The 57,671-nt window shown below is 37.3% G+C and carries 53 protein-coding genes (2 of these 53 cut by a window edge); 15 read left to right on the forward strand and 38 right to left on the reverse strand.

Translation table 11 applies throughout. The annotated features are described in order from the left end of the window. Positions 1-430: the start of a CoA-acylating methylmalonate-semialdehyde dehydrogenase gene (locus P375_RS02735; RefSeq protein ID WP_039134081.1), read on the reverse strand. Its footprint begins 1,085 nt before the window's first position; only the first 430 of its 1,515 coding nucleotides appear in the window; it begins with the start codon at positions 428-430; the stop codon falls past the left edge of the window. Positions 431-649: 219 nt separating this feature from the next. Here P375_RS02735 and iolB point away from each other — a divergent pair, with 219 nt between their 5' ends. Further along, the gene (gene iolB, locus P375_RS02740; RefSeq protein ID WP_021460965.1) at positions 650-1,471 is read left to right on the forward strand and encodes a 5-deoxy-glucuronate isomerase; all 822 of its coding nucleotides are present in this window, start codon (positions 650-652) and stop codon (positions 1,469-1,471) included. A gap of 97 nt (positions 1,472-1,568) precedes the next feature. Here iolB and P375_RS02745 read toward each other — a convergent pair whose 3' ends face one another. From P375_RS02745 to iolD, 10 genes are all read right to left on the reverse strand, one after another. Continuing rightward, positions 1,569-2,522: an ABC transporter permease gene (locus tag P375_RS02745; protein ID WP_039134084.1), complete on the reverse strand. Its 954-nt coding sequence runs from the start codon at positions 2,520-2,522 to the stop codon at positions 1,569-1,571. A gap of 17 nt (positions 2,523-2,539) precedes the next feature. Continuing rightward, positions 2,540-4,069 carry a sugar ABC transporter ATP-binding protein gene (locus P375_RS02750; RefSeq protein WP_039134087.1) on the reverse strand — a complete coding sequence of 510 codons (1,530 nt, stop codon included), beginning with the start codon at positions 4,067-4,069 and terminating at the stop codon, positions 2,540-2,542. Between the two features lie 73 nt (positions 4,070-4,142). Beyond that, positions 4,143-5,084, reverse strand: coding sequence for a substrate-binding domain-containing protein (locus P375_RS02755; protein ID WP_031204650.1), 942 nt, complete (start codon positions 5,082-5,084; stop codon positions 4,143-4,145). Positions 5,085-5,374: 290 nt separating this feature from the next. After that, positions 5,375-6,100 carry a 3'-5' exonuclease gene (locus P375_RS02760; protein ID WP_039134089.1) on the reverse strand — a complete coding sequence of 242 codons (726 nt, stop codon included), beginning with the start codon at positions 6,098-6,100 and terminating at the stop codon, positions 5,375-5,377. Beyond that, positions 6,097-7,956: a DUF294 nucleotidyltransferase-like domain-containing protein gene (locus P375_RS02765; RefSeq protein ID WP_039134091.1), complete on the reverse strand. Its 1,860-nt coding sequence runs from the start codon at positions 7,954-7,956 to the stop codon at positions 6,097-6,099. Before P375_RS02765 ends, P375_RS02760 begins: the two co-directional genes overlap by 4 nt. Positions 7,957-8,010: 54 nt before the next feature. After that, on the reverse strand, positions 8,011-9,687 hold the full coding sequence (locus P375_RS02770; protein WP_021460971.1) for a solute:sodium symporter family transporter: 1,677 nt from the start codon (positions 9,685-9,687) through the stop codon (positions 8,011-8,013). Between the two features lie 46 nt (positions 9,688-9,733). Next, positions 9,734-10,867 carry a Gfo/Idh/MocA family protein gene (locus P375_RS02775; protein WP_039134093.1) on the reverse strand — a complete coding sequence of 378 codons (1,134 nt, stop codon included), beginning with the start codon at positions 10,865-10,867 and terminating at the stop codon, positions 9,734-9,736. Between the two features lie 388 nt (positions 10,868-11,255). Further along, positions 11,256-12,266, reverse strand: coding sequence for an inositol 2-dehydrogenase (gene iolG, locus P375_RS02780; RefSeq protein WP_039080727.1), 1,011 nt, complete (start codon positions 12,264-12,266; stop codon positions 11,256-11,258). A gap of 11 nt (positions 12,267-12,277) precedes the next feature. Then, positions 12,278-13,174, reverse strand: coding sequence for a myo-inosose-2 dehydratase (gene iolE / locus P375_RS02785; protein ID WP_021460974.1), 897 nt, complete (start codon positions 13,172-13,174; stop codon positions 12,278-12,280). Positions 13,175-13,210: 36 nt separating this feature from the next. Then, complete coding sequence (gene iolD / locus P375_RS02790; protein ID WP_039134096.1) at positions 13,211-15,145, reverse strand: 3D-(3,5/4)-trihydroxycyclohexane-1,2-dione acylhydrolase (decyclizing); 1,935 nt, start codon at positions 15,143-15,145, stop codon at positions 13,211-13,213. Positions 15,146-15,487: 342 nt separating this feature from the next. Between iolD and P375_RS02795 the strand changes: the two genes are divergently transcribed. Beyond that, the gene (locus P375_RS02795) at positions 15,488-17,392 is read left to right on the forward strand and encodes a bifunctional 5-dehydro-2-deoxygluconokinase/5-dehydro-2-deoxyphosphogluconate aldolase (protein ID WP_039134099.1); all 1,905 of its coding nucleotides are present in this window, start codon (positions 15,488-15,490) and stop codon (positions 17,390-17,392) included. Between the two features lie 53 nt (positions 17,393-17,445). Here the strand turns inward: P375_RS02795 and P375_RS02800 are convergent, their stop codons facing one another. Then, positions 17,446-18,273: a MurR/RpiR family transcriptional regulator gene (locus P375_RS02800; RefSeq protein WP_026210925.1), complete on the reverse strand. Its 828-nt coding sequence runs from the start codon at positions 18,271-18,273 to the stop codon at positions 17,446-17,448. Between the two features lie 219 nt (positions 18,274-18,492). Between P375_RS02800 and P375_RS02805 the strand changes: the two genes are divergently transcribed. The 7 genes from P375_RS02805 to prlC all read left to right on the forward strand — a co-directional run bounded on the left by P375_RS02805 (position 18,493) and on the right by prlC (position 26,378). Then, positions 18,493-19,500: a TRAP transporter substrate-binding protein gene (locus P375_RS02805; protein ID WP_039134102.1), complete on the forward strand. Its 1,008-nt coding sequence runs from the start codon at positions 18,493-18,495 to the stop codon at positions 19,498-19,500. A 2-nt stretch (positions 19,501-19,502) separates the two neighbouring features. After that, positions 19,503-19,985: a TRAP transporter small permease gene (locus P375_RS02810; protein ID WP_039134105.1), complete on the forward strand. Its 483-nt coding sequence runs from the start codon at positions 19,503-19,505 to the stop codon at positions 19,983-19,985. Then, positions 19,982-21,256 (forward strand): TRAP transporter large permease, encoded by a 1,275-nt coding sequence (locus P375_RS02815; protein ID WP_039134108.1) that lies wholly within the window; start codon positions 19,982-19,984, stop codon positions 21,254-21,256. The genes P375_RS02810 and P375_RS02815 overlap by 4 nt, the downstream gene beginning before the upstream one ends. A gap of 14 nt (positions 21,257-21,270) precedes the next feature. After that, a complete protein-coding gene (locus P375_RS02820; protein WP_039134111.1) occupies positions 21,271-22,275 on the forward strand; it encodes a LacI family DNA-binding transcriptional regulator in 1,005 nt (334 codons plus the stop codon). A gap of 9 nt (positions 22,276-22,284) precedes the next feature. Continuing rightward, positions 22,285-23,229, forward strand: a complete 945-nt coding sequence (locus P375_RS02825) for a sugar kinase (protein ID WP_039134114.1) — start codon at positions 22,285-22,287, stop codon at positions 23,227-23,229. Positions 23,230-23,241: 12 nt separating this feature from the next. Next, positions 23,242-24,219 carry a 2-hydroxyacid dehydrogenase gene (locus P375_RS02830; protein WP_039080735.1) on the forward strand — a complete coding sequence of 326 codons (978 nt, stop codon included), beginning with the start codon at positions 23,242-23,244 and terminating at the stop codon, positions 24,217-24,219. 119 nt (positions 24,220-24,338) lie between these two features. Beyond that, positions 24,339-26,378, forward strand: coding sequence for an oligopeptidase A (gene prlC / locus P375_RS02835; RefSeq protein ID WP_039134117.1), 2,040 nt, complete (start codon positions 24,339-24,341; stop codon positions 26,376-26,378). Between the two features lie 59 nt (positions 26,379-26,437). Here prlC and P375_RS02840 read toward each other — a convergent pair whose 3' ends face one another. The 4 genes from P375_RS02840 to P375_RS02855 all read right to left on the reverse strand — a co-directional run bounded on the left by P375_RS02840 (position 26,438) and on the right by P375_RS02855 (position 31,190). Continuing rightward, positions 26,438-27,850, reverse strand: a complete 1,413-nt coding sequence (locus P375_RS02840) for an alanine/glycine:cation symporter family protein (protein ID WP_018345590.1) — start codon at positions 27,848-27,850, stop codon at positions 26,438-26,440. 145 nt (positions 27,851-27,995) lie between these two features. Beyond that, complete coding sequence (cpxA, locus tag P375_RS02845) at positions 27,996-29,405, reverse strand: envelope stress sensor histidine kinase CpxA (RefSeq protein WP_021460984.1); 1,410 nt, start codon at positions 29,403-29,405, stop codon at positions 27,996-27,998. A gap of 199 nt (positions 29,406-29,604) precedes the next feature. Then, positions 29,605-30,324, reverse strand: a complete 720-nt coding sequence (cpxR, locus tag P375_RS02850; protein ID WP_013746484.1) for an envelope stress response regulator transcription factor CpxR — start codon at positions 30,322-30,324, stop codon at positions 29,605-29,607. A 263-nt stretch (positions 30,325-30,587) separates the two neighbouring features. Beyond that, a complete protein-coding gene (locus P375_RS02855; protein ID WP_013746485.1) occupies positions 30,588-31,190 on the reverse strand; it encodes a peroxiredoxin C in 603 nt (200 codons plus the stop codon). Between the two features lie 172 nt (positions 31,191-31,362). Here P375_RS02855 and metC point away from each other — a divergent pair, with 172 nt between their 5' ends. Next, positions 31,363-32,556: a cystathionine beta-lyase gene (metC, locus tag P375_RS02860; RefSeq protein WP_039134120.1), complete on the forward strand. Its 1,194-nt coding sequence runs from the start codon at positions 31,363-31,365 to the stop codon at positions 32,554-32,556. Between the two features lie 46 nt (positions 32,557-32,602). Here metC and P375_RS02865 read toward each other — a convergent pair whose 3' ends face one another. From P375_RS02865 to P375_RS02925, 13 genes are all read right to left on the reverse strand, one after another. Next, positions 32,603-33,436: a TPR domain-containing protein gene (locus tag P375_RS02865; protein WP_018345586.1), complete on the reverse strand. Its 834-nt coding sequence runs from the start codon at positions 33,434-33,436 to the stop codon at positions 32,603-32,605. Beyond that, positions 33,429-33,881, reverse strand: a complete 453-nt coding sequence (nrfF, locus tag P375_RS02870) for a heme lyase NrfEFG subunit NrfF (protein WP_039134123.1) — start codon at positions 33,879-33,881, stop codon at positions 33,429-33,431. The genes P375_RS02865 and nrfF overlap by 8 nt, the downstream gene beginning before the upstream one ends. Positions 33,882-33,893: 12 nt before the next feature. Further along, positions 33,894-34,433 carry a DsbE family thiol:disulfide interchange protein gene (locus P375_RS02875; RefSeq protein WP_039134126.1) on the reverse strand — a complete coding sequence of 180 codons (540 nt, stop codon included), beginning with the start codon at positions 34,431-34,433 and terminating at the stop codon, positions 33,894-33,896. Then, a complete protein-coding gene (locus P375_RS02880; protein ID WP_039134129.1) occupies positions 34,430-36,337 on the reverse strand; it encodes a heme lyase CcmF/NrfE family subunit in 1,908 nt (635 codons plus the stop codon). The genes P375_RS02875 and P375_RS02880 overlap by 4 nt, the downstream gene beginning before the upstream one ends. A gap of 85 nt (positions 36,338-36,422) precedes the next feature. Beyond that, entirely contained in the window at positions 36,423-37,382 is a 960-nt protein-coding gene (gene nrfD / locus P375_RS02885; protein WP_039134132.1) for a cytochrome c nitrite reductase subunit NrfD, read from the reverse strand. After that, on the reverse strand, positions 37,379-38,056 hold the full coding sequence (nrfC, locus tag P375_RS02890) for a cytochrome c nitrite reductase Fe-S protein (protein WP_026210921.1): 678 nt from the start codon (positions 38,054-38,056) through the stop codon (positions 37,379-37,381). Before nrfC ends, nrfD begins: the two co-directional genes overlap by 4 nt. Next, on the reverse strand, positions 38,053-38,643 hold the full coding sequence (nrfB, locus tag P375_RS02895; protein WP_013746493.1) for a cytochrome c nitrite reductase pentaheme subunit: 591 nt from the start codon (positions 38,641-38,643) through the stop codon (positions 38,053-38,055). The genes nrfC and nrfB overlap by 4 nt, the downstream gene beginning before the upstream one ends. A 63-nt stretch (positions 38,644-38,706) precedes the next feature. Beyond that, a complete protein-coding gene (nrfA, locus tag P375_RS02900; protein ID WP_039134137.1) occupies positions 38,707-40,200 on the reverse strand; it encodes an ammonia-forming nitrite reductase cytochrome c552 subunit in 1,494 nt (497 codons plus the stop codon). A 226-nt stretch (positions 40,201-40,426) separates the two neighbouring features. Beyond that, entirely contained in the window at positions 40,427-41,656 is a 1,230-nt protein-coding gene (locus tag P375_RS02905) for a XylR family transcriptional regulator (protein WP_052121781.1), read from the reverse strand. Between the two features lie 35 nt (positions 41,657-41,691). Next, a complete protein-coding gene (gene xseA / locus P375_RS02910) occupies positions 41,692-43,059 on the reverse strand; it encodes an exodeoxyribonuclease VII large subunit (protein WP_084598481.1) in 1,368 nt (455 codons plus the stop codon). After that, a complete protein-coding gene (locus tag P375_RS02915; protein WP_021460994.1) occupies positions 43,049-44,254 on the reverse strand; it encodes a cupin domain-containing protein in 1,206 nt (401 codons plus the stop codon). Before P375_RS02915 ends, xseA begins: the two co-directional genes overlap by 11 nt. Before the next feature lie 14 nt (positions 44,255-44,268). Further along, the gene (locus tag P375_RS02920; protein ID WP_018345578.1) at positions 44,269-44,583 is read right to left on the reverse strand and encodes an RnfH family protein; all 315 of its coding nucleotides are present in this window, start codon (positions 44,581-44,583) and stop codon (positions 44,269-44,271) included. Continuing rightward, positions 44,576-45,010: a type II toxin-antitoxin system RatA family toxin gene (locus tag P375_RS02925; RefSeq protein WP_039134140.1), complete on the reverse strand. Its 435-nt coding sequence runs from the start codon at positions 45,008-45,010 to the stop codon at positions 44,576-44,578. Before P375_RS02925 ends, P375_RS02920 begins: the two co-directional genes overlap by 8 nt. A gap of 124 nt (positions 45,011-45,134) precedes the next feature. On the opposite strand from P375_RS02925, the gene birA reads away from it, so the two are divergent. The 3 genes from birA to ychF all read left to right on the forward strand — a co-directional run bounded on the left by birA (position 45,135) and on the right by ychF (position 47,834). Continuing rightward, positions 45,135-46,079 (forward strand): bifunctional biotin--[acetyl-CoA-carboxylase] ligase/biotin operon repressor BirA, encoded by a 945-nt coding sequence (gene birA / locus P375_RS02930; RefSeq protein WP_039134143.1) that lies wholly within the window; start codon positions 45,135-45,137, stop codon positions 46,077-46,079. A gap of 66 nt (positions 46,080-46,145) precedes the next feature. After that, positions 46,146-46,733, forward strand: a complete 588-nt coding sequence (gene pth, locus P375_RS02935) for an aminoacyl-tRNA hydrolase (protein WP_039134146.1) — start codon at positions 46,146-46,148, stop codon at positions 46,731-46,733. 9 nt (positions 46,734-46,742) lie between these two features. Beyond that, positions 46,743-47,834 carry a redox-regulated ATPase YchF gene (ychF, locus tag P375_RS02940; protein WP_039134149.1) on the forward strand — a complete coding sequence of 364 codons (1,092 nt, stop codon included), beginning with the start codon at positions 46,743-46,745 and terminating at the stop codon, positions 47,832-47,834. A 60-nt stretch (positions 47,835-47,894) separates the two neighbouring features. Here ychF and ndk read toward each other — a convergent pair whose 3' ends face one another. From ndk to P375_RS02960, 4 genes are all read right to left on the reverse strand, one after another. Then, entirely contained in the window at positions 47,895-48,314 is a 420-nt protein-coding gene (gene ndk / locus P375_RS02945) for a nucleoside-diphosphate kinase (RefSeq protein ID WP_039134152.1), read from the reverse strand. 9 nt (positions 48,315-48,323) lie between these two features. Next, entirely contained in the window at positions 48,324-49,625 is a 1,302-nt protein-coding gene (gene pepB, locus P375_RS02950; RefSeq protein ID WP_039134155.1) for an aminopeptidase PepB, read from the reverse strand. A 166-nt stretch (positions 49,626-49,791) separates the two neighbouring features. Continuing rightward, complete coding sequence (locus P375_RS02955; RefSeq protein WP_039083910.1) at positions 49,792-50,262, reverse strand: glycine zipper 2TM domain-containing protein; 471 nt, start codon at positions 50,260-50,262, stop codon at positions 49,792-49,794. A 9-nt stretch (positions 50,263-50,271) separates the two neighbouring features. After that, entirely contained in the window at positions 50,272-50,850 is a 579-nt protein-coding gene (locus tag P375_RS02960; protein WP_039134158.1) for a VOC family protein, read from the reverse strand. A gap of 100 nt (positions 50,851-50,950) precedes the next feature. Here P375_RS02960 and argS point away from each other — a divergent pair, with 100 nt between their 5' ends. Further along, positions 50,951-52,678 (forward strand): arginine--tRNA ligase, encoded by a 1,728-nt coding sequence (gene argS, locus P375_RS02965; RefSeq protein WP_039134161.1) that lies wholly within the window; start codon positions 50,951-50,953, stop codon positions 52,676-52,678. Positions 52,679-52,738: 60 nt separating this feature from the next. After that, positions 52,739-53,308 (forward strand): primosomal replication protein PriC, encoded by a 570-nt coding sequence (priC, locus tag P375_RS02970; RefSeq protein ID WP_018345570.1) that lies wholly within the window; start codon positions 52,739-52,741, stop codon positions 53,306-53,308. Here the strand turns inward: priC and P375_RS02975 are convergent. The 5 genes in view from P375_RS02975 to rsxD are tightly spaced (at most 17 nt apart) and all read right to left on the reverse strand, a layout consistent with a single transcriptional unit that may run on beyond the window. Further along, the gene (locus tag P375_RS02975) at positions 53,300-54,664 is read right to left on the reverse strand and encodes a sodium-dependent transporter (protein ID WP_039081718.1); all 1,365 of its coding nucleotides are present in this window, start codon (positions 54,662-54,664) and stop codon (positions 53,300-53,302) included. The two genes, priC and P375_RS02975, sit on opposite strands and share 9 nt — an antisense overlap. 17 nt (positions 54,665-54,681) lie before the next feature. Then, positions 54,682-55,317, reverse strand: a complete 636-nt coding sequence (nth, locus tag P375_RS02980; RefSeq protein ID WP_013746510.1) for an endonuclease III — start codon at positions 55,315-55,317, stop codon at positions 54,682-54,684. Continuing rightward, a complete protein-coding gene (locus P375_RS02985; RefSeq protein ID WP_039134164.1) occupies positions 55,317-55,994 on the reverse strand; it encodes an electron transport complex subunit E in 678 nt (225 codons plus the stop codon). Before P375_RS02985 ends, nth begins: the two co-directional genes overlap by 1 nt. Before the next feature lie 15 nt (positions 55,995-56,009). Beyond that, positions 56,010-56,642, reverse strand: a complete 633-nt coding sequence (gene rsxG, locus P375_RS02990) for an electron transport complex subunit RsxG (protein ID WP_039134168.1) — start codon at positions 56,640-56,642, stop codon at positions 56,010-56,012. 9 nt (positions 56,643-56,651) lie between these two features. Then, positions 56,652-57,671 carry the 3' portion of an electron transport complex subunit RsxD gene (gene rsxD / locus P375_RS02995; protein WP_039134170.1) on the reverse strand. It continues 51 nt past the right edge of the window, so the window shows 1,020 of its 1,071 coding nt (coding positions 52-1,071); its start codon lies beyond the right edge, outside the window; it ends in the stop codon at positions 56,652-56,654.

Below are 57,671 nucleotides of genomic sequence, written 5' to 3' on the forward strand. Positions count from 1 at the left end.
CAACCCCTAAAGGTTGCATCATTGAAAAACTATCAATACCACGCCCTACATTAGCTGAAAATTCACCTTTTAGCAGGTGTGGAATACCGGTTGCAAACTCGACTACTTCCAACCCTCGGGTTAATTCACCGATAGAATCGGAGTAGATTTTTCCGTGTTCATTACTAATAAGACGAGCTAATTCATCAAAGTTTTCTTCCAATAACGTTTTAAATTTAAATAAGATTCTTGCCCGACGTAATGGAGATAGCTGAGACCAAGCCGGAAAAGCATCTTGAGCTGCACTGATTGCATTTTCCATTTCAGCAGTCGTACTAAGTTTCACCTGTTTTGTCTGCTCACCAGTGGCAGGATTATAAACAAAACTAATACGTTGGCTTTCACTTTCTATAGGTTGACCATTGATAAAATTTGGAATAATTGAGTTCATAGTAATCCTCTCTGTTTAACATTCTTTAGGTTGATGATGGAGATAACATACTCTTTTGAAATAAAAATTTCAATTTAAAATAAAACTAAAATAAATTTTTTATTTAATTTTGTGATCTGGGTTAGATCTTTGCAAAAACGAAGTTCATTCAATTACATTTCTATCTTATACTTTGAAACTGTTAGAGTACCTATAAAACCGAGTATAAGGAGATTTAGAATGAGCAAATTATTAGTAAAATCAAAGAATGTTGTAGATGGGTTACGTCAACAAATTACACCTGAAAGTGCTGGCTGGGAGTATGTTGGGTTTGAATTGTTACATCTTTCAGAAGGAAAAATTTATTCTATTTCTACAGAAACTACAGAGGTCTGTTTCGTAATGGTCTCAGGTTATGCGACATTTGATGTGGATGGAAAAGAATTTTCTCGTTTAGGCAATCGTACCTCACCTTTTGAACGTATTCCACCATATTCACTTTATGTTCCTCATCATAAAAATGTTCAAATTAAAGCTGAAAGCGAAACAGAAATTGCAATTTGTCGAGCACCAAGCCAAGGTAATTTACCAGTGAGAATAATTACTCCCGAGCAAGTGGGCGTAGAAAAACGAGGTTATGGCAATAATAAACGTTTAGTTCACAATATCTTGCCAGAAACTGAGCCAGCAGATGCATTATTGGTTGTTGAGGTTTTTACAGATGAAGGTAACACTAGCTCATACCCGAGTCATAAACACGATCAAAAAAATAGTGAAGAGGAAACCTATTTAGAAGAAACTTATTATCACCGTTTTGAACCTAGTCAAGGTTTTTGCCTACAACGAGTTTATACGGATGATCGTAGTTTGGATGAATGTATGGCAGTATATGACGGTGATGTTGTACAAGTCCCTAGAGGGTATCATCCAGTAGCAACTATCGCAGGATACAATAACTATTACTTAAATGTTATGGCAGGACCAATTAGAAAATGGCGTTTTACTTGGGAAAAAGATCACCAGTGGATCAATACGGAAGAATATGCGAGCAAATTCAAATAAAAATAGATGTGTCTTAAAATCTATCAGAGCTAGTTTATATTAAAAATAATGGCTTACCTTGAATATATCTTATGTAAGCCATTATTTTTTTAATTTTTTATGCTTTTTTACGACGTTTTAAGGTATCAATTAGTACTGCTATAACAATAATTAATCCTTTTACAATCTGTTGCCAATAAGGATCGACCCCCATCATATTTAGCCCTTTATTTGTTGTTCCTATAATGAGTGCACCTATAACACACATTGGGATAGTTCCAATACCACCACTTAATGACACTCCTCCAATTACAGCTGCTGCAATAGCGTCAAGTTCCCAAGCTAAACCGTAAGATGGATTTCCTGCATAAGTTCGAGCTGCTAATAATGCACCAGCTAAACCTGATAAAGCACCGGCAAGAATGTAGACCCAGATTAAGGTTTTTGTGGTGTTGATTCCACAAATTTTAGCAGCATTTAAATTACCTCCAACGGCATAAACGTGACGTCCGAAGGTAGAACGACTTAATAAAATATGTGATGCGATTACAATAATAATATATAGGATAACTAATCCAGGTAAACCAAGAAAACTGACATCAGAAATCCAAGTAAATGCTTCTGATGAGGCATCAATAGGCCGTCCATCAGAATAAAGTTGAGCCGCTCCGCGAGCAATAATCATCATTCCCAAAGTTGCAATAAATGGTGGAATAGAACCAATCGCCGTTAATCCGCCATTAATAGCACCTAAAAGAGCTCCTAATAATAGGGACAGTGAAAATGCTAAAATTGCTGCGCTTACAGTATCTCCTCCTGTTACGACTGATGCCGCAACAACGGAAGTAAGTGCTACGATCGAACCGGAAGATAAATCAATACCGGTAGTAATAATTGCAAATGTTACTCCGATAGCAATAATGCCAAACATTGAAACTTGTTCAATAATGCTCCATATCGTACGAGTAGAGAAGAAACCATCAATAGAAAAAGATAAGGCTAAAAATAAAGCAATTAAAATAAATACCATACCGTAAGTATTTAATATTTTTTTGATTGTATCGTTGGACATAATAAATTCCTCATATACTAAATTGATGATTGATAGCTTAAACCTGAAGCCATTTCTAACACGCGTTCTTGTGAAAGATTAGTGTGGGGGATTATCCCAACCTGATTTCCTTCATGCATTACCATTACACGATCACTCATTGATAATAATTCCAACATATCTGAGGTAATCATAATGATAGCCTTGCCTTGCTTTGCTAGTTCAATCATAAGTTTATAGAGTTCAGCTTTGGCACCGACATCAATGCCTTTTGTGGGCTCATCTAAAATCAGAATATCAGGCTCCAATAATAACCATCGAGCTAATAATACTTTTTGCTGGTTACCTCCAGATAAATGATCAGTGATTACTTCAACATTTGGTGCTTTGATTTTTAGTTTATTTTTTTGTGCCAGAGCGACTTTCTGAGTACGAGTTACTGAAATCAGGAAGTTTTCCAAATAAGGAGACATTTTAGGCATAATCATATTATCGGTAATGCTGAGATTAAGAAATAAGCCTGTCAATTTTCTATCTTCGGTGACAAAACCAATTTTATATTTCATTGCATCAACAGGGTTTTTTATTTCTACTTTCAGGTTCTGGATATAAAATTCGCCACTATCGGCAGGCTTATAACCGAAGAGTGCTTCTGCAATTTCCGATCTTCCTGCACCAACAAGTCCAGCAATACCAAAAATCTCACCTTTATAAACTTTAAAATTAATATTTTGATATTTTCCTGCACGAGATAAATTTTTAACCTCCAACGCTACATCATTGGAAATATTGATTCTTTCGCGTTGGAACATTTCCGACATATCACGTCCAACCATCATTGAGATTAGTTCATCCTTAGAGACATCAGAGATTGCCTTTGTGGCTATATATTGTCCATCGCGAATAACCGTAATTTCATCGGAAACACGAAATACTTCATCTAGTTTATGAGAAATAAAGATAATTGCTATGCCGTGATTTTTTATAGTTTCGATAATCTTATAGAGCTGTTCTACTTCTGTTTCGGTAAGAGAGGTTGTAGGTTCATCCATAATAATTACTTTAGCATTATTGGATACAGCTGTAGCAATCGCGACAAGTTGAGCCTTAGCAACAGATACATCGGACATTTTTACTGTTACGTCCATAGGAATACCGAGACCTTCCAATATTTTTGTTGCTTTTTCATTCATCTCTTTTTGATTAAGAAAAAATTTAGCTGTTGTTATTTCACGCCCTAAATAAAAATTATCAGCAATGGTTAGATTAGTAGCAGGAGAGATTTCTTGAGGTACCATTGTTAACCCTTTGCGTATAGCATCAATAGGACGAGAAGGCTTAAAAATCTTTCCATTCAAAAATATTTTACTGTCACTATCTGGCGTATAAATACCATATAGAATTTTCATCAATGTGGATTTGCCAGCACCATTTTCTCCCATTAACGCGTGGACACTACCTCGTTTTACTTTTAAATTAATGCCATCCAATGCTTTTACTCCAGGAAAGGTTTTTGATACATTGTGCATTTCTAAAATATACGTTGATGAATTAATTGAAGTTTTCATTATTAACTCCTAGAGCTAATTGAGATAAATGTTTCAAATCTAAGAAAGAGGATTTCCCTCTTTCTTAAATAAATTATTTATATTTTGCTTGGTATGTTTCTTTTTTATCTGGAGTCACAAGCTCAAAAGGTACCCAATTAATTTTCTCAACTTTTTCGCCTTTAGCAGCACGATAAGCGGTTTCTGCACCGGTATAACCTTGCCCTTTAGCAGATTGGAATACTGTGGCATCTAAACCTTTACCTAAATATTCCAAAGCATCAGGAGTTGCATCAAGACCAACAATAATGATGTCTTCATCATTAATACCTAGTTTGCGAGAAGCTAATATGGCACCAATAGCCATTTCATCATTATTACTGACAACAACATTGATTGATTTTTGTCCTGCAAGGACATTTTCAGCGATAGACAATCCTCTATCGCGTTCCCATTTGCCTTCTTGTTCTGCAACAATATTAATATTGGAATGTTCTTTAAAAATCTCTTTGTTTCCTTGAGTTCGTTTTGTTACTGCATCTTGACCTAACGGCCCTAATAGAATGAGAGTATTTCCTTGCTTTCCATTTAGCGAATCAACAATGAAATTACCTTGAATACGTCCACCTTCTATTTCATCAGATCCAACAAAACTGGTTACATATTTATCTAAATCGTTGTCATTAGGACGACGATTGACCACAATTAAAGGAATACCTGCTTTTTGAGCTTTTTTGCCGATGGCTTTAACGATATTAGGGTCATTAGGAACGACAAGAAGAGCATCTACTTTTTGATCAATAAATGTTTCTACATCGTTTAATTGTCGAGCAGAATCTGCATTTGCATCGGAGAGTTTAAATACTACATCATCGTGTTCTTGATCAAACTGTCTAATGGCATCTTGAAGATATGTTTGCCATTTATCCGCAAAAGAGTTCATTGGTGCGCCAATAACATAAGTTTTTGCGATTATTGTCTGAGAAGTTAAGAGAAGCCCGCCACATAGTAGGGTAGTGAGTAGTGCTTTTTTCATAGGATTAGCCTTTTAAAGTTGAATTAATCACAATGGAAATACAACAATATTCTGCAAAACATCTTACTACTTAACTAAGAAATATAATTTCCAAATTTTAATCATTTGAAACAAATGATCTATTTTGATTTTTATCATTAAGAATGATCTTTTACAATAAAAAAGTTAATGATTTGTGAAATATGTCACATTTTTAGAGTAAGTTTTAGAATGAAAAATCGGTTGTTATTTAAAGTTAGATATCTCAATTGTGATATAAACGATATAAGGTAAAAGAAAAATATAGATAATTAGTAGAATATCTCTTGTTGTTTAAGAAGTTGCTCCAATGTGACTGTTTTATCTAAAAAAATATCAGAAATTAGTACCAAAAAAAGTTCCGCTGTTGCGATGGCATCAGCTACTGCATTATGTGCTAAATAAGCAGGTAAACCTTTTTGTTTTCTGATTTCGGTTAGCTGTAGATCACAAAATGTTTCCCTTTTCCCCCAGTATTCAGACATTGACTTTGTAAGTAACATTGTATCTAAAAATAATAATGGTAATGGTTGGCGTGAAGAAAGGTTTAAAGCTCTTTTTAGAAAATTTTTTTCAATAGCAGCACAATGAGAAATAATTATTTTTCCTGCCAGATAAGGAATCAACTGTTGTAAACAGTTTTTTTCGCTTAATCCTAAGGTTAATATTTCAGGTCGTATATGATTGATGATTGCAGTTTCGGGCTTGATGATTTCGTCATTATCAGAGATGTAGTAATGTTGAGCAGTTGATAAAAGAACTGCTTGTTGCTTAATTTCCACCGATCCAATAGATAGGATTTTGTCCTCAGCAAAATTAAGACCAGATGTTTCAAAGTCTAAGGCAACAAATGTTAAATCAGTTATACGAGATTTTTTGTGAGGCAAAGGGTGTTGAAACAAAGGTAGAGCTTGTTTAGGGATAATATCGGAATGTAGTGATTTTAATCGCTGTGCTTCTAATTTAGATAGAGGATCTGCCCAAAAGTGCCATATCATCGTAATAATCCTTTTGAGTTAAATCGTAATTGAGCAGCCTCTTGATAACGTGCAATAATACGAAAGGCATCTTTAAGATGATTTCGCTCAAACAGTGTTAATGAGCTTGGTTCAATTTCATTGGTAATCGTTTTTTTATTTTGTAATGCATACTGTTGATGACGTAAGCGAACATTGTTAAGAAATATAAGTGCTTGATTGAGTTCTTCTTTGCTTGTTTGGCTTATCACGCCACGTTGGTAAGCGATTTCCAATCGTTTCTCTGTATCAGTAGTTAAATCACCTACAGATAAAGCATAAACTCTAGCCAATTCGACTATTAGATTAATTGCCTGTTGTTTGATATTAAGAATTTTCTGATTAGAACCATTTTTGGTGAGTACAAACTGTTTAAATAACCCAAGTGGCGGGTTAGTACGTAAAGAGTTGGCAATAAGAAAAGCAAGAAAACGTTGGTTTCCTTTGATATGTGTTGAAATAGTTTTTTTAAGCTCTTCGATAAGAAACTCTTCACCGAATAGAAAACGTAAATCTAGAAAAATATTGATATTCAACAACGATTGAGGGGCTGGATTAAGAATCCATTGTTGATAATATGTTTGCCATTGAGATAGTGCCACTCGCCACTGAGGCTGATTAGCCATAACCTTGCCTTGACAAAGAGGATATCCACAATCAGCCAATCCGGAACAGACAAATTCACTTAATTTTTGAAAATACTCTTCATCCTCTTTTGTAGGTGAATGTTCTAAAATTAATCCGTTATCTTGATCGGAATTAAAATGTATTTCGTGGCGAGCTTGAGAGCCAACTACTATCCAAGCATATTTCATAGGTGGAGTACCAAGTTGCTTTTCTGCTAATTGTAAAAGACGTTTGGTAAAGGCATCAGCTATCAAAGTTAACATCTGTTGAACAATTTGAGGATTTGTTCCAGCTCTTTGTAAAGTGAGAAAAATAGTTTGTTTTTGAGGAGCTAATGAAATTAAGTCCTGTATTGATTCTTGGCGGTAAATTCGGCTGATAAGATATACAGCTTGTACTCTACTGCGTTCAATCAAGCTAGTTGCTGTAAGTATTCCAATCACGTTATTGTTATCAACAACAGGAAGGCTTCGCACATTATGTAACATCATCATTTCAATAGCTTCAAGTAAAAATGCCTGTTTCTCAATAACTTTAGGTTGTCTTGTCATTACTGAGCTGACCGGAGAGTGAAATGAAATTCCTTTAGCGACAACCCTTTTAGTGATATCACGATCACTAATAATACCGAGTAATTGTTCATTTTCCATTACTAAAGCACTTGAGCGATGCATTTTTACCATAATCTGTGCTGTTTGTTGAATAGAACAATTGGGTGCAACGATAGCAATTTGACGATTCATCATCTCTTCTACTGTTTTTAAGTAGAGGTTTTCTTCCGTAAAAATACGATTACTTGAATGAGATAAACGAATACTTTCTTGACTGGCAAAATGGTTTTTTAGAGTCGGGTTTGAATCAACTAATTTTAGCAGGATCTGTTTAGGAATGCGGTAAAGAAGGGTATTTTCAATAGCAGTAACTTGATAATCACCATTACCTTCTTGATATAGCAGTGAAAAACCAAATAGATCATTATCTGCCAATTTAGCTTTCAGTGCTCCTGAAAATAAACGTTGTTCAACAGCTCCGGAACGAATGATGAATAAACCTTTTCCCACAAGATGTTGTTGTTCCAATATTTGTCCTTTTCTTAAATAGAGTATATCAATGTTACTTGCCAAAAGATTTATATCGGAGGTAGATAGATGATCGAAAGGGTCAATATTAGTCAGAAAATCAACAATATTAGGTAAAAGTGATGCTTCCATATGTTTATCTCAGGTTAAAGCCACTGAATTAATACAGTGGCTTAAGTTTTATTATTAATAACGTTTTGTATTGCGTAAGGCTTTAATCATAGACCAGAATACATAAATTAAAGCAATTATAGCTATGACATAGTAGCTATTGATTACCCAATTTGCGACATTTTGAGCTAAGAAAGTGTACATTGATACTGAAGCAAGGGTAATCAGTACTGCAACAGGTTTTGTTAATGACCAAGGCTTGATATCTACCTGTTCAGTATACACTTCCTGGTATGCTTTTTGAGGGAAGAAATATCCAATAATCAACATAAAAATAATATTAGCTATAAAAAGTAAACCGATTAAATGGAAGAAGTGAATATCTACTTTAAATATGAAATTAAAGATAATATAGGCACTCATTCCAAATAGTAATCCTAATTTAGCCGCAATTGCCGGTACTCTTTTTGTTAAAAGCCCAACTAATACAACACTAAGTATTGGTGCATTAAAAATACCTTGTAATTGTTGGATAAGATAGAATAAACCATCTGGATTATTGGCCACTAGTGGGGCAGTAAGCATAGAAATGAGAGCTAAACTTAATCCAAGGATTTTACCTACTGTAACAACTTGTCTCTCTGAAGCATTAGGTTTTAAACTTTTTTTGAAGATATTAACAGTAAAGAGTGTAACGGAAGAATTTAAGCCACCACTAAAAGTGGAGAATACAGCACCAACAACAACAGCAGCAAAGAACCCCACTAATAAATCAGGTAATACCAGTTGCACTAACATTGGATAAGCATTATCCGGATTGTCCATTTGACCATTAAAAATATGATAAGCAATGATACCTGGGAGAATAATAATAGATGGAATGAGTAGTTTAAAAAATGCACATAGGAAAACGCCCTTTTGTCCTTCAGCAAGATTTTGTGCACCTAATGCTTTTTGTACAATAGATTGATTTGTACACCAGAAAAACATATTAGAAACAATTAAACCGGTGAAAAGTGTCGAAAATGGTACAAGAGAATCTTCGCTGCCAATAGAATTAAATTTTTCAGGATGAGACTCAAACACCTCTACTAAACCACTCCAAATATTACCATCTCCTACATAAGCTAATGCACAAAGAGTTACGATTAATCCGCCTGTAATTAAGCCTATTCCATTTAATGTGTCTGCAATGGCAATTGCTTTTATACCACCAAATACGGCATAAATTGCTCCGATACTGCCAACACCCCATACCATAATAAGCAAGGCAGTAGAACGTTCCAAATGGAAGGTATGAGAAACTTGGAATAAGTTTTCTAAAGCAATTGCACCTGTATAAAGTACGATAGGGAGTAAAGAAATCACATATAATCCTAAAAAAAGAATGGAGGTAATAGTTAATGTTTGCTTATCAAATCTCCGCTCTAAATATTCAGGAATGCTAGAAATTCCTAATTTAAGATAGCGAGGTAAAAAGAAAATGGCAAAAAGTACAATTGTCATTGCAGCCATAACTTCCCACGCCATTACAATAAATCCTGTACGAAATGATAAACCATTTAATCCGACTAAATGTTCAGTGGAAAGATTCATTAATAGCATAGATGAACCAATATAAATACCAGTTAATGAACGTCCTCCTAAAAAATAACCTTCCGTAGAATCAGTAAGATGAGCATTGTGGGTTTTATAGTAGGCATAGCCAGCAACAAAAATAGTAAAGGCAATAAAAGAAATAAAAGTAAACATTAATTCCCCCTTATATTATATGGTTGATTTATTTAGGATAAAAACATCATATATCGGATACGTTAATCCAAGACTTGGTTGATGCCGATAATGCAATAGCTTCTAATACGCGAGAAACGTGATAGCCAACGTAAAAATCAGGATAGATTGGTTTATCATTTAATAATCCGTCTATTAAATCTCTAACTTCTATAGTTTTTTGATCGTTAAAGCCAATTCCGTGTCCAGCACTGATACAGAAAGGACGGTAGTCCGGATGTTCAGGGCCGGTAAGAAGTGTTTTAAACCCTTGACGATTTGAAGGATCATTGTGTACATAGAGTTTAAGCTCTGCCATACGCTCCTGAGTAAAACTTAATGTTCCTTTTGTGCCGGTAACAACATAACTCAAGCCCATTTTGCGGCCACAGGCAATACGAGAGGTTTCGATTGTTCCCATTACGCCATTTGTAAAACGCACTAATGCACTGGCTTGATCTTCATTTTCTACTGTACAAAATTTATTTGGATCTTCTGGTGATGGACGTTGAGGTATAACGGTTTGTGTATCACCGCACACACTATCTATTTCCGCGCCAAGTAAATATTCCGCCATATGTACAATATGCGCACCTAAATCACCTAAAGCCCCTAGCCCAGCAAATTTTCTGTAACAATGCCAATCTATCGGCGTATTAGGATTAGCTAAATAATCTTCGTTATGCGTTCCATAAAAATGAATGACCTCTCCAATTTCCCCATTGGCAATAATTTCTTTAGCGAGCTGGCTAGTAGGATTTTTGGCATAGTTAAAACCGACTAATGTTTTTACGCCTGATTTTTTTGCAGCAAGATACATCTCTTTCGCATCATTTGCTGTTAGTGCTAATGGTTTTTCGGAATAAACATTTTTACCGTTTCGGATAGCTTCTAAAGCGATTTCTTTATGTAGAAAGTTGGGGGTGCAAATATCAACAACATCAACATTTGGATCGGAAACTAATTCTTTCCAATTTGCGGTAGATCGGCGGAAGCCGAACTCTTTTGCTCGTTTAGCAGCTAATTCAGGGGAGATTTCTGCTAAATATTCCAATTCGATTTTACCCTGTAAATTAAAAACGGTTGGTAGTTGAGCATAAGCAATTGCATGACAACGGCCAATATAACCTGTTCCTACTAGTCCAATCTTGATTTTATTCATTGCTGACTCCTTAGGGATTTGATAATTAAATATAAGTGATAGCATCGTTAATATGTAACATACAGCTATAAAATGAAATTTTCAATTTAAAAATATTAAAAATAGAATATTTATTTTATTTTTGTGATCTAGATATAATTTTGATCTTTAAGAGGTGAATTGAAGGCAATAATTTATTGATAGAGCTAGAAATTCTTACTGTATATTTCACTTTTTATATAGTAATAGAGTTGGTGAAAATTTTTGAGATGGGGAATAAATAATATTGTTTTCAAACTGTGTATATTAAGAGTACAGAAATGTAATTAAAGAGATTAATATTATGCAGTAAGTGCCGTAAAATACTTGTGTTAGCACAGAATCTTAATCTTACGGCACAATCTAAAAATTAGTCAACTTCGGAGAGTTTTACCGGTCGTCCTTCTTCAAGTGATTTTTGTGCTGCTAACGCAATTAACACCGGTTGTAAACCGTCGTTACCATTAACAGCCGTTGGCGTATCATTGACAATTGAATCAATAAAACAACGAATTTCTTCTGCAAAGGATTGCATATAACGTTCAAGGAAGAAGTATTTTGGTTTTTCAGCAATAACACCAGCTTCGCAAGAATAAACTGCAGTAGAATTTGTATCATTGCTAGTTTGCACCGCACCTTTTGAACCAAAAACTTCCGCACGTTGATCATAACCGTAAACTGCTTTACGACTGTTATCAATCACCCCAATCGCACCATTTGCTAATTTTAAAGTAATAACAGCAGTGTCGATGTCGCCGGCTTTACCAATTTCAGGATTCACCAATACGCCACCGGCAGCATAAACTTCAACAACTTCGCTTCCGGAAAGGTAACGGATCATATCAAAATCGTGAATCGTCATATCAAAGAACATTCCGCCGGACACTTTGACATACTCAATTGGTGGCGCATCTGGGTCACGAGAAGTAACACGAATAAGGTGTGGTTCGCCAATATCACCGGCAACCACACGATCTTTAATTGCTTTAAAGTTATGGTCAAAACGGCGATTAAAACCGACTTGGAATTTCACTCTAGCTTTATCGACAACATCAAGTACTTCACGAATTTTATCTTTATTTGGATCAACCGGTTTTTCACAGAAAATATGTTTACCTGCTTGTGCAGCTTCGATAGAAATTGGTGCGTGAGTATTGGTTGAGGAACAAACTAATACCGCATCAATTTCCGGATCTTGTAAAATTTTACGATAATCATCATAAACGTGAGGAATTCCCATACTTGCTGCCCAAGATTGTAATTCTTCAGTCACTTTAATGTCTGAAATTGCTTTAATTTCCGCACCTTTAACATATTTGCTAATACTTTCTGAGTGAACTCGACCGATACGACCTGCACCAATAATACCTACTTTAATCATTTTGTGGCTCCTTAAATACCTGCAACTTCTTTAATATATTTACGACCTTTTAACGCATATTCAAATGGATTAGCCAAAGCAGGATCTTGTTCCGCTTCAACAACCATCCATCCTTGGTAATTATGTTTCTCTAAAATGTCAAAAATCGGTTTGAAATCAATAACACCATCCCCCGGAACAGTGAAAGTACCTTTTTTCACCCCTTCTAAGAAACTAAGATCGTTAGCTTTCACTTCTGCCACAACGTCATCGCGTACATCTTTTAAATGCACGTGAACAATACGATCAACATATTTTTCTAATACATCTAACATCGCTTGTTGGCTGCCTTCAGAATAATAAAGGTGACCAGAATCAAATAAAAGGTAAACATCATCATTGGTTATTTCCATATATTTATCCACTTCAGCAGGTGTTTGAATACCTGTTCCCATATGGTGGTGTAAACATACTTTCATTCCTTTTTCAGCTGCTAATTTAGCTAATTCGTTATAGCCTTCCGCAAGTAATTGCCATTCTGCATCAGTAAAAACGGTTTTTTCTTTGAAAATTGCTTTGTTTTGTCCTTGTATGCTACGACTTTGTTCAGAACAACCAATAACTTTGGCTCCCATTGCATGCAAGAAATCACGATGCGCAATAAAACCTTTAATCGTTTCTTCTTTTTTGCCATCAACGAAGAATGTACTAAACCAAGCATTACAAATCTGAATACCACGAACATCCAATTTATGTTTTAATACAGCAATGTCTCTAGGATATTTATTGCCGACTTCACAGCCTTGATAACCGGCAAGTGCCATTTCACTTACGCATTGTTCAAAAGTATTTTCACTCCCTAATTCCGGAAGATCATCGTTAGTCCAACCGATAGGGGCAATACCGAGTTTTACATTTTCTGCTTTCATAAATTTTCTCCTAATGGAAAATGAGTCAAATAAATTTTAATAACGTCTCGCTTCATTGATGCGTAATTGCGAATTTGAATAGGCTTGACGAATACGCTCTTTAGTTGAAACTTCAGCTACGCCAACGTGCCACCAACTACCGTATCCATGAACCATTGTTTTAGGCAATACTTTTACATCAATTAAAGTTGGAACAGATTGTTTTTTTGCGTCTTCCAGTGCAGCAATAAACTCTTGTTCGTTATGGACTGTATAACCCTTGCAACCATAGCTTTCTGCATTCATTGCAAAATTAATAGGGATAAATCCTGCGTCAAGTTTGTTTGTATTTGGATTTCTAAAACGGAACTCTGTACAGAAACTATCCATACCGTGACCAACTTGTAGGTTATTGATACAACCGTTGGTCATATTATCGAATAGCACGACATTGATTTTTTTATGTTCCTGTACTGCGGTGACTAATTCTGTATGTAGCATTAGATAAGAACCGTCACCAAGTAAGGTGTAAACTTCTTTATCCGGTTCCGCCAATTTTGCACCTAAAGATGCTGCAATTTCATATCCCATACAAGAATAACCATATTCAAGATGATAGGTATTTTCGCCTTTAGGTTGCCATACTCGTTGTAAATCACCTGGTAAACTACCAGCGGCAGCGACGATAATATCGTTTTCTGTAAGTTGTTGATTTAATATGCCAAGCACGCGACTTTGGGTAAGACAAGAATTGGTTAATTTAATGAATTCTGCAAAAATCTTATCTCGATTAGGTAATGCGTCATTGACTTCAGGAATAAAGTTTTCTGAATAAGTAGCTTGTGCGACACGTTGTAATTCTTCGGTCATTTGTTGTTTGGCATTAGTCACTTGTGAACCCCATTGAGCTTGATAATCGGCAAGAAGAGGTTGTAATTGTTGTAATGCTGCTTTTGCATCCGCAGTAATTTGAATGCCATCAAGTTTATAAGCATCAAAACGGGAGACATTGATATTTAGAAATTCAACATTTTCATTTTGGAAAATCCATTTAGAAGATGTTGTAAAATCAGTATAACGAGTACCGATGCCAATAACTAAGTCAGCTTCTTTAGCTAATAAATTCGCAGCAAGGCAACCGGTTTCACCGATACCTCCTACATTCAGTGGATGGTCGGCAACAATAGCACTTTTACCAGCCTGGGTTTCAGCAAATGGAATTTGATAGGTTTCGGAAAAGGTTCTAAGTGCTTGGGCTGCTTCAGAATAGCGTATGCCTCCACCACAAATGATTAAAGGTTTTTTCTTTTGTTTAATCAATTCAACCGCTTGAGACAACATTGCTGCTGTTGCTTGAGTTCTTTCTATGCGATGGATACGTTTTGCAAAGAAGTATTCGGGGTAATCGTAAGCTTCAGCCTGAACATCTTGTGGTAAAGCTATGGTTACAGCACCTGTTTCAGCAGGATCAGTAAGAACTCGCATAGCATTAATACAAGCACTCATTAGCTGTTCAGGGCGAGTAACACGATCCCAATATTTACTCACTGCACGAAAGGCATCATTGGTACTAATACTTAAATCATAAGATTGCTCTATTTGTTGTAATACAGGATCGGGTTGACGTGTAGCAAAAACATCGCCAGGTAATAATAATAGTGGAATGCGGTTTGCTGTTGCGGTTGCTGCAGCAGTAATCATATTGGCGGCGCCTGGACCTACAGAAGAAGTACAAGCATAAATTTGTCTTCTCAATTTTTGTTTAGCAAATCCAGTAGCAATATGAGCCATACCTTGTTCATTACGTCCTTGGTGAACAACTAATTCACCACTATCTTGTTCTAATGCTTGACCTAAACCAAGCACATTTCCATGACCGAAGATGGCAAAGATTCCTTTCACAAATTTTGTGACTTTCCCATCGACTTCAATGTATTGATTATCTAAGAATTTTATTAGTGCTTGCGCAACTGTAAGGCGTTGAGTTTTCATTGACTTCTCCTTAATTCGTTTTTTCAATTAAGATTTATTGCTTGTTATTCTACTCAAAATTTTTTCCAATAAAACGAAATATGAAATATAAATTTCATTTTTGAGAGATGGATCAACTATTTTAAAAAAAATTGCATAAATATAAGGCATAATTGAGTTATTTTTCTGTTGACTTAATAGAAAAGTAGTTCTTTTTTGCTCTAAAAATGAAAAATTTTGAGATCTCTCTCGCAAAAAAGAGTATAAAAAGTGGAAATTTGAAATTTTTATTCTAAAATTAAAATTAATAGATTTTTTATTTTCTTTAAATGTGAAGTGGCACTGATTTTTAGGAGGCACAAAATGTCTAAAACATTAGATGTGATTTGTTTAGGCCGTGTTGCGGTAGATCTTTATGCACAACAAATTGGTTCTCGTTTGGAGGATGCGAGTAGTTTTGCGAAATATTTAGGGGGATCATCAGGAAATGTTGCTTATGGAACGGCGATTCAAGGTCTGAAGTCGTCGATGTTGGCAAGAGTTGGCGATGAACATATGGGGCGTTTTTTGCGAGAAGAGTTGCAAAGTGTTGGTGTGGATACCAGTCATTTAATTACTGATAAAGAGCGTCTTACTGCATTAGTTATTTTAGGAATCAAAGATAAGGAAACATTTCCTCTTATTTTTTATCGTGATAACTGTGCAGATATGGCGATCACAGCGGATGATTTTGATGAAGAATACATTGCCTCAGCAAAAGCATTAGCCATTACAGGTACGCATCTTTCTCATCCTAAAACACGTCAAGCAGTTTTAACCGCTTTAGAATATGCTGGACGAAATGGAACAAAACGTTTATTAGATATTGATTATCGTCCAGTGCTTTGGGGATTGACTTCTCTAGGTGATGGCGAAACCCGTTATATTGATTCTGAAGCGGTAACGAAATCTTTACAAGAAGTATTACATCATTTTGATGTATTGGTTGGAACAGAAGAGGAGTTCCACATTGCAGGGGGATCAACAGATACTTTGACAGCATTGAAGAATGTCCGTAAATATAGTCAGGCGACTTTAGTATGTAAGCGAGGAGCATCAGGATGTTCTGTCTTTGAGGGGGATATTCCTAATGATCTAGATGGTGGCTTGAATGTTTATGGTGTTCGTGTTGCTGTTTTGAACGTGTTGGGTGCTGGCGATGCGTTTATGTCCGGGCTATTGCGCGGTTATGTTAATGGAGAAGGATGGGAACAGGCGTGCCGTTATGCTAACGCGTGTGGGGCTTTAGTGGTATCTCGTCATGGTTGTGCTCCGGCAATGCCAACAAAAACTGAATTAGATGATTATTTATCTCGAGCTGAGAGTGTTCCTAGACCAGATCTTGATAGTAGATTGAATCATTTACATCGTGTTACCACTAGAAAGCAACAATGGGATAATGTCTGTATTTTTGCTTTCGATCATCGTTTACAACTTGAGGAAATGGCGAAGAAATGTGGGGCGGATCTTCATCGAATCCCTGAGCTGAAAAAATTATTGTTGAAAGCCGCAGAGCAAACAGCAGCAGAAGAGGGAATTGCAAATGGTCAGGCAGGGATTTTGGCAGATACTACATATGGACAAGATGTATTAAATGCAATTACCGGAAAAAAATGGTGGATTGGTCGTCCGATAGAACAACCTGCCTCACGACCATTGGCGTTGGAGCACGGTGATTTGGGTAGTCAATTAATATCCTGGCCTAAAGAGCATATTGTGAAATGTTTGGTTTTTTATCATCCAAATGATAATGAAGGAATGAAACAAGCTCAGGATAAAAAATTGCTTGAGGTGTATCAGGCTTGTTGTCGTACAGGTCACGAATTATTGTTAGAGATCATTTTACCATCAACAATGGAACAAAAAGAGAGCTATTATCTTGATGTTGTTCGTCATTTGTATCAATTAGGTATAAAACCGGATTGGTGGAAATTGCCGGGGTTAAAATCAGTCACTTGGCAGCAGCTTACAGCGGTGATTTCAGCCAATGATCCTTATTGTCGTGGCGTCTTGATCTTAGGTCTAGATGCGCCGGAAAGTGTCTTTGATGAAACTTTTAAAGAAGCCGCTAATGCAGATATCGTCAAAGGATTTGCAGTTGGAAGAACTATTTTTGCAGAAGCGTCAGCCAAATGGTTAGCAAATGAAATTAATGATGATGTGTTAATGAAGTCTGTTCGTGAAAAATATCAGCGGTTGATTCATTTATGGAAAAAGTATAAAGATTAGTTATCATTATATGTGTTAAACGGCTAATTTTGTTGGGAAATTAGCCGTTTTTATTATGATTTTTGTTTAAAAGCAAGTGAAATTGCCAAACTTTGCACAAGATTCATTGTTGAACATTGTGAGCGAAATCCATTGATATGAGCCTCTTTTATAATGAACGCGATATCACTAAAACTGACTAAAGGGCTTAACTGACTGTCTGTAATCGCGATTTGTCTAATTCCAGCTTTAGCTACAGAGTCCAAAATATTAAGTGTTTCTTTGGCATAAGGTGAAAAACTGATTGCGACGACCACATCTCCCGGTTTTATAACATTTAATTGTTCTTCAAACATTCCGCCTAAACCATCAATAATAAAGGAGCGGCGATTGAGATGATGTAGGGCATAATTTAAATAACACGCCACACTATATGAACGTCTTAAGCCGATAATGAATATTGTATTAGCAGAATCCAGTAATTTTACAGCTTCATTGAGTTGTTTTGGATCAATGCTATTAGATAATTGCGTGAGCGCTGTAGCATTGGCGTGTGAAAAAACGGCGAGAATATTTTCAGGACTACTTTGCTCATTTCTTTTTTCCCCCATTTTATGGAATAACTCCGCACGTTCTTGGTAATCAGCAGTTGACTCCATTAAGCTTTCTTTGAAAATTTGTTTCATTTCATTGAAACCTTTGAAACCAAATACATTGGCAAAACGGATTAAGGTAGAAGGAGGAACATCCGCTCGTTCAGCTATGACGGCAACAGTATCAAAAACAACACTATTTGGATTATCTAAAATATATTTGGCAACTTGTTTTAATCGTTTACTTAAACTGTCGTAACGTTCTCTAATTTTATTTTCTAATTCTTCAACTTTCATTGATGTATTCATAATAAAAAAGCATCGGTAATGATGGAAATGTAAGCAATATTCTAAAGTATCTAGATAAAAATTGGAAAGGTGTTTTGAATATTTGGAATAGATTAGTTAATAAAAAGTATCAGTTTTTTTGTGATAGTGATCACCTTTCTTTACTTTGCTTATTGTTATGAAACCGGTTTCATAATAGGTTAAGTATAAATTTAATCATTATATTAATGGGAGTTCCTTATGAAAAAATCAATTTTGGCATTGTTGTTATCTTCTTTGGTGTTACTCAATGGATGTGATGATAAAGGTGGTTCAGATACAGGAAAGGTAAAAGTTGTTGTTGCACATAATCAAACAAACCTTGATAGTCCATACCAGACAGGAATGTTAAAACTTAAAGACGATGCGGAAAAATCACAATTATTTAATATTGAAGTGCATGCAGGAACTATTGGTACAAATGAAAATGAGTTAGTTGAAAAACTTATCTTAGGTGGTGCTGATGTTGTTTTAGTTTCACCAGGGTTTATGACCTCATTAGGAATTGATGAGGTGGATATATTTTCTCTACTCTATCTTTTTAACGATTATAAACACTGGGAAAAAGTGGTAGATGGCGATATTGGTAAAAAGATCGCAGATATTATTTATGAAAAATCAGGTAAAAAATATTATGTGAAAAGTTATTGGACTGCCGGTGTTCGTCATTGGTATGGCAAGAAACCAGTATTCAAGCCAGAAGATTTAAAAGGACTTAAAATAAGAACTCAAACATCAGGAGTGGTTTCCGATTATTGGCTTAGCATTGGTGCAATTCCTACATCTGTTGCTTGGGCAGAGTTATATCAAGCATTAAGTAGTAATGTCGTTGATGGTGCTGAAAATGCTTATCCTTATTTAGTTCCAATGGAACATCATAAAACAAATAATGGTAAATATATTTCTGAAACAGGTCACGATTATACAACAAGATTTTTGTTAGTACGTGCAGGATTGTGGGATAAATTAGATGATAAACATAAGGAAGTATTTGAAAATGCAATGAAAGCAGCGACAGATGCTGAAAGAAATGCAGTATATGTGGAAGAAAAAAATTATAAAGAAAAAGCTATCGCTGATGGAGCAAAAGTTAATAGTCTTGATACTACACCATTTGTTCTAAAAGCTGTGGAAATTCAAGATAAATGGGGTAAAGAACATAATATGGTAGATGTGATAGAGCAAATTAGAAAATTAGCTAAGGATTAATTATGCATAAGATAATTGATTTCATAGCTAAATTGGAGCTCGTGATTAGTGCTTGTTTTCTTTCAATATTTGTAGTTACAACATTTATACAAGTTATTAGTCGCTATTTCCATATCAGCGTTATTTGGACAGAAGAGCTTTCAGTCAATGCCTTTATTTGGTCAATGTTATTGGGTGCGGCAGTAATGACTAGGAAAAAAAGACATTTCAGCTTTTCTTTCTTAAAAAATAAAATAGAGTCAGAAAAATATAAATGTGTATTATCACTTATTCAGAATGGGATAATATTATGTTTTTCAATAGTATGTCTTATTTATTCAGCTGAAATCACTTCATCATTTTGGAATTCTAAATGGGTCACTATCCCTGCCTTTAGACAGGGATATGTTTGGTTAATTTTACCAATTACTTTTTCAAGTATTATCCTATTTTTATTAGAAGATTGCTTTGAGCAAATGAGCTTGCTGATAAGGAAGAAACAATGACACTTTTAGCGATTACTATATTATTCATATTATTTATATTTATTGGAATTCCTATTGCATATTCTATTGCTATTTCTGCTTTGCTTGGCGTTGTTCTTATTGGCAATGTCCCGTATACAGTTATTCCAATGAAAATGTTTTATGGTTTAAATTCTTATGTTTTATTAGCTGTTCCTTTATTTATCTTAACCGCTTCTATTATGAATAGAGGAAATATTTCAAAGAAATTAATCAATTTTTCGTTAGGTATCGTGGGACGATATCCAGGAGGGTTGGGACACGCAAATGTTTTAGTTTCTATGCTATTTGCCGGAGTAAGTGGTTCATCTCAAGCGGATACAGCGGGAATAGGAAAAATATTGATCCCTAATATGATAGATAAAGGCTATAGTAAAGAGATGGCTGTGGGCGTTACTGCGGCATCTTCGACCATAGGCAGTATTATTCCTCCGAGTATTACTATGGTTATTTATGCCGGATTAACTAATACCTCTGTTGGTAAGTTATTTATTGGTGGATTATTACCAGGAATATTAATTGGTCTTGGAATGATGGCTTTTGTTTATTATGTTGCAATAAAAGAACACTTGCCGAAAGAAAAACCAATAACATTATCTCTATTTTGGCAACTTTTTAAGCAATCATTGCCAGCATTATTAACGCCATTAATTATTATCTTAGGCATTGTATTCGGTATATTTACTGCAACTGAAGCAGCGGCATTTTCAGCGATTTATGCCTATTTAGTGAGTGCGTATTATTATAAAACAATTAGTTATAGAGATATTCCTAAAATATTAATAGAAACTTTAGAGCTAAGTTGTTTATCTTTATTTGCACTGGCAGCAGCCTCTGCATTGGGAGAGTTCTTAGGATATATGAGAATCAACCATATTGTTGCTGGATTTTTTAGCAATTTATATAGTGGAGAATATGTATTTTTCTTATTAATTATTTTATTCTTCCTATTCATTGGAACATTTATGGATGCTATTCCGGCAATGGTATTATTTGTTCCTGTCATTTATCCTGTGGCTCAATCTATTGGTGTTGATCCTGTTCAGTTAGGTATTGTAATTATTATTACATTATCTATAGGATTGATTACACCGCCTTATGGATTGTGTTTGCTAATTTCTAGTGTAATTGGTGGATTATCTATAGATAGATCATTTAAAGCAGTTTTACCATATATAGCAATTATTTTAGTAGTATTAGCAGTTGTTATATTTATCCCAAGTATTCTGTTAAGTGATATTGTTATTAGTTAATTATTTTACGAGATATGCAAAAAAAAGCGACGATAAATGATGTAGCAAAATTAGCAAGAGTAAGTAAAGCTACAGTATCTAGATTTTTAAATAAAAAGTTTAATTTAATTGCTCCGGATACTGTAGTTAGGATAGAACAAGCAATTGAAAAATTAAATTATTTTCCTAGCCAAATTGCACAAGGTGTAAAAAGGGGAAATACTAAACTGATTGCACTGATTGTATCTGATATAAATAATCCTTATTCAATTGAATTATTTCAAGGTGCAGAAAAATATGCTTTTGAAAATGACTATGCGTTGTTATTGTTTAATACAAATGATAGTTTTGAAAGAGAGACAAAAATTTTAAAATCGTTATCTAGTTATCAAGTTGAGGGAGTAATTATTCAAAGTCTACAGATAGAAAATTACATTCTTTCTTCTTATAGTATTCCGGTTGTTTCTGTAGATAGAGAAATATCTAATTATAAATGTGATCTTGTTGGGTTGGATAATAAAAAATCTACTAAAATAATGATTGATTATCTACTAAATAAGAAATTTAATGCGCTATTATTTGTGACTGAGAATGTGCATTTAAGCCAAGCGAGATCAATTAGAACACAAACATTTAAAGAATCTATTCCAAGTGATATTAATGTGGTAAGTCAAGTTCTGGAAGTAGATAATTCAGAAGATTCTTCTTTTTTAAAAGATGAGATTTTAAGTTTTTTTCTTAAAAATAAGGATAAAAAGATAGTTATTATTTCTGTAAATGGAAAAGTCGCATTTAATTTATTATCTATACTTAATAAGTTAGAGATAAAAGTGGGTAGAGATATTGGATTTATTACATTTGATAACCCTAATTGGAGTAATATTATCCCAGGCGGAATATCTGTATTAGAACAGCCTACTTATGATATTGGTTATATGGCTTGTAAATTATTAATAAATAGGATTAATAAGTCTGTTGTAGAAAGAAATATTATCACTTATTCAGGAAAATTAATTGAAAGAGATTCCACAAAATTATAGAGGTTAAATATGAAAGACAGCTTTGATGTAGTGACTTTTGGTGAAGCAATGATAATGTTTATCGCAGAAGAAGAAAAAACATTGGATAAAGTGGGTTATTTCAGTAAAGGAATTGCTGGAGCAGAACTGAATGTTGCCACAGGCATAGCTAGATTAGGATTTAATGTAAGTTGGATGAGTAGAATAGGAGATGATTCTTTTGGTAGATCAATATTAAATTATTTAAATAAAGAAAGTATTAATAGTGATTTTGTTAGGGTGGATAATAATCATAGAACCGGATTTCAATTAAAATCTAAATTGAAAAATATAAATGGTGATCCGGAGGTTGAATATTTTAGAAAAGGATCTGCTGCAAGTTATTTATCTGTTTCAGATTTAGATAAAGTAGTTAATACTAAATTTTTGCATATTACAGGGATTGCCCCAGCTTTATCGGATAGTTGTTTTGAAGTAGCGGAATATTTGATAGAGAAGGTTCGTAGTGAATCTGGAGTCATTTCATTTGATCCTAATCTTCGCCCTGTCCTTTGGAAAAACGAAAATCTTATGAGAGAAAAGATTAATTATTTAGCGTCTAAAGCAGATATTGTTTTACCGGGAATTAATGAAGGAAAGATATTAACAGGATATAATTCTAGTAAAGATATTGCTGATTTTTATCTAAAAAATGGAGCCAAAAAAGTTATTATAAAGTTAGGTTCAAAAGGAGCTTATTTTAGAGATTTAATTGGGGATGAAGGTGTTGTACCAGGACTTGAAGTTGAGAATATTGTCGATACTGTAGGTGCTGGAGATGCTTTTGCTGTAGGTGTGATTAGTGCGTTATTAGAAAATAAAACATTAGAGCAAGCTGCTAAAAGAGGAAATTTTTTTGGGGCTTTGGCTATTCAATTTCCTGGTGATAATGATGGTTTACCAAATAGAGAGCAGTTATCACAATATGATATATAGGATCTAAACATTATGAAAAAGAAAAAAGTTATTTTATATAAAAAAATTCCTACTGATCTGCTAAATCTTTTAGAGGATAATTTTGATGTAGTATTTTTTAATAAAATTAATGAAGAGAATTATTCTGAATTTATTAATCAACTACCTTCTGCAGAAGGATTAATTGGTTCTAGTTTTGATCTAAAAGGGGATATTTTAGATATTGCTAATAATTTAAAAGTTATTTCTACCATTTCAGCAGGTTATGATAATTTTGATGTTAAGCAATTAACAGCAAAAGGTATAAGATTAATGCATACACCCGATGTTTTAACGGATACTACAGCAGATTTAGTTTTTACATTATTATTATCAACAGCCAGACGAGTAGTGGAAACATCAAATTTTATATATCAGGGAAAATGGAAAAAGAGTATTGATGAATCTCTATTTGGAACAGATGTGCATCATAAAAAAATAGGTATTGTTGGAATGGGAAAAATTGGTGCAGCTGTGGCAAAAAGGGCTTATTTAGGGTTTGATATGGAAGTTCTATATACAAATCGAAGCAGAAAACCTGAAGTAGATAATCATTATAGGGCTAAATGGTGTAGTCTAGATGAATTATTGAAGTTATCTGATTTTGTTTGTATTACTTTGCCATTAACAAAAGAAACAGAACGGTTGATTGATAAAGAAAAATTATTATTGATGAAGCCTTCTTCAATTTTGATTAATGGTGGTCGAGGTAAGATAATTGATCAAAATGCGTTAATAGAAGTATTAAAAGAGAAACGTATTTTAGCGGCAGGTTTAGATGTGTTTGAACAAGAACCTTTACCATTAGATTCGGAATTATTGAAATTAGATAATGTGGTAATCACTCCGCATATAGGATCGGCGACTTATGAAACAAGATATAATATGGCAAAGGAAGCAGTTTATAATTTAATTGAGGCATTTAAAGTAGCAAAACCAAAGAAGAATTTAGTGAATAGCGATGTAAATTAATAAGTGAAACCTCCTAGATAGTTAGATTTAGGAGGTTTTGTTTTTTCTCACTCCCCTTGAAATCCCTCAAACTTTCCCCAATTACAACAATTACGTTTGTATGAAAAAGGATAATAACAATGTCAAATCCATTACTTGAGTTTCAAGGGTTACCTCAATTTTCTAAGATAGAAGTGCAACATATTCAACCAGCGATTACGAAGTTAATTCAAGCGTGTCGAGATACGGTTGAGAAAGTGTTAAAACAAGGCAAATTTACTTGGCACGATTTTTATCTTCCACTATCAGAAGTGAATGATCGTTTAAGTAAAGCTTGGTCGCCGGTAGCGCATTTAAATGCGGTTAAGAATAGTGCGGAGTTAAGAGAAGCGTATCAAGCGTGTTTACCGTTGCTTTCTGAATACAGCACTTGGATTGGGCAACATCAAGGTTTGTATCAAGCTTATTTACAGTTAAAAAATAGCGCCGAATTTGAAACCTTAGCGAAAGATCAGAAGAAAGCAATTGAAAATAGTCTGCGTGATTTTGAATTATCCGGGATTTCATTGCCGGCTGAACAGCAACAACGTTATGCAGAAATTGTTGCGCGTTTATCGGAATTAAGTTCGCAATTTAGCAATAATGTACTGGATGCCACAATGGGGTGGGATAAAGTTATTACTGATGAGCAAGCATTGTCCGGTTTGCCTGAGAGTGCGTTTCTGGCTGCAAAAGCATCGGCAGAGAGCAAAGGGGTGGAAGGCTATCGTTTTACGCTAGAATTTCCAAGTTATTTGCCGGTGATGACTTATTGTGAAAATCGAGCATTGCGTGAAGAGATGTATCGAGCATTTACCACAAGAGCATCCGATCAAGGGCCAAATGCAGGCAAATGGGATAATTCTGCGATTATGCAGGAGATTTTGACGTTGCGATATGAATTGGCAAAATTGTTAGGTTTTGAAACCTATGCTGATTTATCTTTGGCGACTAAAATGGCGGAAAGCCCGAAACAGGTGCTGGATTTCTTAACCGATCTTGCGCAACGTTCTAAAGCACAAGGCGATAAAGAATTTGCTGAATTGCAGCAATTTTGTAAAAACCATTTTGGTATTGAGCATTTAGAGCCTTGGGATATTACGTTCTACAGTGAAAAACAAAAACAGGCACTTTTTGCTATTAATGATGAAGAACTTAGACCATATTTCCCAGAAAATCGCGTATTATCTGGTTTATTTGAGGTGGTTTCACGGATTTTTAAGATTAAGGCAGTAGAGCGTTTTGATGTAGATACTTACCATCCGGATGTTCGTTTTTTTGATTTGATTGATGAAACTGGGGAAATCAGAGGAAGTTTTTATCTGGATCTTTACGCGCGAGAACATAAGCGTGGCGGTGCTTGGATGGATGATTGCATCAGTCGCAAACGGAAATTGGATGGCTCATTGCAAAAACCGGTGGCCTATTTAGTGTGCAATTTTAATCGTCCGGTAGGCGATAAACCAGCATTGTTTACTCACGATGAAGTAACAACGCTGTTCCACGAATTTGGGCACGGCATTCATCATATGTTGACGAAAATTGAAACCGGTGACGTTTCCGGCATTAACGGTGTGCCTTGGGATGCGGTCGAATTGCCAAGCCAATTTATGGAAAATTGGTGTTGGGAAGAAGAGGCGTTGAATTTTATTTCCGGCCATTATCAAACGCACGCACCATTACCGAAAGAGAAATTATCACAATTGATTAAGGCGAAAAATTTCCACGCAGCGATGTTTGTATTGCGCCAGTTGGAATTTGGTCTATTTGATTTCCGTCTGCACTATGAATTTGATCCGAATAAAAAGGATCAATTACAACAGATTGCAAAAGAGGTGAAAAAGGATGTGGCAGTCTTCCAAACACCTGATTGGGTGCGCACACCTCATAGCTTCAGTCATATTTTTGCAGGCGGTTATTCTGCTGGTTATTACAGTTATCTTTGGGCAGAGGTATTATCGGCAGATGCATTTTCCCGTTTTGAAGAAGAAGGCATTTTCAATGCAGAAACAGGAAAATCATTCTTAGATAATATTTTAACGCAAGGCGGATCAGAAGAACCGATGGCACTGTTTAAACGTTTTAGAGGGCGCGAACCTAAGTTGGATGCGTTGTTAAGGCATAAGGGAATAAATAGTTAATTGTAAACTGAGTATAAAATGGCAGGTCAATAATGAAATGAACCTGCCATTTTTATTGGTTAACGCCAAATATTCGCCTTAACTCGAGAGGCTAAATGAGGATATTTTTCAACCTTGAATATAGGAGATTTTGTCGTTTTTAACTGTTGTTGGTAATCTTTTAAAAGCAACCAGACTATTGGAGAAAGCAATAAAATGGCAATTAAGTTAATCATTGCCATTAACCCCATAAAAGTATCAGCCATATCCCACACTAATTGCATTTTTTGCACAGCACCAAAATAAACCATCACGAGGACCAACATTCTAAATAGCATAATCATTGTCGGGTTGTTTTTAATAAATTTAATGTTTCCTTCGGCATAGGCGTAATTCCCGATAATGGTTGAGAAGGCAAACATAAATAAAATTAAAGCAAGGAAATCTTTCCCCCAAGCACCGACCTGATGCTCAATAGCAAGTTGAGTTAATTGCGCGCCGGTAATGCCGGAGGAGATAGATTCGCCGGAAAGTAACACAATGACGGCAGTTGCGGTACAGATAACGATAGTATCAACAAAAACCCCCAACATTTGGATCAGGCCTTGGCTGACGGGATGATCGACATCTGCAGTTGCCGCCGCATTAGGTGCAGACCCCATACCGGCTTCGTTGGAGTAGAGTCCGCGTTTGATACCATACATCATTGCTTGAGAAAATATTGCGCCGAAAAAACCGCTGGCGGCAGCATCAAAATTGAATGCGGAAGAAATAATGAGATGAATAGTGGTTGGCAATAACGAAACGTTTTTGCACAAAATAAAAACAGCCATTGCAATGTAGAGTAATGCCATCAATGGCACTAAAACTTCTGCGATTTTAGAAATTCTACGGATGCCACCAAAAATCATTGGTGCAGTGAGAATGACTAATGCAACGCCGGTGGCTTCCGGTGTCCATCCCCAAGCTCCGTTGCCAGCTTCCGCAATCGTGTTTGATTGTACGGCGTTAAATACAAAACCATAAGTCACGATCAAACAGATCGCAAAGAGCCAGCCGAACCAACGCTGTTTTAAGCCGGCGGTAATATAATAGGCCGGACCGCCACGAAAATGACCGGCGAGATCTTTGACCTTGAATAATTGCGCTAAAGAGGACTCGGCAAATGCACTGCTCATTCCAAGCAGCGCTGTTACCCACATCCAAAATACCGCGCCGGGGCCGCCATAGGTGATGGCTAATGATACGCCGGCAATGTTACCGACCCCAACTCGACTTGCCAAACCGGTAACAAAGGCTTGAAACGGGCTGATGGCGTGTTTTCTATCGACATTGCGAGCGCCAAGCATTTCGCGGATACTTTGCGGCAGTAGGCGAATTTGGACAAAAAACATTGATAATGTGAAATAAAGCCCTGCACCTAACAACATAATTGTGACGATATTCCACAGAGGATCATTAATGTCTTTAATTAGTTGGTGGAAAATTTCCATTATTGTTCTCCGTGTTGTAATGTTTTATCTCTTCTTATATTTCGCACGCACAATAACATAAGCCGGTTATAAAAAGAATAAAAATTTAATTTATTTAGAGTTTTATCGTTTTTTTAGCATTTAATGGATAAAAATACCTTAATTTTTAATCAAACCATAAAGGTAAGCGGATTTCGATAGATAAACCGCCAAGTTCACTTTTTTGTGCGGAGATATAGCCTTGGTGCTGCTGTACAGTATTAAATACAATGGCTAATCCCAAGCCGATGCCGCCGGTTTCACGTGTACGCGCAGTGTCAATACGATAAAACGGTTGGAAAATATTTTGATATTCGCTTTCATCGATACCATTACCATCATCTTCTACCATCATAATCAGTTCATTTTGGTTGATAGAGAATGAAACTCTAATGGTATTGTTACCATATTTTTCGGCATTACGGATAATGTTTTCTAATGCACCTGCCAGTGCGTTTGGATTGCCGTTAATACGATAACGATGAGGATGTTTTATTTGATTATTAATAATGAGCTGCTGTTTTGATTGTTCCGTTTCAAAACGGGCATTTTCGAGCACATCTTCCCAAATTTCCTCAATAGGAAATATTTCGTGTTCAAGATGGGTGTTAATCTGTTGACGGGAAATATTTAAAATATCACTAATCATCTGTTCTAAGCGTTCTGCTTCGGTTTCAATTCTGGTCAATTCCGGTGTTTCGCCATTTTTGCGACGCAGAATTGCGGCTGATAATTTTAAGCGTGCTAACGGTGTTCTTAATTCGTGAGAAATATCGGACAACATTCTTTTTTGCGAGTTTAAGAGATTATCTATTGCTGTTACCATTTGGTTGAAACTTTTTCCCACAGCCTGAATCTCTTTAGGACCATTTTTTTCAAGATCGGTATTAATGGAAAAATTACCGACAGCAACATTATTTACTGCTCTACGTAATTCAATAATAGGTTTAGTAATTCGATAAGAGAGGATTAATAATAACGGTGCGGTTAAAATAACAATAATAATCAGCATTAAAGCCGGCTTGTCAAAAAATGCTTGGATAATAGGAGAAAGTGGTTTGATCGGCTTGATAAAATAAATACGGTAAGTATCTAATTTATCCAAGTCATTGGCATTATTGTTTAATTTAATTTGGAACGGACCTATGATTTGAGAATCATCAAATTGCTTTTTTTGTGGAATTAAGGGGCTGTTTGAGTGGTAGATAAAATCTCTTAAATTCACCAAGTCTTCATAATTTTTACTAAAAATAACATCGTCACTGTTAATAAAAGCAAAATTCAAATTATATTTTTTTTCTAAGAAGTTATCCGTATTTTTTATGTTTAATACATCTGTAGAACTCATCTTTTCCATTATAGAAAAAACGATACTATTGTAATCATTTAATTCTCTTGATTCGATTAAGGAGTAATTTCGGGAATCAAAAGAAGGTAAAATAACAGCGATGGTAAATGCAATGCAGAAAATTAATATAAAAAAGAGATATATTTGACCGGTCAGGGAAGTAAATGGTCGTAATATTGCATTTTTCATCAAAATTTCCTTAACGCTTAAAAGCTATTGTTTGTGGCAGTCGAATATATTATTTTAAAACTGTAATCTCTATCTACATCAGCTCAATTCTCTAGGTGTTGTTTGCGAATCGAAACAGCGTGAGAAATTGATAAAATAAATTATCGTCTTACAAGATAAAGCCCTCATTGTTGAGGGCTTTTACCAAAATCAAATATCATTATTGTTGAGTAACAAGAAGATAACCTCTTCCTCTTAAGGTTTTGAACCAAGGTAAATTATCTTTTCTCGGTGGTAACTTCTTACGCAAATTGGACATATGCATATCAATTGCACGATCAAATGGTGTTAAGCGTTTACCTAAAATTTCAATTGAAAGCAGTTCACGTGAGAGAATATGCCCAGGATTACGAATAAGCATCGACAATAAGGCGAATTCCGTACCGGTTAATTCCAAATCTTTACCTTGATATATCACCTGCTGACGACCCGGATACAACACAATATCATCAAAATATAATGTTTTTTGATCATCACCGTTATTCAATTCGATATGGCTGACATTAGGTGGTGTCGGCACTTTCGTTACTCGGCGAAGAATCGCTTTGATACGCGCAACAAGTTCACGATCGTTAAACGGTTTTGAGAGGTAATCATCCGCACCGAGCTCTAAACCTAAAATTCTATCAACATCATCACCACGAGCAGTTAACATTAACACCGGTGTAGTGTATTTTTGACGAATCTGCTTTAAGGTTTCGATACCACCAAGTTTAGGCATCATAATATCCAATAGAATAAGATCATAACTGAGATCTAAAGTATGTAATGCGTCTTCTCCGTTGTGTACTACTTCAACTTCAAAGCTCTCCATTGCTAAAACTTCAGCAAGTAAACTTGTAAATTCGACATCGTCATCGACCAGAAGTATTTTAGGCATAAAATCGTCCCCTAAACTAAGAAATTGGATTATTGTATAGCAATATTGGATGTAATAATAGTTTATTAAAGATATAAATAAAGAAAAGTTTATTGATGTAGTGTAATTTTGATGAATTTATAGGTTAATTGCGATTAGTTTGATATTAACTATATACTTAATGATAATTTCTTTAAGTTACTTTTAGTTGTTGGCTGAATTAAGTAAATACGGAAACTAAAAACCCTGCCGAAGCAGGGTTTATCTAACTTAGAATGACAGAATTAAAGTTGATCTGCATTTTTCTTCAAGTATGCTGCAACGCCTTCTGGGTTGTCTTTCATACCTTCTTTACCTTTTGACCATTGCGCTGGGCAAACTTCACCGTGTTCTTCGTGGAATGCAAGCGCATCAACCATACGAAGCATTTCATCGATGTTACGTCCTAATGGAAGATCGTTAACAACTTGGTGACGAACAACACCGTTTTTGTCGATTAAGAATGATGCACGTAATGCAACGCCGGCTTCAGGGTGTTCAATACCGTATGCTTGAGCGATTGCGTGTTTAACGTCTGCTACCATTGCGAATTGAACTTCACCGATACCGCCTTGATCTACAGGAGTTTTACGCCATGCATTGTGAGTGAATTGAGAGTCGATAGAAACACCGATAACTTCAACACCACGTTTTTTGAATTCTTGATAACGGTGGTCGAATGCAATAATTTCTGATGGACAAACGAAAGTAAAGTCTAATGGCCAGAAGAAAATTACTGCTGCTTTGCCTTCAACGTGTTTTTTAAAGTTAAAATTGTCAACGATTTCACCGTTACCTAAAACTGCTGAAGCTGTGAAATCAGGTGCTTGACGAGCTACTAATACCATAATTATCTCCTTGAGAATATCTAATTAATCATAAAACTAAAACAATATTTTTAAAACCATCATTGTTTTAACGCAGTAAAAGATACCGCTTTTACCTCTAAATATACAGTTGTTTTTATCTATCAAATCAATTAATGTTTAATCGATTTATGTACCAAAAAGAGGTTTAATTATGGTAACGCAAATACAACAAAAAAACACTCATTTGATTCACGCTGGTAGAGGAAAAAGAGTTACGCAAGGGAGTGTTAACCCTGTTATTCAGAGAGCATCTTCATTAGTGTTTGATTCAGTGGCAGATAAGAAAAAAGCAGCTCAAGAAAGAGCAAAACAGGCACTATTTTATGGTCGTAGAGGTACATTAACACATTTCGCTTTACAAGATCTGATGTGCGAATTGGAGGGAGGGGCCGGTTGTTATCTTTATCCTTGCGGAGCAGCAGCGATTAGTAACAGTCTGTTGGCGTTTGTACAGCAAGGAGATCATATTTTGGTAACTGGCGCGGCATATGAGCCTACTCAAGAATTCTGTAATATCATTTTGAAAAAAATGGGGATCAGTACTACTTTTTATGATCCAATGACGGGAGCGAAAATTGCTGATTTAGTTGAAGATAATACAAAAGTGTTATTTTTAGAAGCTCCTAGTTCTTTAACAATGGAAGTAGCTGATATTCCAGCTATTGTTCAAGCTGTGAGAGCAAAAAAGCCTGATATTGTAATTATGATCGATAATACTTGGTCAGGAGGACTGTTGTTTCCTGCATTGCAGCACGATATTGATATTTCAATTCAAGCAGGGACGAAATATTTAGTGGGGCATTCCGATGCGATGATTGGTACGGCTGTGGCAAATGCACGGACGTGGGATCAATTAAGGGAACAATCCTATTTGATGGGACAAATGGTGGATGCAGATACCGCTTATGTAACAGCAAGAGGGATTAGAACCTTAGCATTACGTTTGCAGCAGCAAGGCGAAAGCAGCATTAAAATTGCGCAATGGCTGGCACAACAACCGCAAGTGAAAACCGTCTATCATCCGGCATTGCCAAGCTGTCCCGGACACGAGTTTTTTATGCGAGATTTTAGCGGTGCCAGTGGATTATTTTCGTTTGAATTAAATAAACGCTTGAATGATCAAGAGGTGGCTGAATTTCTTGACCATTTCAGCTTATTCAGTATGGCTTATTCGTGGGGAGGATATGAATCGTTAATTCTGGTTAATCAGCCGGAAGAAATTGCGAAAATTCGCCCGAATATTGAGCGTAAATTGAGCGGCAGTTTAGTCAGAATTCACGTCGGTTTGGAAGCAAGCGAAGATCTGATTGCCGATTTGGCGGCAGGGTTGCAGCGTATCAGTTAGCAAAAATTCTTGATATTTTTAAATAGTTGCAGTTTTTCGGCTGCAACTATTTTTTTATCAATTTTTGTTTCTCTTCGGCGATTTGTATAAGGTTAATCAATAGCTTACGATCGACTTTTCGATGACTGTCCAACACTTTCTGCCAGTAATTGATCGCTAAACCATAATGCGCCTGCTTAAAAGCATCATTCGCCAATAATAATAAAGAAGCGGTATCTTGCGCATCAAGCTGTAATGCTTCATCCAACCATTGTTGCGCTTGAGGTGATATATGTTGTTGATCTTTATAGTAAAGTGCAGTAGCGGCAGCACCTAAAATATAAGGTTTTCTACCCAATAATACGGTTGCACGAGAGTAAGATTCGATAGCGTTATTAAATTCATTATTTTGTGCATAAGCTAAACCTAATTCATACCAATTTTCCCCGTTATTCGGATCGGTGCGAATTTTATTTTGAATCGCAATAATATTGTCGTCATTGAGGCTGGCTGTGGTTGTTTCTTGCTTTTCTATTTGGCTGTTTTCTGTTTGCGTAGTCTGTTGTTGATTTAGCATTTGCAGTCTACCGCTATATAAATAATAACCCACCATTACCACCAGAATAATCACACCAATGCCGCAAGCAATTTTTTTAGAATAATCTGCCATACTGTTGGCAATTTCTTCATCTTTCTGATCTTGCATAAAGCGATAGACAATTTCATTGGCAAGTGCTTCATTTTCCTTAAATTTATGTTGTTGTAACTGTTGTTGCAATAATTGATTATTCAGTTTTTGATTATGTCGATCCTCACTCTCGGTCGGAGAATGTAAATAAAAAATCACGACTAAAATCAGTAGATAAACAACTACACCTGCGAAAAAAACTAAATTAGCCATTCTGTTCCCGTTGTTGTAAAAAATCTGCGATTTTCTGTTGCTGTTGCGGATCTAATGTGATTTCTCTTCGTTTTTTTAAATAAAAAAGTGAAGAGAATAAGGCGATGATGCCGGCAACCAATGGAATTAACCAAAGTAAAAATGTGTTGGAGGTAAAAGGCGGATCATAACGCACAAAATCACCGAAACGTTGCGTCATTATTTGAATAATTTCATCATTGCTTTTACCTTGATTAACCATCTTGTAAACTTCCAAGCGCAATTCAGCGGCAACCTCCGCATTGGATTCGACTAAATTCTGATTTTGGCATTGCGGGCAGCGCAACGTTTTTGCTAACGAAATCGCCCGTTGTTGTGACTCTTCTGAATGAAATTGAAAGGTTTCAACAATTTCAGCGCGTGCAAAAGCAGTGCAGCAGAGCAGTAAAAATATGAAATTTTTCATTAAAAGCCTCTCTTATTCCGCTTGTAATTGTTGAATTAACGGTAACATCTGTTGTTGCCAAATCGTTTCATTAATCGCACCACCTTCAAAAAAATAACGTATTTTCCCATTTTTATCGATAATAAAGGTATAAGGCGCACCGTTGATACCCAATTCTGCTGCAAACATTCCTTTATTATCGAAGGCATTGATAGTGAATGGATTGCCAAGCTGCTGTAATGTTTGCACCGCATTTTCTTGTTTATCTAAATAATTAATACCAACAATCGGTAGTTGATGTTGTTGCGCTATTTTCTTCAATAAAGGGAACTCCTGTTTGCAAAATTGACACCAGCTACCCCAAATATTGATTAGGAAAACTTGATTTTGTGGCAGATCTTGATTCTGCCAATGGCGATGATGATCGTGTAAATCAAGCAAGGAAAATGGTGGCAACGGTTTATTGAGGTGTGATTTCATTTTTTGCAATGGATCTTGGCTGATTCCTAAAAATAGGGTGAGAGCTAATGCTAAAATAAAAAGTGCCGGAATAAAGAGTAACCAACGTTTCATTTTTCACCTTTTAGTTTTGGTTTTCTAGCGTTCCAAACGGCAATAAAACCTCCCAACATTGCTAATAATCCGCCAAACCATAACCAACGGATATAGGGCTTGTAGTGCAAGCGGAATGCAAATTCATTTGCTGAAATTTTATTTCCCATTACGATGTAAAGATCGGATAACCATCCCCATTTTATCCCCACTTCACTCATATTCATTGTACGCACATCATAATAGCGACGTTCAGCACTTATCTCAGCAATGAGACTGTCCTGTTGACTAATCACGAAAAACGTTCGTTCTGCGGTATAGTTTGGACCAATTTCATTGCGGAAACCAAGATAAGTAAATTGATAATTATGCAATGTTTGTGTGTCGCCGGGAGACATTTTAACGCTAATTTCTTTGGCATAATAGTTACTCATTGTGCCACCGATAATACTGATAGCAATGCCTAAGTGTGCCAAGCGCATTGACCATTGTTTTTTATTTTTCCATTGCGAAGAACAGAGAGTATTGAGTAGCAACCACCAAGCCAAACTTAGACTAATAAATGCCCAAATTGAAGGTAAAGAGAAGTTGAAATTCTGCTCTACCAGTATTTGAAAGGATGTAATGACTACTGCTGGAAACAGATATAAAGTGACTTTTTTAATTGATGAAAATGGGAGTTTTTGCCAGTGTAAATATGGTGAAAATAGCATTAATATCATAAGGATAAAAATTAATGGCACGATGAGCCGGTTAAAATAAGGCGTACCGACAGAAATTGTTCCCCAACCTAACATATGGTAGATCATTGGATAAAACGTACCGGTGAAGACAATAAATGTTGTAAGGCTGAATAAAATATTAGCGAATAAAAATGCGGATTCTTTTGAGATCAGTTGAAATTTGACAATAGAATGTAACTCTTTGATGCGTAAAGCAAATAATAATAGCCCACATAGCGTGAACAGCAGAAAGATTGTTAATAAAGCGTGTCCGCGTTGCGGATCAATGCTAAATGCGTGTACCGATGCTAAGACGCCTGAACGAACAATAAATGTTCCCAATAAGCTCAAGGAAAAGGCAAAAATTGAGAGCAATACCACCCAATAGAGTAAAATTCCTCGTTTCTCATAGATAATAAGTGAATGTAACAGTGCAGTGGCGATTAACCACGGCATCAATGAAGCATTTTCTACCGGATCCCAAAACCACCAACCACCCCAACCGAGTTCATAGTAAGCCCACCAAGAACCTAATACAATGCCAATAGTTAAAAATGCCCAAGAACCTAGAACCCAAGGACGGCATAATCGTGCGAATGCGGCATTAAATTTTTGATAAATTAAAGCAGCAATAACCAATGAGAAATTGATCGCTAAACCGACATAACCAAGATAGAGCAATGGTGGATGAATGATCAAACCAATATCTTGTAGCATTGGATTGAGATCACGTCCTTCAAGTGGAACTGGAAATAACCTATTGAAAGGATTAGATAAAAACAGAATAAAAACCGCAAAACAAAAGCTGATCATTCCCATTAGTACTAGCGTTGAGATGATAAGACGCTGATCATTATGACGATTATAATGAGCAAACAGTGCTGTCCAGAGTGAAAGTGAAAAGAGCCAAAACAGCATTGAACCTTCGTGACCACCCCAAGTTGCAGCAATTTTATAAAATAATGGCAGGTTGGAATTAGAATGTTGCGCGACATATTCAAGTGAAAAATCATTATTCGCAAATGCATATGCCAATGCTATTAGTGTTATCGTACAGAAAATAGCATAGAGAATGCTTAACGGATAAGCCAATTGTGCGAAAGCGTGTTTGTTTCGCCATAGACCGTAAGCTGGTATAAAAGCTAAACAAAACGTCAAAGCAACAACAATGAGTAAACTTAAAAATCCGAGTTCAGGCAACATTTTTAGTTATTGTCAGAAAATAAATATTAAAATATGACCTACTTCTTGTAACGGAAGTAGGTCGAAGCTTATAGGCTTTTGCATTTTAGGCAAGTGTCATTTGTCCTGCATATAATGCCCAAAAACGTAAACAAAGCACACCGAATAAACTTAATCCGGCAACAAAGAGTATAAAGCCTTTGCGATGTTTTAATGTTTCAGGTGCTACTGCATTCAGGAAAAGTGGAGCAATTAAGCCAATACCTACTAAACCTATCCAAAATACATAAGACCAAAAACCACCACCGATTGCATTATAAAGTGCAACCGTTTTTTGACCGCCACCGAGGAATAATCCGATACAGAATGCAAAAAGTAGAAATGTTTCAATTAATACTACCGGCAATTCAAATTTATGGACGAAAGTCAATGCCGGAGAATGAGAACTTTCATTGGTAAAGAGCAATGCAGCAATCATTAATGCAGCAATACCGGAAGAGGTTCCGGAAGCTAAAAATAATGCCGGCAAAACAGGATTATTCAGCATTGGATAACTGATTAATGCCGATAACAAGAAACCGGTATAAGCACCTAATAAAACAGAAAGGAAAACAAGGATAATCTCTACCGGAGAACTAAAACGTTCCAACTTTTCAATAATGTTATTGATAAAAGCGAGTTTCGGCAAAAAGCGCTTAATCAGTTGAGCTATTAATGCTTTAAAAATAAAAGCTAACCATAAAAGCAGAAATACCATATAAACTTGGAACAGCATTACCCCCATCGACATAATAGAAGTGTGGTGGTAGTTGAACATCAAATACCAGAAAGTCCAAGGTTTAGTTAAATGGAAAATCAAAATGGTTAAACCTAACAGCAATGTTGTCGGTGCAATAATGGCGGCACAGCGAATAATATTATTTTCACTGGGATGATTGCCGGCGATACCGCTGCGTTTGAGCAATACCGCAATCATTGTTGCACCGGCGGAAATACCTAATAAGAAAAGGTAAATCGCAATAATTTCATCCCACACGAGGGATGGAAAATGAAAAGGACTGTTCATCGTCTGATCTCCCCGTGTTTACTTGGAATGTGATACAAGTTAGGTTCTGTGCCTAATTCCACTTTGGTACGATAAACCTGCTGTTGGTGAATTTTTTTATTGATTTCACTATGAGGATCATTCAAATCACCAAAGGTTAACGCTTTCGTTGGACAAGATTCCACGCAAGCAGGCAGTTTACCTTTTGCCAAATTGGTATCGCGACAGAAGTTACATTTATCCGCTGCCTTGGTAATCGGATTGATATAACGAACACGATAAGGGCAGACGGCAATACAGTACTGACAACCTACGCATAAATCTTTATTCACATCGACAATACCGGTTTTGGCATCAATGAATGAAGCACCGGTCGGGCAGACGTGAACACAAGGGGCATTGCTGCAGTGTTGGCACGAATGGCGGAAAAATTCATATTCCACATCCGGAAATTCCCCATAAGGTTCGCTACGAATAATTTGTAAGCGGGAAACGCCTTCAGGAACTTGATTGACTTCACGACAAGCATCCATACAGGCAGTACAACCGATACAACTGCGTTCATCGTGCAGCATTCCGTAGCGTTTATTTTTTTCTTCGGAGAGTGCAACCGCCAAGGTTTTATTGCTGGTACCGGCAACCAACATCAATGCACTCATACCCGAAACAAAGTTACGGCGTGAACAATTCATCATTTTTCCTTATTCGCTTGATTCTGTTTTTCTTCACGAAGCGCCTGTTGTTTACCGTGGCAATCGACACATAATTTAACGCGTTGTTTCGGTTCGATACCTTTCATTGCGTCGTGTTCCGGGTGTAATGTATGGCAGCTTGCACAAGGCAATTTCATTGCGTGAACATCGTGAACCCAGAATTTTTCCCGTAATTTTTCCGGTTGATGACAAGCGAAACAGACTTGGTTCTGTTCCTGAACGGTGTACATCGGTGTTTTGCCGTCAAAAATATCGCCGTGGAAACGCATCACATCTTTCACGCCACGACGGTGATCTTCGGAAATTTTACCGTGACAGCTGACACAATTAATCGGCTTGCCGTTATTCGGGTTTAACTTGCTCAAGTGGGTGCCGTGAAATTGTTGATCATTAAATTTATGGCATTTCGCACAGTATTGATTCGGATCACGTTGATTTTCCAACTGCGGTTGGTAACTTAACGTATTTGCACCGTTTGTGTTACTTGTTTCCTGTGCCGAAACATTAACGGCAAGCAGCAGAGAAGCCGTAACAAACAGCACTTTTTTAAAAGACATATAAAAACTCATTTTCTTATCCTCAAGGAAATCCTGATTTAAGCGGTTGCTCATAACGAGCAACCGGACCAAAATTTATTTTGCATCAGCAGGTAATAAACCTTTCTCTTTAGCTTCTTTATCCCATTGAGGTACAACCGTTTTTAAGAACTCTTCTTTTTCACGTTTCTGTTTTTCAATATCAATGCCCATTGCAGCCTGTGCTTTTTCTTTAGTAGAAATATCAGGAATAGCAACCGGTTGTTTTACGTTATGTTTGGTAAGAATAACAGCCAATTTACGACGTGCATCTGCTGCTTTATCCAAACCGGAACTTAAGACTTCCAAAGCAACTTCAGGTGCGTGCATATAGAATCCGTGGCTGGCAGAAGTGTAATCCCAGCGCCATTGTGCGTGGCGGATATCTTGCAAGGCATCTTTCATTTCCGCTTCAGTCGCACCGGCATCCCACGCGGCTTTTGCTTCAAAGTGGGCGTGAACCAGTTGATCTTCAAGTTTGATCATTGCGGACTGTACGCGTTCTTTGCGTGAATTAACGATACTTTGTAGTTTTTCTTTGCTTTGATCGTGGCAATTAGCACAGGTATTTTGGAAGTTATCGAACGGATTGCCAATGTTGTGGTTAGTAAATACGCGACCATCTGCGGTTTGTTGTTTTGCCATATGGCAATCAACACAAGTCACACCATTTTTACCGTGCATTCCCATCGTCCAAGTTTCGAAATCAGGATGCTGTGCTTTTAACATTGGTGCTTTGGATAGTGAATGAGTCCAATCTTTAAACTGGAGATCATCATAATATTTTTCCATCTGTTCAACGCTTACGCCGTTCTGCCAAGGGAAAGTAACGATTTTTTTATCTCCGGCGAAGAAGTATTCAACGTGGCAGTTAGCACAAATAGCAGCACGTTTATCGGTTTTATCGGAACGTTCAAAATTCCAATTAATCTTATCTAAAGCGCGTAAAACGTGTGGACGAGCAATGCGTAAAGCTGGTTGACCTTCAGCGAACTCTTTTGAATTAGTATCGTGGCAGTCGGCACAACCAATAGGATTAACAATTTCGTTACCCCATTTTGCCCATTTTGCACCGAAATAGCCATCTTCGCCTTTTTCAGTAATTAAACGAGCAACATCCGGGCTTTTACAAGTCCAACAAGCAGCTGGTTGAGGTCCACTGTTTTCATCTTTTGGGGCACCTGTACGCAAGATATTACGTACATCGGTTACCGCATAATAGTGACCGCGAGGATGATTATATTCTGATGAAAACAGATAACCTCCCCAAAGCACTACTAATCGAGGATCTTCCGCTAATGCATCACCAATTTCTTCAGATTGGCTGGTACCTAACCAAGATTGATATTGAAGTGGATATTTTTCTGCAAAAAGATCATTGCGAACGGCAACTTTATCAATGTCAAATTTCATATCTTTGAATTTGTCATTATTCAGTTGATTCTGATCCGGTACCGGATTAGCTGTTTTATCTTCAGCAGAAGCGGACATAGCACTTATAGTTGCTATTCCAGCTAGCATTACAAACAATGCTTGTTTTAAAGTTCTCACGATAATTACCCCAACATAAAGTTATTCACATAACAAAAAGCTAACAATTGTCTATACTTTATACAGAAAAGAGAAAGACAAAATAAGCCGTAAATAAAAGTTACTTTATCAAATAATGCTATAATTTCTAAGGTTTTATGCTGTTTTTTTGAGATTAATCAAAAAGTTTTACACGATTGTGGCAAAAATAGGAGGTAAGTTATTATTAATACCCATTTATGGGTAATTAAATTATATTAATCAATAAGTTATACAATTTATTTTTGTACTCATTTAGAGGTATTTGGCGTGATTTTTGCAATCTATATTCATTTGGCGTTTGGTTGAACTCTTTTTTGAAAACGAAATAAAAATATTGTACGGAAGGGTAACCACATATTTCAGCAATTTCTTGGATAGCAATATCCGTATCTGTCAGTAGCTGCTTGGCTTTGTTCATTTTTTCATTATGCAATATTTGATGAATTGTTTTGCCAGTTTCAATACGAAAACGGTTTTCTAGGTTAGAACGAGAAGCCTTAACATAATCCAAAACTTGCTCGACTTTAATGCCGGAACAAGCATTAACTCGGATATAATGCAAAGCCTGAATGACTAAAGGATCCTGAATTGAACGATAGTCAGTTGAAGTACGAGATTCAATGCGTAATGGTGGAATTAAATATTGGTATTGTTTAATCGGGCGATTTTCTAATTGGGCGTGTAACAACTTTGCCGCTTGGTAACCCATATTTTTAGTGCCTTGTACGACTGATGAAAGTGAAACACGAGAAAATGCTTGAATTAATTCTTCGTTGTCAATTCCGATAATACAGAGTTGATCAGGTACGGGAATATCCAGCAGCTCACAAGTTTGTAACAGATGTCTGGCACGTGCATCGGTTACGGCAATGATTCCGGTATGTTTTGGTAATGCAGTAATCCATTCACTAAGTTGTTGTTGAGCTTGTTGCCAATTATCAGCGTGCGTTTCTTGTCCAAGATAGATTTCCGGTTGATAATTGTTGTTTTTCATTATGCGTTCAAATGCCATTCGGCGTTCATTTGACCAGTGTTGAAAACCAGGATTGGGTAAGCCGTAAAAAGCAAAATGATTGATGCCTTTTCGTTGCAAATGTTCAAATGCTACTTGTAAAATAGCGTCGTTATCAGTGGCGATATAGGGAACATTTTGCGGATAATGTTGAGGATTTTGATAGGAACTGCCAACCGCTACAACCGGTATAGGACAATGTTGTAATTTTTGTACTAACTCCGGATTATCAAAATCTGCAATAATACCGTCCAAATGGCGTTGATCTAGACTTAATTCTCGATGAATAAAATCATCCTCCAGAAAGACATTCCACGCTGTTTTAGAGGTTTGAATATATTCACCGATACCTGCCATCACTTCACGATCATAAACTTTGTTGGCATTAAACAGCAGGGCAATTTGGTAATAGGCTTTTGTCATAATGCTTCCTATTATGGCAGAAATAATACTTGTCTTTAGATTTTTCTGTCCGGTAATGGTTCAATTCGAGTAATTTGACTGATCAATTTGCCGTCAACAGTTCGAGTGATGATTTCTTGCCCGATTGTTACCTGTTTAATACTGTCGATTAACTCTGTATTCATTGATGTGGTAACAGTATAACCGCGTTGTAATACCTTTAATGGACTGATGTTATCTAAACGACCACCGAGATTGGCTAATTTATGTTTTTTCTGCTGTATAAATGTATTTATTGCTGTATGTAAGCGAACTTCCCATTGGTTAACCGTTTGCTGTTGCGTTTCAATTTTTAATGTTAACGGTAACTGTGAAATCCGTTTAGATAATGATGTTTGTGATTGTTGACGGCGTTGTAAATAGTTAGAAACCGCTTGTTTTAAACGCTGTTGCAAATAGAGATATTGTTGCTGTTGCAGTTGTAATCTAGCTTGTGGATGTTGATTTTTTAATCGTAATTGTAAACGTTCTAATCGTTGGATAGAGTGACTGAGTTTATAAGTAAAACCAATTTCTAAACGTTGTTGTAGATAATCAATTTTTTGCCAAAGTTCTTTTTGATCTCGGCTTAATAACTCGGCTGCAGCAGATGGTGTTGATGCACGTAAATCGGCAACAAAATCTGCTATTGTTACATCGGTTTCGTGACCGACAGCACTGATAATTGGAATTTGTGAGCTAAAAATAGCTCGGGCAACAATTTCTTCGTTAAAGCACCAGAGATCTTCAAGTGAACCGCCACCACGACCTACGATTAATACATCACACTCTTGGCGGATGTTGGCGATTTTGATACTAGCGACAATATCTTGAGCAGCTTCTTTTCCTTGAACTAAAGTTGGATAAATAATCACTTCAAGCACGGGATTTCGGCGACGTAGGATCTGTAGAATATCGTGTAATGCTGCACCAGTAGCGGAGGTAATAACGCCTATTTTTCGACAATGTGCTGGAATCTCTTTTTTATATTGCTGAGCAAATAAACCTTCAGCTGCCAACTTCATTTTTAATTGTTCAAACTGTTGTTGTAACAGCCCTTCGCCGGCAGTTTGCATACTTTCCACAATAATCTGATAATCACCACGCGGTTCATACAAACTAATATTGGCACGCACCACAACTTGCATTCCATTTTGTGGTTTAAAATTAACGCGTAAATTACGCATACGAAACATCGCCGCACGTACCTGAGCATTTTTATCTTTCAGTGTAAAATACCAATGTCCAGAAACTGGCTGTGTAAAATTAGAAATCTCACCGCTCAGCCATAGGCTTCCCAACTCTTGTTCCAAGATCTCTTTTGCAAGGCGATTTAATTGGCTAATGGAATAAATTGTTGGTTGGCTTTCACGGTTAAACATCATCAACACTCTCTAATAGAAGCCAACCGCTGTCGAGCCAATCGCATAGACTGTCTAATAATAAATCGAGAGAAATGTCAGCGGAAAGTTTTTGTAAACGTTGCCAATCAAGTGATTTACCATTGGCAAAATCTGCCAAAAGTGTTTGTTCTATTTCATTTAACTCATCAATCCATTCACCATTAATGAAAATATTGCCGTTATCGGTATAGATAATTTTGCAGTTCGCATCTTGACTGAGTCTGTCGCCAGCTTGCAACATTTCGAGCAGCTCATCTGGATAATATTCTGCGTCCGTTGGTAATAAATCATAACGGCGAGCACTGACGGTTTGTGCCACCGCTTGTTGCAATAAGGCATCAAATTGGGATGAATTAGCTAATAAATCTAACAAATGCTGTTTAAAGTTGGCAACAGACTCACTATTTAATTGACCATTCGGCTGTGGTTTCGGTGATAAACGGAAGGGAATAGCAAAGTCACTGCTATTGATTTGTTCGCTGTGATGTTCAATCGTTTTGCACAAATTTTCCAGCAAATCAGCAGCATTCGGATAACGCAAACCGAAAGAAAAAGTCAAACAATCACTTTCGGCAACACCGTAATGAGAAAGGCGAGACGGCACATAAAGCACATCACCGGGTTGCAGCACTTCATCAAAAATTAACTCCCCCATATCATCAAAAATGCGAATTGGTTGATTGGCTTTAAATTCAGTTGAAGGATCACACCATTTGCCCAGTTGCCAACGGCGTTCACCATAGCCTTGCACCAGAAAAACATCATATTCATCATAATGTTTGCCGACTGAACCGCCTTTTGGCGCGAATGAAACCATAATATCATCCCGTTGCCATTGAGGAATAAAAGCGAAAGCCTGCCATAATTTACCTAATTCCGGAGACCACTGTTCCAAATTTTGCACTAATACCGACCATTTCTCCGGCAGATTGCTAAAATCTTGTGCTGATAGCGGACTGGTTTTTAGTTGCCATAGCTCTTGATTCTGTACAATATCAGTGCGGATAAGACGCGCGGTTGCATCCGGATCTTGTGCCAATTCGATAATATCTTGCGGTTCAAACATTCCGATGATTTGCGGCAAACCTTGACGGATTAAAAGCGGTTTTTTCTGCCAATAATCACGAAGAAAAGTTTCGGCATTAATGGTTGTGGGTAAACAAAAAGCGTGTGTCATAACGGCATTCCTAATTATTTTGTTTGTGCTTTTTTGGCTTGTTGTTGCGCGGCTTGTTCGGCGGCACGTTTGCGGCGAATCTCTTTCGGATCAGCCAATAAAGGACGATAGATCTCAATCCGATCTCCCTCCTGTACGATATCGGTTAACTTGGCTAAACGCCCGAAGATACCGACTTTATTGTTACGAAGATCAATATCGTGATAGATCTGTAAAACACCTGATTGCAAAATCGCAGCTTGCAAATTGCTGCCTGCGGTGACTTGAATTTTTTTTAAAAAATGGTGATCAGGTAAAGCATACGCAATTTCTACATTAATGTTAGACACGATAGATCTCCTTTGCACGTTGTTTGAAGGCTTGCACCATTTGTGAAGTGAGTTGTTGAAAAATTTTACCGAACATTTTTTCCACTAACGCATTAGAAAAAGCAAATTGTAATTGTAGGCTGATTTGTGAGCTGTATTCATCCAACTCAAGGAAACGCCATTCTCCATTTAAATGTTTAAATGGACCTTCCACTAATTTCATTTGTATCGACTGATTCGGTTGCATTGTGTTATGCGTGGTAAAGGCTAAACGAATGCCGGCTTTGCTGACAATCAGTTCCGCATCCAACTCATTGCCTTGTTGATGTAAGGTTTTGCCTGAAACACAGCCGGGTAAAAATTCAGGATAACGTTGATAATTATTCACAAGCTGATACATCTGTTCGGCACTGTGCGGCACTAACATTGTTTGAGAGACACGATTCATTCGTTTTCCTTAGTAAAGGTTATCGCAACATAGCGGTTTATCTAATAGCATAAGCGATAGAGATAAAGACAAATGCGGTGTATTATACGGGTTTTGTCGCCATTTTGCATTGGAAGGAAAAGGAATGATTGTGTTATTGTCCGCATTATCAGATGGTAAAAAACATTTTTATACTGATCTTTGCCAAGAATTATCCATAACAAAACAAAAACTTATGGAAGATTTGCAACAATTAGATCAACAAGGAATAGAAATTTGTTGTGAAACGGACGGGTGTTATTGGCTAGCTTCGGCAGAGGTGCTAGACAGTGAGTTTTTAACAAAAAATTTGCCACAACAACAGTTGCTTATCCAGCCTGTGATCGATTCTACCAATCAATATTTATTAAACAATTTGCCTAAATTATCAAATAACAGTGTTTGCTTGGCGGAATATCAATTTGCTGGACGTGGTCGGCGTGGTCGTCAGTGGTTATCGCCGTTTGCCGGACAGGTGATAATGAGTTACTACCGTATTTTCTCAACAAATTGTGATATTTCTGGCTTGAGTTTGGCGGCTGGAATGGCGGTAGCTCATGCATTGACTGAGCTTAACTTACATTCAGTTCAGTTAAAATGGCCGAATGATATTTGGTTAGATGGCAAAAAGTTGGGTGGGATTTTGATTGAGATGAAACATAATCCGCATTTAGCACAAAATCAGGTAGTAATCGGTTTAGGTTTAAATGTCAATTTGCCGAAAAAATTTGTAGTAGATCAACCAATTGCAATGATTAGTAAGCAGAGAAATATAAATCGTAACTTATTGATTGTTAAATTAATTCAACATTTAGCACGGGCATTAGCCTTGTTTGAACAAGAAGGATTATCGGCTTTTATTTCGCAATGGCGACAATATGATGCATTTTATCAAAAGAAAGTGAAATTATTATTGGAAAATCAATTCATTATTGGGATAGAGCAGGGAATAAATGATAAAGGGGAACTATTGTTGAATACGGAAGATAATCAACAACTTAGTTTTTCTATTGGAGAAATTTCACTGCGTCCGATAAATGATCAATCGTGATTGTGATTGTAGAAAAAGGGGTTTTTGCATAAAATAGCAGCCCATTTTAGCGACAGGGTAAGAATTGTGGCAAAAATAAAATTAATTGTAGGGTTGGGAAATCCAGGCAGTAAATATCAAGATACACGGCATAATGCAGGTGAATGGATGATTACTCGCTTGGCACGCCGTTTTAATGTCAGCTTAAAAGAGGAGAATAAATTTTTCGGTAAAACTGCAATGACAACTGTTTCAGGCAAGGATATTCGATTGTTGGTACCGACTACTTTTATGAATTTAAGCGGAAAATCAGTTGGCGCATTGGTGAATTTTTATCGTATTTTGCCGGAAGAAATTTTGGTTATTCACGATGAGCTGGATTTACCTCCTGGTAGTGTGAAGTTGAAACTTGGTGGCGGACACGGCGGTCATAACGGTTTGAAAGATATTATCTCTCAGTTAGCAAATAACAAAAACTTTTATCGTCTTCGCGTTGGCATTGGTCATCCCGGCGATAAAAGTTTAGTGGCGAATTATGTGTTAAGCAAACCTACCCCGCAAGATCAACTCTTAATTGATAAAGCACTGGATGAAGCAGAAAGTTGTATTGATATTTTAATGAAAGAGGGAGTCGAAAAAGCGATGAATCGCTTGAATGGCTTCCGAGCTGAATAAGGATAAATTATGGGATTTAAGTGTGGAATTGTTGGGTTACCAAATGTAGGTAAATCAACATTATTTAATGCATTGACTAAAGCAGGAATTGAAGCGGCAAACTATCCGTTTTGTACAATTGAACCGAATACCGGTGTGGTACCAATGCCAGATCCTCGTTTGGATGAATTGGCAAAAATTGTGAATCCACAGCGCATATTGCCGACAACTATGGAATTTGTTGATATTGCTGGTTTGGTGAAAGGTGCTTCTAACGGGGAAGGTTTAGGTAATAAATTTTTAGCCAATATTCGAGAAACCGATGCGATTGGACACGTTGTACGTTGTTTTGAAAACAATGATATTGTACACGTTTCAGGAAAAATTGATCCGGCAGATGATATTGAAGTCATTAATACTGAATTGGCATTGGCAGATTTAGAAAGTTGTGAAAAGGCGATTTTGCGTTTGCAAAAACGTGCCAAAGGCGGTGATAAAGAGGCAAAATTTGAGTTATCGGTGATGGAAAAATGTTTACCGGTGCTGGAAAATGCAGGGATGTTACGTTCTATCGGCTTGGATGCGGAAGAGTTACAAGCGATTAAAAGTTATAATTTTTTAACCCTAAAGCCAACTATGTATATTGCTAATGTCAATGAAGATGGCTTTGAAAATAATCCTTATCTTGATCGTGTGCGTGAAATTGCTGAAAAAGAAGGGGCAGTAGTCGTACCAGTTTGTGCAGCGATTGAAGCAGAAATTGCTGAATTGGAGGATGATGAAAAAATTGAATTCCTACAAGAACTTGGTTTAGAAGAGCCAGGATTAAACCGTGTGATTCGTGCTGGTTATAAGTTATTGAATTTACAAACTTATTTTACTGCCGGTGTTAAAGAAGTGCGTGCTTGGACAGTATCAGTCGGTGCCACCGCACCAAAAGCAGCGGCAGTGATTCACACCGATTTTGAACGCGGCTTTATTCGTGCAGAAGTGATCAGTTATGATGATTTCGTGCAGTATAAAGGTGAAAATGGGGCGAAAGAAGCCGGCAAATGGCGTTTGGAAGGAAAAGATTATATCGTTCAGGACGGCGATGTAATGCACTTTAGATTTAATGTGTAACGCTTGGAATATATTTAAATGAACAGAATGCGTGAGCTACAGCTCACGCATTTTTTATGGTTAAAACAGTTCATTTGAAGTAAAGAAATAGGCAATTTCTCTTTCTGCTGATTGGCTGGAATCTGAGCCGTGAACGCTGTTGCGACTGCCATCTAAAGCAAAATCACGGCGTAGCGTACCCATATTGGCTTCAGCCGGATTGGTTGTCCCCATTAAGGCACGATAGTCCGCAATGGCATTCTCTTTTTCCAGCACTAGAACGACTACCGGCGTAGAGGTCATAAAGGCAATTAAATTTGCAAAAAACGGCTTGCCTTCGTGTTCAGCATAGAAACCGGCGGCTTGCTGTTGATTTAGATGAACCATTTTCATTGCCACAATGGAAAATTGAGCCTGCTCCAAACGCGAAATAATCGCTCCGATTAAGTGGCGTTCGATAATATCCGGTTTAATGATTGCGAGTGTACGTTCTAATGCCATAAAGATTTCCTATTTTTCAAATGAAATTAATAAGTTAGCTAAAGTTTTCATTCCGATTCCGGTTGCGCCGACCGACCATAATGGGCTTGCTGCTTTACGGAAAGTCGCGGAACAGTCGATATGTAACCAGTTTTGTTGATAATTTTCAACAAAGTGCGACAAAAATGCGGTTGCAGTGCTTGCCCCGGCCGGAGTATTTACGCTCGCCGTATTGGAAATATCGGCAAAAGATGAACTGATTTGATCTCGATGAAACGGCTCAAATGGCAAACGCCAGAATGGTTCGTTTTCTTCTTTAGCTGAATTGAAAAGTGCAGAAACTAACTGTTCATCCATTGAGAGTACGGAGTGATAGTCATTGCCGACAGCTATTTTGGCAGCACCAGTCAAGGTTGCGCAATCAATAATAATATCCGGTTTTTGTGCAGAAGCTTCAATCAAACCATCAGCTAACACTAAGCGTCCCTCAGCATCGGTATTTAAGACTTCAACAGTAACTCCATTGCGATATTTGATGATATCACCTAATTTGAAAGCTTTACTGCTTACTAAATTTTCAGCACAGCATAAGTAAAGTTTTACTCGTTTTGTTAATCCACGCGCAATAGCAAAACCGAGTGCGCCGGTTAATAGTGCTGCACCGCCCATATCCGAACGCATAGAGTCCATACTGTTGCTCGGTTTAATGCTGTAACCGCCGGAATCGAATGTAATCCCTTTACCGATCAAACAAGCGAACACCGGTTCATCAGGGTTACCGCTAGGATTGAAATCTAATTGCAGCATCGCCGGTTTATTATGAGAACCTTTACCAACTTCCCAAATACCATTGTAACCACGTTCTTTCAGTTCTTCACGACTAATAATGTGATAACTAACACAACCTTTTACGGCATAATTATCTGCTTGTTCACTAATAAATTTTGCTGCTCTGCTTGCCAATTCAGTTGGAGTGATGATTTCTGCAGGTAAATTGATGATTTCACGAATAAAATCGCTACAACGAATACGTTCATAAAGCTCCGCTTCATCATCTTCAGCTAAACAAGGAAATTCAATAGAGAAGTTTTGTTTTGCAGTATAAAATCCTTGATAGAATGCCCAGCAATGTTCTAATTGCCAGTTATCGCCAATTAATTCTACCTCTTTGAAATTTTGGTTACGTAATTTACGAGCTGCTTTTTGTATATCATTAATGTTCTGTTTTTCAGTGAAGTGAATAATGGTTTGATCGTTTTGAAATGAGATTAATGCCTTTTCTCCCCAAACTTCAGCTGCCGGCTGTGAGGATAATTGAATTTTCATAGTCATCAAAAACTCCTAAATGGTTTTAAATTCCGCCATTGACGGCGGATAGAGTGTTTTTAATTTGAATTCAGAGAGCAACGCTGTTGGTGTTGTTCTGTGAATTGAAACATCGTTATTTGCCTTAAATAGAAAAAAAGCGAATTACCTCAGTAATTCGCTGATAAAGGGATTAAAGTACGGAAACGTTTAGAGAACCGCCGCTGCCGACAATTTGTACTCTCGCACCCGGTACAAAACTAGGATCGGCTTTTTGTACTACCGCAATACGTTGTCCGTCTTCTTTTTGGATCACAAGTTCAACACCGCTGGTTTGATCTAATTTTTGTTCAATTTTATTACCAACAACCGCACCGGCGATAGCACCGACAGCGGTAGCAATAGCTTGACCTTTACCGCCACCGACAGTTGAACCGACAATACCACCTAAAGCACCGCCGCCGACAGTACCGATAACGCCTTGAGAATTGCTTTCACCTTGAATGGTGACCGGACGTACCGAAACAATGCGTCCGTAACTTACAGCTCTGGCTTCTTTTGCTTGTCCGCCGCTATATACACTGCCGCTGTAGAGATCGGAATTGGAGCAGCCGGCTAATGTAACTGCCGCTAATAGACTCGCAACTAAAGTGATCTTTTTCATATTTTTCTCCTATATCTGCTCTGACATCACGATTTCTTTAATTGAAAAAGGATGCAGTTTGATTGTTGTAAAATTATTTTCATCCATTAATTTTATGGCAAGTGCCGGATTTGGTAAACCTTCGCCATCTGCTTTATGACAGCTTTTTTTCAAAATAATTCTGTGGGATTCGATCTTAAGCTTATTTTCTGCACGATGAAACCACTGCTCAACTGATTCATTCTTTAAAAAGGGCAGAACCAATTCAATATGTTCCCAACCTTGTTGCGGATACCTTTTTTGGTTTGGAAACGGTAATTCAACGATATTTACCGCTTGATTTAGGATGAATAACGGCTGTGGCAGTTGATAAAGGTAAATCGGACGACCGTTGATCTGATTGTCGCTTAACAGTTCCGCATCAGCGGCAAGTGCCTGTTGCCAACGGGTAGCGGTATCAAGATCATTGACACGTAATGCAATATGATCGATAGCAAGATGTAGTCGATCCAGCTGTGTCAATGCGAGAATTTGCGCAAATAGTTTTTCGGCTTCAATTAATTGAGCTGATAATTCAGGAAATTGTTGTAGTAATTTTGCTTCAGTCATAATGCGAGGGTATTTTGTTTTTTATACTTTTCTGATAATGGAAAGCCTAGTATCATTACGGGTTTAAATTTATCGTTTAAATTCAATAAGGCATATATTTGTGAATATTCAAACCATTCTATCTGAAAAAATTAAACAAGCAATGATTGCCGCCGGTGCGGATCAGCAAAGTGAAGCTTTGGTTCGTCCGTCAAGCAAAGCGCAGTTTGGCGATTATCAAGCAAACGGCGTGATGGCGGCAGCAAAGAAATTGGCAATGCCGCCGCGTGATTTGGCACAAAAAGTGGTGGAAAATCTTGATCTTGGTGAAATGATTGAAAAAGTGGAAATTGCCGGACCGGGATTTATCAATATTTTTCTTAATCCTGCTTGGTTGGCGACACAAACCAATAAAATGTTGGCGGATCACCATTTTTTAATTTCGCCGGTCAAAGCGCAAACTATTGTGGCGGATTATTCAGCGCCGAATGTGGCAAAAGAGATGCACGTCGGGCATTTACGTTCAACCATTATCGGTGATGCGGTAGTGCGTACGTTGGAGTTTGTCGGACATAATGTTATTCGCGCCAATCACGTGGGCGATTGGGGCACACAATTCGGGATGTTGATTGCCTATTTGGAAAAAATGCAGAATGAAAATGCATCCGATATGGAATTAAGCGATTTGGAAGCATTCTATCGTGAAGCAAAAAAACATTACGATGAAGATGAGGTTTTTGCCGAAAAAGCTCGTGGTTATGTGGTGAAGTTGCAAGGCGGTGATGAATATTGTCGTAAGATGTGGCGCAAGTTGGTTGATATTACGATGAAACAGAATCAACGCAATTACGATCGCCTAAATGTGACGCTTACCGATAAGGATGTTATGGGAGAAAGCCTTTATAACCCAATGTTGCCGGGCATTGTTGCCGATTTGGAAGCAAAAGGATTAGCGGTGAAAGATGATGGCGCAGTAGTGGTGTTTTTAAATGAGTTTAAAAATAAAGAGGGTGATCCGCTAGGCGTTATTATTCAGAAGAAGGATGGCGGTTATCTTTATGCGACTACCGATATCGCCTGTGCAAAATATCGTTATGAAACTTTGCACGCCGACCGTATTCTCTATTTTACCGATAGTCGTCAAAGCCAACATTTACAACAGGTTTGGTTAATTGTGCGTAAAGCAGGATATGTGCCGGAAAGCGTAACTTGGGATCATTTCAATTTCGGAATGATGTTGGGTAAAGATAATAAGCCGTTCAAAACGCGTACCGGCGGCACAGTGAAATTGGCGGATCTGTTGGATGAAGCGGTAGAGCGTGCAGAAAAATTGATTAGCGAGAAATCAACCAATTTAAGCGCTGAAGAACAGCATCAAGTGGCGGAAGTCGTTGGTATCGGTGCGGTGAAATATGCTGACTTATCCAAAAACCGCACGACTGATTATGTGTTTGATTGGGATAATATGTTGACGTTTGAAGGCAATACCGCACCTTATATTCAGTATGCTTACACGCGTATCCGTTCTATTTTTGCCAATAGTGGCATTGATTTTCAGCAGTTGGCAGGCGAAATTCAAATTAAGGATGATAAAGAACGTCAGTTAGCGTTAACTTTATTGAAATTTGAAGAAGCGATTAACACCGTAGTGAAAGAGGGTACGCCTCACGTTTTATGCGCTTATCTTTATGATTTAGCAGGGGCATTTTCTTCCTTCTATGAACATTGCCCAATCTTAAATCAAGCGGAAGAGGTCAAACAAAGTCGTTTGAAATTGGCCGCATTAACGGCGAAAGTGTTAAAACAGGGATTGGATCTGTTAGGCATTAAAACTGTTGAAAAAATGTAATTTCCGTTATCGGTGCGGTGATAATGCCGCACCGGATCTTGTGCTTATCCTTATCCTATTATGACAAATCAGCAACAACTCATCTCTCAATTACAGCAACAATTACAGCTTTTCTACCGTTATGACGGTGAGCAGATTATTAAGCAGCAGTTTGAACGTACCGTTTTTGCAGAATCGGGACAGCCGTTACGCTACTACATTGCGCAAATTGAACAAAATATCGCTCGCTTAGCAACCTTAGATAAGGTTGAGGTGGTTGCTTATTTGGCGGAGCAAATCAGTATTCAGTTCCGAGTGTTGTTGGAGGCTTTGCAACGCACCGAAAGATCAGCGAAAAAAGCGGAAACGGCAGCAGCTCAGCCACAAAAAACAGAGAAAAAACAGTATGATGTTTTTCAATTACCGGCAGAGGAGAGAATTCATAAATATTATGAATTTTTAACGCGTTTTAATGATCGCATTGCTGATTTGGAACAACAGCAACAACTAGCGCCGAGAGAGCAGAAACCTCTCTTTCAGCAACAGCTTGCACTATTGCAACAACGGCGACAACGTTGTCTTGCCGCCATTGAACAATTGGAAGAATACCTAGAATTTAAGGCTTCTCAAGCCAAAAACGAATTAAATTAAGTTACTGATAAAGATTACAATAATGACAAGTGGCACGATATATTTAACATAGCTGAACCACCATTGTGCCAATTTAGAATTTTCACCTAATCTCAATTCTCGTTTAGCTTCATCTTTCATTACAAAACCGACAAAAACAGCACAGAATAGTGCGGTGAGCATAAAGAGAATATTGCCGCTGACAAAATCAAACGCATCAAAAATATTTTTGCCGAAGAAATGAACGTCGTGCCAAGGACCGTAACTTAAAATTGATGGCACATTGCCGAGAAGGAAGATCGCGCCGAGAACGAAGAGAATCGCTAAACGGCGATTAATTTTCGTTTTTTCCTGCAAGGCGGTAATTAAAACTTCATAAATGGTAAGAGAAGTAGTTAATGCAGCAATCAGTAATAAACTAAAGAAGATCACGGCAAAAAACTTACCTGCCCACATATGAGAAAACACGATTGGTAAACTTTGGAATACTAAGGTTGGTCCCGAATTTGGCGCGATACCGAAAGTGAACAGTGATGGGAAAATCATAAAGCCAGCCAAGACCGCAATAATGGTATTGACGCAGCCGGTAATCACCGCAGTTTGTACCAGATTTTCTCCTTTTTTCAGATAACTGGAGAGCGTAACGATAACGCCGAAACCTAAACTTAAAGCGAAAAAGACTTGCCCCAAGACAAAAACGAAAAGCTGTGGCGTGATCTTAGAGAAATCAGGTTTGAGATAGAACACAATGCCTTGCCAAGCACCCGGCAGCGTAACATTACGAATCACCATACAGATTAAAAAGATAAATAACAGCGGCATCAAATATTTCACCGATTTTTCAATGCCGTCAATCACCCCTTTCACCAGAATCACATAGTTAACCAAGACAAACAGAAAAGTGTACAGGCTAATCATTGCCGGATTATCCATAATGGTAGCTTGGAAGAAATTTTTCGTGGTGTCGGCAGTAATCGGTGCGCTGATGTCCAAAGCGCCACTGAGCAAACTGACAATATAATTAATCACCCAACCGCCAAGCACCATATAGTACGCCATAATACAAAACGCACCGAGCACGCTGAGATAACCGACAAGTTTCCAATAGCGAGGGATAGGTTTATGATGGATATTGCCGCTGAAAGCGTCGATAGCATTAACGCGAATCCGGCGACCGATAACATTTTCAACCAGAATCATTGGAATGCCGATCACAATCATTGCGATGCAGAACAGTAATACATAAGCACCGCCACCATTTTCACCGACTAAATAGGGGAAACGCCAAGTAGCGCCGAAACCGACAGTTGCACCGGCTACGGTTAAAACATAAGTCAGTCGGCTTGACCAAGTCTGTCTTTCTGTGTGAGTAGTCATATTATCTCCAATAGTTTTTAATATTCGGTTTTATCTTTAAATTCACACAGATCTTCAATCAAACAGGCACCGCAACGAGGTTTACGAGCGATACAGGTGTAGCGTCCGTGCAAAATAAGCCAATGGTGAACATCGACTTTAAATTCATCCGGAACGACTTTTAATAATTTTTTTTCAACGGCGAGCACATCTTTCCCAGGTGCGAAACCGGTACGATTGGCGACACGAAAAATATGGGTGTCAACGGCAATCGTTGGCCAACCAAAAGCAGTATTCAACACCACATTTGCGGTTTTACGCCCAACGCCCGGCAAAGATTCCAATGCTTCACGTGATTCCGGAACCTCGCCATTATACTTTTCAATTAACACTCGACAAGTTTTTATAATATTTTCAGCTTTACTATTATATAAACCGATAGTTTTTATATAATTTTTTAAACCATCTACACCTAAATCAAGAATTGCCTGCGGTGTATTCGCGATCGGAAATAATTTTGCAGTGGCTTTGTTTACGCCAACGTCAGTCGCTTGTGCCGATAAAATAACGGCAATCAGCAGCTCAAAAACCGAATGATATTTTAATTCGGTGGTAGGGTGCGGATTAGCATCACGCAAACGAGTGAGAATTTCTATTCTTTTTTGTTGGTTCATTATTTGTTCCGTTCAATAATGTTTTTTAGTGCTAACAGTGTTCCTAAGCCAAGGAAAGCGCCGGGCGGCAAAATCGCAAGTAAAAAATGGCTGTCGGCGTGAAATAGAGTGATTTTCAGTGCCTTTGCCGATTCACCGAATAGCTGTTCCATACCGCTGAACAGCGTGCCGCTACCGATCGCTTCACGTAATGCGCCTAATACGACCAAACTTAGCGTCATTCCCAATCCCATTGAGAAACCGTCGAACATTGCGTGCCATAAACTGTTTTTTGAGGCATAGGCTTCGGCTCGACCGATGACGATACAGTTGGTAACAATGAGTGGAATAAAAATCCCTAATGATTGATAAAGCGAATAAGTATAGGCATTCATTGCCAACTGGACGATGGTCACAGTTGAGGCAATAATCATCACATAAATCGGAATGCGGATGGCTTTCGGAATAAGATGCCGACATAGCGAAACCATACTGTTAGTACAAATCAACACTAGCATTGTTGCTAAACCAAGCCCTAACGCATTAGCAACAGAATTGGACACTGCCAATAATGGACACAATCCTAATAATTGTACTAATGCGGCGTTATTCTTCCATACACCTTGAATAAACAAAGTTTTCCAAACGGAATTGGCGCTATCAGTGTGAGTAGTTACTTCTGAAGTACTATGATTCATTCAACACCTCTTTACTTAATTGCAACGATTGTAATCTTCAGGGTTAAATGCAAATGGTTGAGAGAGTAATTGCAGTAACCCTTTTTTCACTGCATTAACAACCGCTCGTGGAGTAATAGTTGCGCCGGCAAATTGATCAAATTCACCACCATCTTTTTTTACTGCCCATTTGTCTAACTCATTAAGATTAAATTGTTTATTGCTGAAGGCTAAGATCCAGTCGGAAAGCCGTGTTTCGATCTTATCACCCAATCCAGGTGTTTCGTGATGTTCCAAGACACGGACTCCTAACACTTCACGTTCTGGTGTTACTGCCACCAAAATACGAATATTACCTGAGTAACCATCCGGTGCGGTGGTTTCAAACAGATAAGCAACGGTTTTATTCTGTTTTTTTGCCAAATAAAGTTTAGAAATATCGGCTAACTGCTTGTTATTATTTGGAATGTAGCACGATTTTAACAGATCATTATCAGCAAAATTTGGTGGTAGCACTTCAGATAAAAGTTGTTTCTGTTGATTTTCCATTACTCGTTGAATTTTATCTTGTGTTAATGAGTACATTGCCAATGTGATTAAAGTGCAAACCAAAGCAACAAAGGCTAAGATTAAAGCATAGTTAATGGTTGTACGTTTTAGCGTTGCCATTTTTTCTCCTTAGCGGCCATAAAGACGGGGACGAGTGTAATGATCGATTAACGGGACACAAATGTTGCTTAATAAAACAGCAAATGCCACCCCGTCCGGATAACCGCCGTAGAAACGGATAATGTAAAGTAACAGCCCGACCAAGCTACCGAATAATAATTTTCCTTTTGGCGTAATAGATGCCGTTACCGGATCGGTAGCAATAAAAAAGGCACCGAACATTGTTGCGCCGGAAAAGAGTTGCCATAACGGTGATGGATAAGTTTGCGGCGCAATCAGCCAAGTTGCAGTAGCAAAAATGGTTAATGTCAGCAACATTGCGACAGGAATTTGCCAGTGAATCACTTTTTTCCAAATTAGGAAAAGACCGCCGACAAGGAAGGCAAGATTAAGTTGCCACCAACCGATTCCCATCGTGATAGCGAGGCTATCTTGCCAATTATCGTGTTGGAAAATGGGTGAATCTGCAATATGCCCCAAAGTGAGATGATTTTTTATTCCGGTTTTGACGCTATCCAATGGGGTTGCTTGAGTAATACCGTCAATGGTAGAGGTCAGTTGATGTAAGCTGTAACCGTCACTGGTAACACCTTGAAATATCAGTAAATAAGCATCTTTAAAGCCGGTCGGTTCAAGTAATAAATGATTCGGCAATGCCCAAGCGGTCATCTGTGCCGGAAACGACACCAACAAAATAGCATATCCTACCATTGCCGGATTGAAAGGGTTTTGCCCAAGTCCGCCATAAACCTGTTTGCCTAAAATAACAGCACAAAAAATACCGAGCAGAATGATCCAATAAGGTGCATAAGGCGGAATGGCAACTGCCAAAATAATGGCAGTCAAGATCACGCTCATATCCGATAAATCGGCAAAATTTTTCTTAGCGCGCAATCTGGTTACGATCCACTCCAGTAAAACCGCAAAAATCACCGCTAATAACAGCTGAATTAAGGTGCCGAAACCAAAGTAGTAGATTTGCACCATAATTGCCGGAATCATTGCTGCAATTACCCACAACATCACTTT

Origin of the sequence: Gallibacterium genomosp. 2 (assembly GCF_000771895.1) — a bacterium.
Lineage (GTDB): Bacteria > Pseudomonadota > Gammaproteobacteria > Enterobacterales > Pasteurellaceae > Gallibacterium.

Bases quoted from the DNA above. Each gene is read 5' to 3' on its own strand.
- P375_RS02855 (WP_013746485.1), bottom strand. From the start codon at position 31,190: ATGGTATTAGTAGCTCGTCAAGCACCTGATTTCACAGCTTCAGCAGTT.
- nrfF (WP_039134123.1), bottom strand. From the start codon at position 33,881: ATGAAAAATTTCATATTTTTACTGCTCTGCTGCACTGCTTTTGCACGC.
- P375_RS02765 (WP_039134091.1), bottom strand. From the start codon at position 7,956: ATGGAAGCATCACTTTTACCTAATATTGTTGATTTTCTGACTAATATT.
- P375_RS02775 (WP_039134093.1), bottom strand. From the start codon at position 10,867: ATGAATAAAATCAAGATTGGACTAGTAGGAACAGGTTATATTGGCCGT.
- pepB (WP_039134155.1), bottom strand. From the start codon at position 49,625: ATGACTATGAAAATTCAATTATCCTCACAGCCGGCAGCTGAAGTTTGG.
- nrfD (WP_039134132.1), bottom strand. From the start codon at position 37,382: ATGAACAGTCCTTTTCATTTTCCATCCCTCGTGTGGGATGAAATTATT.
- prlC (WP_039134117.1), top strand. From the start codon at position 24,339: ATGTCAAATCCATTACTTGAGTTTCAAGGGTTACCTCAATTTTCTAAG.
- P375_RS02760 (WP_039134089.1), bottom strand. From the start codon at position 6,100: ATGATATGGCACTTTTGGGCAGATCCTCTATCTAAATTAGAAGCACAG.
- P375_RS02915 (WP_021460994.1), bottom strand. From the start codon at position 44,254: ATGACACACGCTTTTTGTTTACCCACAACCATTAATGCCGAAACTTTT.
- cpxA (WP_021460984.1), bottom strand. From the start codon at position 29,405: ATGAAAAATGCAATATTACGACCATTTACTTCCCTGACCGGTCAAATA.
- P375_RS02985 (WP_039134164.1), bottom strand. From the start codon at position 55,994: ATGAATCATAGTACTTCAGAAGTAACTACTCACACTGATAGCGCCAAT.
- xseA (WP_084598481.1), bottom strand. From the start codon at position 43,059: ATGATGTTTAACCGTGAAAGCCAACCAACAATTTATTCCATTAGCCAA.
- P375_RS02905 (WP_052121781.1), bottom strand. From the start codon at position 41,656: ATGACAAAAGCCTATTACCAAATTGCCCTGCTGTTTAATGCCAACAAA.
- birA (WP_039134143.1), top strand. From the start codon at position 45,135: ATGATTGTGTTATTGTCCGCATTATCAGATGGTAAAAAACATTTTTAT.
- P375_RS02800 (WP_026210925.1), bottom strand. From the start codon at position 18,273: ATGAATACATCAATGAAAGTTGAAGAATTAGAAAATAAAATTAGAGAA.
- metC (WP_039134120.1), top strand. From the start codon at position 31,363: ATGGTAACGCAAATACAACAAAAAAACACTCATTTGATTCACGCTGGT.
- cpxR (WP_013746484.1), bottom strand. From the start codon at position 30,324: ATGCCTAAAATACTTCTGGTCGATGACGATGTCGAATTTACAAGTTTA.
- ychF (WP_039134149.1), top strand. From the start codon at position 46,743: ATGGGATTTAAGTGTGGAATTGTTGGGTTACCAAATGTAGGTAAATCA.
- P375_RS02810 (WP_039134105.1), top strand. From the start codon at position 19,503: ATGCATAAGATAATTGATTTCATAGCTAAATTGGAGCTCGTGATTAGT.
- P375_RS02795 (WP_039134099.1), top strand. From the start codon at position 15,488: ATGTCTAAAACATTAGATGTGATTTGTTTAGGCCGTGTTGCGGTAGAT.
- iolB (WP_021460965.1), top strand. From the start codon at position 650: ATGAGCAAATTATTAGTAAAATCAAAGAATGTTGTAGATGGGTTACGT.
- iolE (WP_021460974.1), bottom strand. From the start codon at position 13,174: ATGAAAGCAGAAAATGTAAAACTCGGTATTGCCCCTATCGGTTGGACT.
- P375_RS02875 (WP_039134126.1), bottom strand. From the start codon at position 34,433: ATGAAACGTTGGTTACTCTTTATTCCGGCACTTTTTATTTTAGCATTA.
- rsxG (WP_039134168.1), bottom strand. From the start codon at position 56,642: ATGGCAACGCTAAAACGTACAACCATTAACTATGCTTTAATCTTAGCC.
- P375_RS02750 (WP_039134087.1), bottom strand. From the start codon at position 4,069: ATGAAAACTTCAATTAATTCATCAACGTATATTTTAGAAATGCACAAT.
- P375_RS02840 (WP_018345590.1), bottom strand. From the start codon at position 27,850: ATGGAAATTTTCCACCAACTAATTAAAGACATTAATGATCCTCTGTGG.
- P375_RS02975 (WP_039081718.1), bottom strand. From the start codon at position 54,664: ATGACTACTCACACAGAAAGACAGACTTGGTCAAGCCGACTGACTTAT.
- ndk (WP_039134152.1), bottom strand. From the start codon at position 48,314: ATGGCATTAGAACGTACACTCGCAATCATTAAACCGGATATTATCGAA.
- priC (WP_018345570.1), top strand. From the start codon at position 52,739: ATGACAAATCAGCAACAACTCATCTCTCAATTACAGCAACAATTACAG.
- P375_RS02825 (WP_039134114.1), top strand. From the start codon at position 22,285: ATGAAAGACAGCTTTGATGTAGTGACTTTTGGTGAAGCAATGATAATG.
- P375_RS02960 (WP_039134158.1), bottom strand. From the start codon at position 50,850: ATGACTGAAGCAAAATTACTACAACAATTTCCTGAATTATCAGCTCAA.
- nrfB (WP_013746493.1), bottom strand. From the start codon at position 38,643: ATGAGTTTTTATATGTCTTTTAAAAAAGTGCTGTTTGTTACGGCTTCT.
- P375_RS02955 (WP_039083910.1), bottom strand. From the start codon at position 50,262: ATGAAAAAGATCACTTTAGTTGCGAGTCTATTAGCGGCAGTTACATTA.
- P375_RS02830 (WP_039080735.1), top strand. From the start codon at position 23,242: ATGAAAAAGAAAAAAGTTATTTTATATAAAAAAATTCCTACTGATCTG.
- P375_RS02770 (WP_021460971.1), bottom strand. From the start codon at position 9,687: ATGTTTACTTTTATTTCTTTTATTGCCTTTACTATTTTTGTTGCTGGC.
- iolG (WP_039080727.1), bottom strand. From the start codon at position 12,266: ATGATTAAAGTAGGTATTATTGGTGCAGGTCGTATCGGTCGAGTTCAC.
- P375_RS02880 (WP_039134129.1), bottom strand. From the start codon at position 36,337: ATGTTGCCTGAACTCGGATTTTTAAGTTTACTCATTGTTGTTGCTTTG.
- P375_RS02805 (WP_039134102.1), top strand. From the start codon at position 18,493: ATGAAAAAATCAATTTTGGCATTGTTGTTATCTTCTTTGGTGTTACTC.
- iolD (WP_039134096.1), bottom strand. From the start codon at position 15,145: ATGAAAACTCAACGCCTTACAGTTGCGCAAGCACTAATAAAATTCTTA.
- P375_RS02925 (WP_039134140.1), bottom strand. From the start codon at position 45,010: ATGAATCGTGTCTCTCAAACAATGTTAGTGCCGCACAGTGCCGAACAG.
- P375_RS02745 (WP_039134084.1), bottom strand. From the start codon at position 2,522: ATGTCCAACGATACAATCAAAAAAATATTAAATACTTACGGTATGGTA.
- P375_RS02820 (WP_039134111.1), top strand. From the start codon at position 21,271: ATGCAAAAAAAAGCGACGATAAATGATGTAGCAAAATTAGCAAGAGTA.
- P375_RS02865 (WP_018345586.1), bottom strand. From the start codon at position 33,436: ATGGCTAATTTAGTTTTTTTCGCAGGTGTAGTTGTTTATCTACTGATT.
- P375_RS02755 (WP_031204650.1), bottom strand. From the start codon at position 5,084: ATGAAAAAAGCACTACTCACTACCCTACTATGTGGCGGGCTTCTCTTA.
- nrfC (WP_026210921.1), bottom strand. From the start codon at position 38,056: ATGATGAATTGTTCACGCCGTAACTTTGTTTCGGGTATGAGTGCATTG.
- P375_RS02815 (WP_039134108.1), top strand. From the start codon at position 19,982: ATGACACTTTTAGCGATTACTATATTATTCATATTATTTATATTTATT.
- nth (WP_013746510.1), bottom strand. From the start codon at position 55,317: ATGAACCAACAAAAAAGAATAGAAATTCTCACTCGTTTGCGTGATGCT.